This window comes from Actinoplanes sp. NPDC051861 (genome assembly GCF_040681145.1).
Taxonomy (GTDB): Bacteria; Actinomycetota; Actinomycetes; order Mycobacteriales; family Micromonosporaceae; genus Actinoplanes.
In genome coordinates, this window is the sequence record NZ_JBFAYE010000011.1 from 115344 (window position 1) to 170878 (window position 55535).

The 55535-nt window shown below is 70.2% G+C and carries 57 protein-coding genes, 1 pseudogene and 1 riboswitch (2 of these 59 cut by a window edge); of the genes and pseudogenes, 23 read left to right on the plus strand and 35 right to left on the minus strand.

All coding sequences use genetic code 11. The features are described 5' to 3' along the window. Positions 1 to 104, plus strand: partial view of a hypothetical protein gene (locus AB0M02_RS26750; RefSeq protein ID WP_364231291.1) — the end only. The gene continues 475 nt to the left of window position 1, outside the view; the window shows 104 of its 579 coding nt (coding positions 476–579); its start codon lies beyond the left edge, outside the window; the stop codon is at positions 102 to 104. A gap of 59 nt (positions 105 to 163) precedes the next feature. Here the strand turns inward: AB0M02_RS26750 and AB0M02_RS26755 are convergent, their stop codons facing one another. Continuing rightward, a complete protein-coding gene (locus AB0M02_RS26755; protein WP_364231294.1) occupies positions 164 to 1360 on the minus strand; it encodes an MFS transporter in 1197 nt (398 codons plus the stop codon). Between the two features lie 68 nt (positions 1361 to 1428). Between AB0M02_RS26755 and AB0M02_RS26760 the strand changes: the two genes are divergently transcribed. Beyond that, entirely contained in the window at positions 1429 to 2415 is a 987-nt protein-coding gene (locus AB0M02_RS26760) for a DUF5937 family protein (RefSeq protein WP_364231642.1), read from the plus strand. Positions 2416 to 2425: 10 nt separating this feature from the next. Here AB0M02_RS26760 and AB0M02_RS26765 read toward each other — a convergent pair whose 3' ends face one another. Continuing rightward, entirely contained in the window at positions 2426 to 5515 is a 3090-nt protein-coding gene (locus tag AB0M02_RS26765) for a discoidin domain-containing protein (RefSeq protein ID WP_364231296.1), read from the minus strand. 347 nt (positions 5516 to 5862) lie between these two features. Beyond that, positions 5863 to 6222, minus strand: a complete 360-nt coding sequence (locus AB0M02_RS26770) for a VOC family protein (RefSeq protein WP_364231298.1) — start codon at positions 6220 to 6222, stop codon at positions 5863 to 5865. Between the two features lie 72 nt (positions 6223 to 6294). On the opposite strand from AB0M02_RS26770, the gene AB0M02_RS26775 reads away from it, so the two are divergent. Next, on the plus strand, positions 6295 to 6696 hold the full coding sequence (locus AB0M02_RS26775; protein ID WP_364231300.1) for a VOC family protein: 402 nt from the start codon (positions 6295 to 6297) through the stop codon (positions 6694 to 6696). A gap of 295 nt (positions 6697 to 6991) precedes the next feature. On the opposite strand, the gene AB0M02_RS26780 is transcribed toward AB0M02_RS26775, so the two are convergent. After that, complete coding sequence (locus tag AB0M02_RS26780; RefSeq protein ID WP_364231303.1) at positions 6992 to 7741, minus strand: GAP family protein; 750 nt, start codon at positions 7739 to 7741, stop codon at positions 6992 to 6994. A 120-nt stretch (positions 7742 to 7861) separates the two neighbouring features. On the opposite strand from AB0M02_RS26780, the gene AB0M02_RS26785 reads away from it, so the two are divergent. After that, positions 7862 to 9055, plus strand: coding sequence for a histidine kinase (locus AB0M02_RS26785; RefSeq protein WP_364231305.1), 1194 nt, complete (start codon positions 7862 to 7864; stop codon positions 9053 to 9055). A gap of 458 nt (positions 9056 to 9513) precedes the next feature. Then, positions 9514 to 10170 carry a response regulator transcription factor gene (locus AB0M02_RS26790; RefSeq protein WP_364231645.1) on the plus strand — a complete coding sequence of 219 codons (657 nt, stop codon included), beginning with the start codon at positions 9514 to 9516 and terminating at the stop codon, positions 10168 to 10170. 235 nt (positions 10171 to 10405) lie between these two features. Here the strand turns inward: AB0M02_RS26790 and AB0M02_RS26795 are convergent, their stop codons facing one another. The 4 genes from AB0M02_RS26795 to AB0M02_RS26810 all read right to left on the minus strand — a co-directional run bounded on the left by AB0M02_RS26795 (position 10406) and on the right by AB0M02_RS26810 (position 14518). Next, complete coding sequence (locus AB0M02_RS26795; protein WP_364231307.1) at positions 10406 to 11377, minus strand: AraC family transcriptional regulator; 972 nt, start codon at positions 11375 to 11377, stop codon at positions 10406 to 10408. Between the two features lie 233 nt (positions 11378 to 11610). Further along, the gene (locus AB0M02_RS26800) at positions 11611 to 12879 is read right to left on the minus strand and encodes a PEP/pyruvate-binding domain-containing protein (RefSeq protein ID WP_364231309.1); all 1269 of its coding nucleotides are present in this window, start codon (positions 12877 to 12879) and stop codon (positions 11611 to 11613) included. After that, on the minus strand, positions 12876 to 13430 hold the full coding sequence (locus tag AB0M02_RS26805) for a transcriptional regulator (RefSeq protein ID WP_364231311.1): 555 nt from the start codon (positions 13428 to 13430) through the stop codon (positions 12876 to 12878). Before AB0M02_RS26805 ends, AB0M02_RS26800 begins: the two co-directional genes overlap by 4 nt. Continuing rightward, positions 13427 to 14518, minus strand: coding sequence for a TetR/AcrR family transcriptional regulator (locus AB0M02_RS26810; RefSeq protein ID WP_364231313.1), 1092 nt, complete (start codon positions 14516 to 14518; stop codon positions 13427 to 13429). The genes AB0M02_RS26805 and AB0M02_RS26810 overlap by 4 nt, the downstream gene beginning before the upstream one ends. A 94-nt stretch (positions 14519 to 14612) precedes the next feature. Here AB0M02_RS26810 and AB0M02_RS26815 point away from each other — a divergent pair, with 94 nt between their 5' ends. Continuing rightward, positions 14613 to 15113: a hypothetical protein gene (locus AB0M02_RS26815; protein WP_364231648.1), complete on the plus strand. Its 501-nt coding sequence runs from the start codon at positions 14613 to 14615 to the stop codon at positions 15111 to 15113. 247 nt (positions 15114 to 15360) lie between these two features. Beyond that, positions 15361 to 16194: a DUF1028 domain-containing protein gene (locus AB0M02_RS26820; RefSeq protein WP_364231315.1), complete on the plus strand. Its 834-nt coding sequence runs from the start codon at positions 15361 to 15363 to the stop codon at positions 16192 to 16194. Here the strand turns inward: AB0M02_RS26820 and AB0M02_RS26825 are convergent. Together AB0M02_RS26825 and AB0M02_RS26830 are read right to left on the minus strand one after the other, a co-directional pair. Then, complete coding sequence (locus AB0M02_RS26825; protein WP_364231316.1) at positions 16191 to 17162, minus strand: aldo/keto reductase; 972 nt, start codon at positions 17160 to 17162, stop codon at positions 16191 to 16193. The two genes, AB0M02_RS26820 and AB0M02_RS26825, sit on opposite strands and share 4 nt — an antisense overlap. Before the next feature lie 9 nt (positions 17163 to 17171). Further along, complete coding sequence (locus AB0M02_RS26830; RefSeq protein WP_364231319.1) at positions 17172 to 17795, minus strand: hypothetical protein; 624 nt, start codon at positions 17793 to 17795, stop codon at positions 17172 to 17174. A gap of 106 nt (positions 17796 to 17901) precedes the next feature. Between AB0M02_RS26830 and AB0M02_RS26835 the strand changes: the two genes are divergently transcribed. Beyond that, positions 17902 to 18099: a hypothetical protein gene (locus AB0M02_RS26835; protein ID WP_364231321.1), complete on the plus strand. Its 198-nt coding sequence runs from the start codon at positions 17902 to 17904 to the stop codon at positions 18097 to 18099. 3 nt (positions 18100 to 18102) lie between these two features. Here AB0M02_RS26835 and AB0M02_RS26840 read toward each other — a convergent pair whose 3' ends face one another. The 3 genes from AB0M02_RS26840 to lexA form a co-directional block, all read right to left on the minus strand. Next, positions 18103 to 18612, minus strand: coding sequence for a hypothetical protein (locus tag AB0M02_RS26840; RefSeq protein ID WP_364231323.1), 510 nt, complete (start codon positions 18610 to 18612; stop codon positions 18103 to 18105). Positions 18613 to 18712: 100 nt separating this feature from the next. Further along, the gene (locus AB0M02_RS26845; RefSeq protein ID WP_364231326.1) at positions 18713 to 19411 is read right to left on the minus strand and encodes a VanZ family protein; all 699 of its coding nucleotides are present in this window, start codon (positions 19409 to 19411) and stop codon (positions 18713 to 18715) included. Positions 19412 to 19447: 36 nt separating this feature from the next. Then, positions 19448 to 20083 carry a transcriptional repressor LexA gene (lexA, locus tag AB0M02_RS26850; RefSeq protein WP_364231328.1) on the minus strand — a complete coding sequence of 212 codons (636 nt, stop codon included), beginning with the start codon at positions 20081 to 20083 and terminating at the stop codon, positions 19448 to 19450. 70 nt (positions 20084 to 20153) lie between these two features. On the opposite strand from lexA, the gene AB0M02_RS26855 reads away from it, so the two are divergent. Continuing rightward, a complete protein-coding gene (locus tag AB0M02_RS26855) occupies positions 20154 to 20858 on the plus strand; it encodes an HAD family hydrolase (RefSeq protein ID WP_364231330.1) in 705 nt (234 codons plus the stop codon). Here the strand turns inward: AB0M02_RS26855 and AB0M02_RS26860 are convergent. The 3 genes from AB0M02_RS26860 to AB0M02_RS26870 are packed head-to-tail and all read right to left on the minus strand — an operon-like array spanning position 20853 to position 23494. Continuing rightward, entirely contained in the window at positions 20853 to 21752 is a 900-nt protein-coding gene (locus tag AB0M02_RS26860) for an aminotransferase class IV (protein ID WP_364231332.1), read from the minus strand. The two genes, AB0M02_RS26855 and AB0M02_RS26860, sit on opposite strands and share 6 nt — an antisense overlap. A 15-nt stretch (positions 21753 to 21767) precedes the next feature. Next, a complete protein-coding gene (locus AB0M02_RS26865; RefSeq protein WP_364231334.1) occupies positions 21768 to 22922 on the minus strand; it encodes an MFS transporter in 1155 nt (384 codons plus the stop codon). Then, the gene (locus AB0M02_RS26870) at positions 22919 to 23494 is read right to left on the minus strand and encodes a TetR/AcrR family transcriptional regulator (protein ID WP_364231335.1); all 576 of its coding nucleotides are present in this window, start codon (positions 23492 to 23494) and stop codon (positions 22919 to 22921) included. Before AB0M02_RS26870 ends, AB0M02_RS26865 begins: the two co-directional genes overlap by 4 nt. A 50-nt stretch (positions 23495 to 23544) precedes the next feature. On the opposite strand from AB0M02_RS26870, the gene AB0M02_RS26875 reads away from it, so the two are divergent. Continuing rightward, positions 23545 to 24600 carry a DUF2867 domain-containing protein gene (locus tag AB0M02_RS26875; RefSeq protein ID WP_364231337.1) on the plus strand — a complete coding sequence of 352 codons (1056 nt, stop codon included), beginning with the start codon at positions 23545 to 23547 and terminating at the stop codon, positions 24598 to 24600. On the opposite strand, the gene AB0M02_RS26880 is transcribed toward AB0M02_RS26875, so the two are convergent. The 7 genes from AB0M02_RS26880 to AB0M02_RS26910 form a co-directional block, all read right to left on the minus strand. Next, complete coding sequence (locus AB0M02_RS26880; RefSeq protein ID WP_364231339.1) at positions 24524 to 25117, minus strand: DUF4232 domain-containing protein; 594 nt, start codon at positions 25115 to 25117, stop codon at positions 24524 to 24526. The genes AB0M02_RS26875 and AB0M02_RS26880 overlap by 77 nt on opposite strands. A gap of 30 nt (positions 25118 to 25147) precedes the next feature. Beyond that, complete coding sequence (locus tag AB0M02_RS26885; RefSeq protein ID WP_364231341.1) at positions 25148 to 25708, minus strand: hypothetical protein; 561 nt, start codon at positions 25706 to 25708, stop codon at positions 25148 to 25150. 79 nt (positions 25709 to 25787) lie between these two features. After that, on the minus strand, positions 25788 to 26768 hold the full coding sequence (locus tag AB0M02_RS26890) for a suppressor of fused domain protein (protein ID WP_364231343.1): 981 nt from the start codon (positions 26766 to 26768) through the stop codon (positions 25788 to 25790). Between the two features lie 12 nt (positions 26769 to 26780). Then, positions 26781 to 27302, minus strand: coding sequence for a hypothetical protein (locus tag AB0M02_RS26895; RefSeq protein ID WP_364231344.1), 522 nt, complete (start codon positions 27300 to 27302; stop codon positions 26781 to 26783). A gap of 36 nt (positions 27303 to 27338) precedes the next feature. Next, positions 27339 to 27950 carry an MBL fold metallo-hydrolase gene (locus tag AB0M02_RS26900; protein ID WP_364231347.1) on the minus strand — a complete coding sequence of 204 codons (612 nt, stop codon included), beginning with the start codon at positions 27948 to 27950 and terminating at the stop codon, positions 27339 to 27341. Beyond that, on the minus strand, positions 27947 to 29053 hold the full coding sequence (locus tag AB0M02_RS26905; RefSeq protein ID WP_364231349.1) for an S-(hydroxymethyl)mycothiol dehydrogenase: 1107 nt from the start codon (positions 29051 to 29053) through the stop codon (positions 27947 to 27949). Before AB0M02_RS26905 ends, AB0M02_RS26900 begins: the two co-directional genes overlap by 4 nt. Before the next feature lie 79 nt (positions 29054 to 29132). Beyond that, complete coding sequence (locus AB0M02_RS26910) at positions 29133 to 29747, minus strand: histidine phosphatase family protein (protein WP_364231351.1); 615 nt, start codon at positions 29745 to 29747, stop codon at positions 29133 to 29135. A gap of 102 nt (positions 29748 to 29849) precedes the next feature. On the opposite strand from AB0M02_RS26910, the gene AB0M02_RS26915 reads away from it, so the two are divergent. Further along, entirely contained in the window at positions 29850 to 32651 is a 2802-nt protein-coding gene (locus tag AB0M02_RS26915) for a family 78 glycoside hydrolase catalytic domain (RefSeq protein WP_364231353.1), read from the plus strand. On the opposite strand, the gene AB0M02_RS26920 is transcribed toward AB0M02_RS26915, so the two are convergent. Beyond that, positions 32632 to 33927 carry an L-serine ammonia-lyase gene (locus AB0M02_RS26920; RefSeq protein ID WP_364231355.1) on the minus strand — a complete coding sequence of 432 codons (1296 nt, stop codon included), beginning with the start codon at positions 33925 to 33927 and terminating at the stop codon, positions 32632 to 32634. The genes AB0M02_RS26915 and AB0M02_RS26920 overlap by 20 nt on opposite strands. A gap of 113 nt (positions 33928 to 34040) precedes the next feature. Further along, a riboswitch (glycine riboswitch) is annotated at positions 34041 to 34130 on the minus strand. A gap of 79 nt (positions 34131 to 34209) precedes the next feature. Here AB0M02_RS26920 and AB0M02_RS26925 point away from each other — a divergent pair. Then, complete coding sequence (locus AB0M02_RS26925; RefSeq protein WP_364231357.1) at positions 34210 to 35769, plus strand: SpoIIE family protein phosphatase; 1560 nt, start codon at positions 34210 to 34212, stop codon at positions 35767 to 35769. 168 nt (positions 35770 to 35937) lie between these two features. Further along, positions 35938 to 37527, plus strand: coding sequence for a cellulase family glycosylhydrolase (locus AB0M02_RS26930; protein ID WP_364231359.1), 1590 nt, complete (start codon positions 35938 to 35940; stop codon positions 37525 to 37527). Positions 37528 to 37549: 22 nt separating this feature from the next. Here the strand turns inward: AB0M02_RS26930 and AB0M02_RS26935 are convergent, their stop codons facing one another. Further along, entirely contained in the window at positions 37550 to 38119 is a 570-nt protein-coding gene (locus tag AB0M02_RS26935; RefSeq protein ID WP_364231361.1) for a TetR family transcriptional regulator, read from the minus strand. Positions 38120 to 38202: 83 nt separating this feature from the next. Here AB0M02_RS26935 and AB0M02_RS26940 point away from each other — a divergent pair, with 83 nt between their 5' ends. The 4 genes and pseudogenes from AB0M02_RS26940 (at position 38203) to AB0M02_RS26955 (ending at position 42619) form a co-directional block, all read left to right on the plus strand. Further along, entirely contained in the window at positions 38203 to 39102 is a 900-nt protein-coding gene (locus tag AB0M02_RS26940) for an oxidoreductase (protein WP_364231363.1), read from the plus strand. 41 nt (positions 39103 to 39143) lie between these two features. Beyond that, the gene (locus AB0M02_RS26945; RefSeq protein WP_364231366.1) at positions 39144 to 41828 is read left to right on the plus strand and encodes an AAA family ATPase; all 2685 of its coding nucleotides are present in this window, start codon (positions 39144 to 39146) and stop codon (positions 41826 to 41828) included. 79 nt (positions 41829 to 41907) lie between these two features. Then, positions 41908 to 42139, plus strand: a pseudogene (locus AB0M02_RS26950) (hypothetical protein); the annotation flags it as partial. Positions 42140 to 42418: 279 nt separating this feature from the next. Further along, complete coding sequence (locus tag AB0M02_RS26955) at positions 42419 to 42619, plus strand: hypothetical protein (protein ID WP_364231369.1); 201 nt, start codon at positions 42419 to 42421, stop codon at positions 42617 to 42619. A 172-nt stretch (positions 42620 to 42791) separates the two neighbouring features. Here AB0M02_RS26955 and AB0M02_RS26960 read toward each other — a convergent pair whose 3' ends face one another. Then, complete coding sequence (locus tag AB0M02_RS26960; RefSeq protein ID WP_364231371.1) at positions 42792 to 43721, minus strand: LysR family transcriptional regulator; 930 nt, start codon at positions 43719 to 43721, stop codon at positions 42792 to 42794. Positions 43722 to 43886: 165 nt separating this feature from the next. Here AB0M02_RS26960 and AB0M02_RS26965 point away from each other — a divergent pair, with 165 nt between their 5' ends. Beyond that, a complete protein-coding gene (locus AB0M02_RS26965; protein ID WP_364231372.1) occupies positions 43887 to 44363 on the plus strand; it encodes a sugar O-acetyltransferase in 477 nt (158 codons plus the stop codon). 59 nt (positions 44364 to 44422) lie between these two features. Here the strand turns inward: AB0M02_RS26965 and AB0M02_RS26970 are convergent, their stop codons facing one another. From AB0M02_RS26970 to AB0M02_RS26985, 4 genes are all read right to left on the minus strand, one after another. Continuing rightward, a complete protein-coding gene (locus tag AB0M02_RS26970) occupies positions 44423 to 45877 on the minus strand; it encodes a HEAT repeat domain-containing protein (RefSeq protein WP_364231375.1) in 1455 nt (484 codons plus the stop codon). A 53-nt stretch (positions 45878 to 45930) separates the two neighbouring features. Next, the gene (locus AB0M02_RS26975) at positions 45931 to 46473 is read right to left on the minus strand and encodes an ATP-binding protein (protein WP_364231377.1); all 543 of its coding nucleotides are present in this window, start codon (positions 46471 to 46473) and stop codon (positions 45931 to 45933) included. Between the two features lie 68 nt (positions 46474 to 46541). Next, positions 46542 to 47066, minus strand: a complete 525-nt coding sequence (locus tag AB0M02_RS26980) for a phospholipase (RefSeq protein WP_364231380.1) — start codon at positions 47064 to 47066, stop codon at positions 46542 to 46544. Between the two features lie 153 nt (positions 47067 to 47219). Continuing rightward, positions 47220 to 47594 carry a CU044_2847 family protein gene (locus tag AB0M02_RS26985; RefSeq protein ID WP_364231651.1) on the minus strand — a complete coding sequence of 125 codons (375 nt, stop codon included), beginning with the start codon at positions 47592 to 47594 and terminating at the stop codon, positions 47220 to 47222. Between the two features lie 113 nt (positions 47595 to 47707). Between AB0M02_RS26985 and AB0M02_RS26990 the strand changes: the two genes are divergently transcribed. Next, positions 47708 to 49258, plus strand: a complete 1551-nt coding sequence (locus AB0M02_RS26990) for a sodium:proton antiporter (protein ID WP_364231383.1) — start codon at positions 47708 to 47710, stop codon at positions 49256 to 49258. 3 nt (positions 49259 to 49261) lie between these two features. Here the strand turns inward: AB0M02_RS26990 and AB0M02_RS26995 are convergent, their stop codons facing one another. Together AB0M02_RS26995 and AB0M02_RS27000 are read right to left on the minus strand one after the other, a co-directional pair. Next, complete coding sequence (locus AB0M02_RS26995; protein WP_364231385.1) at positions 49262 to 50290, minus strand: hypothetical protein; 1029 nt, start codon at positions 50288 to 50290, stop codon at positions 49262 to 49264. Positions 50291 to 50312: 22 nt separating this feature from the next. Beyond that, positions 50313 to 51014 carry a GntR family transcriptional regulator gene (locus tag AB0M02_RS27000; protein WP_364231388.1) on the minus strand — a complete coding sequence of 234 codons (702 nt, stop codon included), beginning with the start codon at positions 51012 to 51014 and terminating at the stop codon, positions 50313 to 50315. Positions 51015 to 51079: 65 nt separating this feature from the next. Here AB0M02_RS27000 and deoC point away from each other — a divergent pair, with 65 nt between their 5' ends. Beyond that, positions 51080 to 51763 carry a deoxyribose-phosphate aldolase gene (gene deoC, locus AB0M02_RS27005; RefSeq protein WP_364231391.1) on the plus strand — a complete coding sequence of 228 codons (684 nt, stop codon included), beginning with the start codon at positions 51080 to 51082 and terminating at the stop codon, positions 51761 to 51763. A 29-nt stretch (positions 51764 to 51792) separates the two neighbouring features. After that, positions 51793 to 52635, plus strand: coding sequence for a DUF4253 domain-containing protein (locus AB0M02_RS27010; RefSeq protein ID WP_364231394.1), 843 nt, complete (start codon positions 51793 to 51795; stop codon positions 52633 to 52635). A gap of 141 nt (positions 52636 to 52776) precedes the next feature. Here AB0M02_RS27010 and AB0M02_RS27015 read toward each other — a convergent pair whose 3' ends face one another. From AB0M02_RS27015 to AB0M02_RS27025, 3 genes are all read right to left on the minus strand, one after another. Further along, positions 52777 to 53061: a hypothetical protein gene (locus AB0M02_RS27015; protein WP_364231396.1), complete on the minus strand. Its 285-nt coding sequence runs from the start codon at positions 53059 to 53061 to the stop codon at positions 52777 to 52779. A gap of 32 nt (positions 53062 to 53093) precedes the next feature. Next, positions 53094 to 53867, minus strand: a complete 774-nt coding sequence (locus AB0M02_RS27020; protein ID WP_364231399.1) for an SDR family NAD(P)-dependent oxidoreductase — start codon at positions 53865 to 53867, stop codon at positions 53094 to 53096. Positions 53868 to 53943: 76 nt separating this feature from the next. Continuing rightward, a complete protein-coding gene (locus AB0M02_RS27025) occupies positions 53944 to 54579 on the minus strand; it encodes a helix-turn-helix domain-containing protein (RefSeq protein ID WP_364231401.1) in 636 nt (211 codons plus the stop codon). Between the two features lie 50 nt (positions 54580 to 54629). On the opposite strand from AB0M02_RS27025, the gene AB0M02_RS27030 reads away from it, so the two are divergent. Both AB0M02_RS27030 and AB0M02_RS27035 read left to right on the plus strand, forming a co-directional pair. After that, on the plus strand, positions 54630 to 55103 hold the full coding sequence (locus AB0M02_RS27030; protein WP_364231404.1) for an SRPBCC family protein: 474 nt from the start codon (positions 54630 to 54632) through the stop codon (positions 55101 to 55103). Between the two features lie 39 nt (positions 55104 to 55142). Further along, positions 55143 to 55535, plus strand: the 5' end (the start) of a protein-coding gene (locus tag AB0M02_RS27035; RefSeq protein WP_364231407.1) for a bifunctional diguanylate cyclase/phosphodiesterase. It continues 1929 nt past the right edge of the window; only the first 393 of its 2322 coding nucleotides appear in the window; it begins with the start codon at positions 55143 to 55145; its stop codon lies off the right edge, out of view.

The window sequence follows — 55535 nt, forward strand, 5'->3', positions numbered from 1 at the left end:
CATGCCGGTGGCAGAACCCGGTGGAGGTCGGGTACGGCCGCATCGTGGTGGCGACCTATGAGGACTGGGGCAGTCCGTACGGGATCAACTGCTTCGCGTTCTGACGAACGAGAGCACGGTTCTCGTCCGCCGTGGCGGGAGCCGTGCTCCGCACGTACACAAATCATGTTTTTGATCTTCGAACGAGGGGGGTGATGAGCACGGTGAGAAGGCCCGCGGTGGCGATGGCCAGCGACGGGGAGGTGATCTCGGCGAGCGCGCCCAGCACGAGTGGGCCCAGGCCCTGCAGCGCCATCAGGCCGGTGGAGAGCAGGGCGAAGAGCTGACCGGTGCGGCCCTCGGGCGCGGATTCGAGGAACTCGCGCTGCAGGCCGAGGCCGTAGGCGAAGCCGAAGCCGGTGAGGGTCAGCAGGACGGTGACCACGGCCAGGGGCGGGCCGGTGATCAGGAGGATCAGCGGTGCGCCGAGGAGCACGACGAAGGCGCCGGTGTAACGCTCGCGCTGGGACGGGCGCAGGAAGCGGCCGACGATCAGGTTGCCGGTGAACATCCCTACCGCCGGCGCGGCCATGAGGAGGGCTCCGGTGCCGGCGGGGAAGCCACGGCGGGCTCCATAGGCGATCAGCAGGGCTTCGGCGCCGGCCACGAAGGCGGAGGGGAGCCATTGGGCGAGGAGCAGGCGGCGGATGGTCGGGTTGGCGAGCATGGTGGTGGCACCGGTCCAGCTTTCATTCAAGGTGCCCTTTTGTACTGTTTTTTCGTGCTTTTTCTGCTCGGGGGGAAGTGCCAGCTGGACTATGACCGCGGCGATCGCGTGGCAGGCGGCGGCGAAGAGCAGGGCCTGCCGCGGACCGAGAGTGGCCACCGCGACGCCGCCGCCGGCCAGGCCGAGCAGCTGGGCTGCGGACGAGGACATGCTGGTCAGGGAGCGGCCGAGGACATAGGCGTCACCGGTCAGGCGTTCGGCGATCACGCGGGAGGCGGCGCCGGCGAAGACCGGGGTGAAGCAGGCGACCGCGGCCACGAGCGAGAGGCTGACGGCGACCGGGAGGTTCAGCAGCGCCAGCGCGGCGGCCAGCGCTACCTCGAGCAGATAGCCGGCCACGATCAGGGGCCGGGCGCGCAACCGGTCGGTCAGGGAGCCGAGGAGCAGGCCGCCGACGAACTGGGGCAGGAAGCCGGCGCCGAACGCGAGGGCGCTGAGCAGAGGTGACCCGGTTCCGGCGTAGACCAGCACGGACAGCGCGAAGATCTGCAGCGAGACGGCGGCGATCGCGACGGTCCGCGAGACGAACAGGGCGCGGAAGGTCGGCTCGGCGAACACCTCGCGGTAGGAGGCCGGGCGGTCGGTGACGGTCATGACGGCAGCGTGCTCCGTGCCGGGCGGACAATCGAATGTTTCGCTCAGGGGCGTAAGGTCGAGCGGTGATGCGGTTCGAGGTGGGCGCCGAGGACCTGGTGCGGACCCGGTTCGCGCTGTCGCCGGTGTTCGAGTTGCAGCACCTGATCCGCGCGCTGGCCGGACCGCATCGGCAGGGAGTTCCGGAGGCCTGGATGGCCCGGCTGCGGCCGAGGTTCGCGCGGCTGCGGGACGAGCCCGGCGTGCAGGCTGTTTTGACGTTGCAGCTTCCCGGACTGGGTGCGACGTTCCTGTCGCCGCCTCCGCAGCGGCTCGGGCAGACGATCGAGGACGACCTGACCGCGGTGCGCGGCACACCGCCGGACGTCGCCCGCGAGGAGATCGACTTCTATCTGCAGCGCAGGCCGGACGCACCGGAGGCCGCGCGGGCGTTCCTGACCTCCGAGGACGTCCTGGACCGGCTGGCCGATCTGCTCGCCGCGGCCTGGGCATCGTTGCTGGCGGACGACTGGCCGCGGCTGCGCCTGCTGTGCGAGCGCGACGTGGTGCACCGCTCCGGCGAACTGAGCCGGGCGGGCTGGGCGGCCGCGATCGCCGGGCTGCACCGCAAGGTCCGCTGGCGGGACGGCGGCATCGACATGCTGGGCCGGTCCAGCGGCGTCACCCGGCTCGACGGGGCCGGCCTGCTGCTCGTGCCGTCGGTGTTCGTCTGGCCGGAGTTCGCGGTGTACGCCGACGAGCCCTGGCCGAAAGCGCTGGTCTATCCGGCTCGGGGCGTGGCCACGCTGCTCGAACGCGGCCCGGGTGAGCCGCCGGAGCACCTGGCTCCGCTGATCGGGCGGTCCCGGGCTCTGCTGCTGGGCGCGCTGGGTGACGCGGCCAGCACCAGTCAGCTCGCCCGGGCGTTCGGGATGGCGGTCGGGGCGGTCGGTGATCATCTGGCGGTTCTTCATCGGGCGGGGCTGGTGGAGCGGGCACGGTCCGGGCGGGTGGTGCTCTATCGGCGGACGGCGCTGGGCGACGCCCTGGTCAGCGGGTCGCCCCCTTTAGCGTGAGTCGCTTTCGTCAGCGGGCTGCCACCCTTAGTTCGGCCATGCTTGTCCAGGCTTGGCCGTTCACCTCAGACATCGCCCTGACCCGGACATAACGGGCGGCGCGCGCGCTGAAGCAGGCGTTCTGCTCGGCGGTGCCGGCCACCCACGTGCCGGTCGCCGCCGGGCTCCCCCAGTTCGTGCCGTCGGCCGACGTGTAGACCTCGTACTGCGCGATCATGCCGTTCGGATCGTTGGGCGTCTGCCGGGGCAGTTGGTAGACGCAGCTGACGCTCATGCTGCGTCCCAGGTCGAGCTGGATCTCGTGCGGGTGCCGAGGATCCGGGTCGACGGAGAAGACGGTGTGCCACATGGACGCGGTGTTGCCGTCGAGCACGTTCGTCCCGCGGTAATTACCGGCCGTGATCTCCTGCGAGTCGACCGAGCGCACGGTCAGCGCCTGCCGGGGCAGCTTAGCGGCGACCGCGACGTTCAGCTCGGCGACGCTCGTCCAGCGCTGGCCCTTCACCTCGGACAGCGCACGCAGCCGCACGTACCGGCCGGTCTTGGCGGCGAAGGTTGCCGACTGCTCGGCGGTGCTGTCGATCCACGTGCCGGTGGCGACCGCCGTGCCCCAGTTGGTGCCGTCGGCGGAGACATAGACCTCGTACCGGGCGATCCGGCCGTTGGGCGACGCGTCCTGGCGGGGGCGGTAGTGGACGGCGGTCACGTCGTACTGGCCGCGCAGATCCAGCTGGATCTCGTGCGGGTGCGCCGGGTCGGTGGCGGCCGACCAGACGGTGTGCCACATGGTCGCGTTGTTGCCGTCGAGCGCGTTGGTGCCCCGGTAATTGCCGGCGGCGGTCTCCTGCGAGTCGACCGAGCGCACGGTCATCTGGCTCTGCGCCAGCCGTTGCTGCACGAAGGAGGCGGTATAGGTCCGGTTCGCCGCCGGTGCGGTCACGGTGTGCGTCTGGGCGCCGGCATCGGACCAGGCGGCAAAGATGTACGGGACACCGCCGGCGGTCTGCGGCGTCACCCCGCTGATCGAGTTGGCCGAGCCCTGGATGACCGTACGCGTGAACGGCGTGGTCTGCGCCGTCCCGCCCACGGTGACCTGCGTCCCGGCCGGATTGCCCTGGAACGTGAGCTGGACGGTCCGCGGGTCGATGCGCCGGGTCACGGTCGACGAGAGCCCGCCCGCGTCGGTGGCGGTCAGCACGAGCTCCAGATAGGACGGGTACTCGTGATCGGGCGCCGGGAACGTCGTCCCGGTGGTGCCGTTCCATTCCTGCGCGGTGTGGACGTGGCAGTTGTCCGGGGTGAAGCAGTGGTACTGCAGCAGCCGCCACCGCAGCGCCGACGCCGGCAGGTTCCCCTGGTCAGGGTCGGTCGCACCACCGCTGAACGTGATGTTCTCGCCAACCGCGAACGTACTACCGCCCGCCGGACTGTTGATCACCGCGGCCGGCGGACTGTTGCCCGACTGGATCTCGACGGTCTGCGTGTCCGCGGCGTCCAGGCTGTCCAGCACGCGCAGCCGAGCCGTGTACGGGCCACCCGACGGATACGTGAACGACGCCGTGGGGGTGCGCGCGTCCACCGTCCCGTCGTTGGTGAAGTCCCACTCGTACCTCAACAACCCCGCGTCGGCCGGGTCCGGATCACTGGACTGGCTCGCGTCGAAGTTCACGGTCAGCGGCGACGGCCCGGTCGTCGGCGAGGCGGTCAGCGCGGCCGTCGGTGGCTGGTTGCCCGCGAAGTACCGGATCCGGCGAATCGTGCCGCCACTCATGTCCACGTAGTAGAGGTCGCCGCCCGGCCCGATCGCCAGATCCACCGGGTTTGCCGCGCCGGCCGCGAACGTCACCCGGTTCGCCGCGACGGGCACCCCGCCCGGCGCGCTCGGCAGCATCGCCCAGATGCAGTCCCGGGTGTAGTCGGCGAAGAACAACGCGCCCTGATACGCCGCCGGGTAGTCGCCGCCACTCGTGGGCGAGAACGCCAACCCGGACGTGCTCGATCCGCCGGTCGGGCAGGCCTCGTCCGCCACGACCTTCTCGGTGTGCCGATAGGTGTAATACGGTCCCGTCTGCCCCCCAGCTGTGTAGAGACTCTCGCAGAGGTCCAGGTTGGCGCCGTCATAACCGTTCTGCCGATCAGCACCTTCAAAACAGGGCCAACCCAGATTGCGTACGGTGGTAGCCGTATCGGTCAGCCGGTTGACCTCTTCCCACTCGTTCCAGCCGACGTCGCCCACCCAGATCTCCCCGGTGCCCGGCCGCATCGCGAACCGGAACGGGTTCCGCAACCCGTAGGCGACGATCCTCCGCGTGTTCAGATCGGCCGCCCCGATCGCCGGATTGCCGGGCGCCGCAGCACCGGTAGCCGGGTCGAGCCGCAGAATCGTCCCGTCCAGACTCGTCGGGTCGGCGGCACTGCGCACATCCTGCGACCGCAGCGCGCCACCCTGCATCGTCGTGTCGCCACACGGGTTGGCCGGATCCCCCAACTGCCCCCAGTCGACGAGGTTGAAGCTCGCCCCGTCACCGGAACTCAGGTACAGCATGCCGTCCGCCCCGAACCGCAGGTCGCCGATCGAGTGCGACGAGTACTGCTGACACCAGTCGTGCAGCAACACGGTCTCACTGCCGTCGAGCCCCAGCCGCGACAGCCGCCCGGTCACGATGCACTGACCACCGTTGGCCCCACCGACCGCCGTGCAGTTGTCGTTCCAGACAGGCGCGGTCTGCCCCGGCGGCGCGTCATACGTGTAGAGCACATAGACATACGGCTGAGCGGGAAACCCCGGCGGCAGAGCAAGCCCGAGCAGCCCACGGTCACCCTGGTTGTGCACGTTTGCACGAAGATCGGCGAAAAGCGTAGGCGTCGTGTCAGCGATCGAGTCAAAAACCTTGATCCGCCCCGATTTCTCCGCCACGAATATCCGCCCGTCCGAGGCAAACTCAAGATTCGTAGGAAGATCCAGCCCGCTCAGAACGATCTGCTCCCGAAACCCAGCCGGAAGCTCCCGCGCCTGCGCTGTCGCCGACCCGACAACAGCCGCCGTAACCACCACCAGCAGGCCGACGACCATACCGGAAACCACTCGCCGAGCCGCCATCGGCGTCCCCTCCCCCTTGAGGCCCGGGGAGGTTTTCCACGAACCCCGGGAGGGGATGACAACACGCCATTGAGGACGATGGTTTACCGAGTATTAACTTCTTCGTGATCCGTCCAATCTGACTTATTGAAATGGGCCGCGCATAAGCCTCCCCAAGCTCAACATTCGTGATCATGCCGATAAGCGGTTCATCCGGCCAGGTGATGTTGAATACCACCGGGCGGAACTATGCGGTCGGAGGGTTTAATTCGTAGCTCTCCGGGTGTAAAGGCTTTCCAGGCTGTCTCCGGGCGCCGCCGGCCCGCGCCGCACCACTTCCCTCGCTCACCCCCCGCCACCACGCCGCGTCAGGTTCGGACGAACAGGCAGAAGGGGTGACCGTCGGGGTCGAGGCACACCCGCACGTCCTCCTGCGGTTGATGCTCAGCCACCGTCGCCCCGAGCGCGACCGCCTGGGCGACCCCGCTCTCCAGATCCGCCACCTCGATGTCCAGATGTGACTGCATCTGCGGACGCCCCGGACGAGACGGCCACACCGGCGACTCAAAGGCATCCTCGGCGTGAAAGGACAGCCCCGCCCCGTCCGACGCCACGAGCTGAACCCAGCCGTCCTCGTCCGTCGTGATCGGCCACTCCAGCAGCCGCCCGTAGAACAAAGCCAACCGCCGCGGGTCAGGCGAACTGATCGTCGTAGCCGCCAGTTTCATCCGCCCAACGTTTCCCGTGCTCGCCCGCCCAAACCCGGGTGCCGTGCCGCGGTGACCGGGTACCCTGCCGCGGTGACAGAAGGCCCCGCCCGCTTCGGCGGCCGCAACAACGTCGTCCTGGCCATCGTCCTCGACTGCTCCGACCTGGACCGCTCCTCCGCGTTCTGGTGCGAAGTCCTCGGCTATCACCCTCCCTCCACCGGCCCCGGCCCTTACCGCCGCCTCCTCCCCCTCGACGGCAACGGCGTAGAACTCCTCCTCCAACGCGTCCCCGAACCCAAGACCTCCAAGAACCGCCTCCACCTCGACCTGCGCGTCCCCGACCTCGACGCCGAAGTCACCCGAATCGAAGCCGCAGGCGCCCGCCGCCTGACCGAAAAGCCGGTAACCGAGGAGAGCTGGCGGTGGCACATCCTCGCCGACCCCGACGGCAACGAGTTCTGCGTGCTGCAGCCCCCACCCGAGCGCCTGTAACCGCGCGTCCCGCCAGCAGCGCCCCCACTCCAGCCGGTCCCGTGGCAACGCTTCTCTTCGTCAATCGCACATAGCAGCCCTCCTCGCCGCCGGCCCCGCGCACGCCAGCAGCCTTCCTCGCCGCCGGCCTCGCGCCCCACCAGCAGCCCTCCTCGCCGCCGGCCTCGCGCCCCACCAGCAGCCCTCCTCTCCTCTCCTCTCCTCTCCTCCTCCTGGCCCTCCCGTCCGTGGCGGTCACGCCGGCTCGGTCCGCTCCGGTCAGCCCTCAGCCCTCCTCCCGTCAGTACCTGGCCGATCAGCACCCGTCGCCGAAGCAGAGCTCCAGAAACCCCAACCGGAACGCCGCGTCTCTGGCCAGCAGGAACCCGACGATGCCGACGATCCACGACAGCGCATTGCTGTTCGCCATCCAGTTGCTGACTCGTGTCAGCAGCGGCTCGATCCGCTTGCCCGTGATCAGCCGCAGCGCGAGCAGCACCAGCGCTGGGACGATCATCAGCAGGCAATACCCGGCCATCACCGCGGCGACCTGCGCGACCGGCAGCTCGGCGGTGGTCAGGAGGCCGATCGCCGCGATGTAGGGCAGCATCGTCGTCACCTCAGCGGCCGCGGCAGCGAGCGCGAGCCCAGCCAGTCCCAGCGCGCCGCCGCCCTTGCCGTTGCCGTCACTGTTGCCGTCGCCGTCGCTGGACAGGGCGCGCTCTCGCCACCGCACGAGACGGCCACCGCCGGAGGCAGGTCTCTTCTTGCGATCCAGCCGGAAACTCCAGAAGAACAGTCCCACGCCCAGAATCAGCTGAATCCACATCGCCGGCCGCGTGTCGAGGACACGGGCGATCTGCGGCAGGAACGCGTCGGCTCCGAGCGCCACAGTCATGCCCACGGCGAAGTAGAACGCGGCCACCGTACCCAAAAAGATCAAGATGCGACCCGGTCTGAGTCGTCCTGGATGCAGAAGCAGCCAGATGGGGATGAGTAGCGTTCCGAAACTGGTGGAGTCGATCAATGCGAGAACCGCCAGCGACCCCAGAAGCGCGATGTCCATGGCGGCAACTCTGCCGGGAGCGCGTCGCGCTTGGCGTCGGCCAAAAGATGTCAGGGGTACGGAAAACTCGTACATCCTTTGGCCGACGACCGATCCGCCGCGCCGTGGTGGGATGTCCGCGTGGCGCTCAATGCACTCTGGCGAGAACGCAGGCGATACCAGGACGTCCTGACCGCGGTCGCGACGTTCCTGGCCGGCCTGGCGTTCAACCTTGTCGGCCTGACCGACGTCTGGACGCTGCCCGAGATCGACAGTCTCGCCGGCGCTCCCTCATGGTGGCACACCGTCCTTCTGGCGATCGGCTGTCTCGCCATGCTCGGCAAGCGCCGCCGTCCGATGCTCGCTCTCGGTGTCGGTGCGCTCGTGGGCGCCGCCGACCTGGCACTCGGCGGCAGCGTCGCGGTCGTGCTGGTGCTGTTCGATCTCATCTTCTCCGCCGGGCTCTATGCTTCGGCGCGCGCCCGGGCCGCCGTCACCACCGCGGTCTTCGTGGTCGTCGGCACGGCCAGCGTCGTCGCCGGTCTCGCACTCGGTGAGCTGCGCATCGGCGTCTTCGTCAGCCTGCAGTTGACCACTCTGCTGTTCGTGCCGCTGTGGTGGGCCGCCAACATCCGGCAGCAGCGCCAGCTGGGCGTTCTCGACGCCGAGCGAACCGCACGCGAGGCCGTGCTGGCCGACCGTGCCGCGATGGCGCGCGACCTGCACGACGTCATCGCCGCGCACCTCTCGACGACCGCGATCCACTCCGGTGCCGCTCTGGCCGCACCACCTGATACCAGCCGGGACCGCGCCGCCCTGCGGGCCGTCCGCACGAGCAGCCTCGCCGCCCTGGAGGAGATGCGCTCCATGATCATGCTGTTGCGAGCCGACGATCCCGTCGGCACCGATCTCACCCTGCCAGGCGGCGTGGACCGCCTGCCCGACCTGGTGGCGGAGGCCTCCGCCGGCGGGCTGCGGGTCGAGACGAACACCGCCGACGATCCCGGCATGCCCGCGGTCGTCTCGCACACGGTCTACCGAATAGTCCGCGAGGCTCTCACCAACGCCGGTAAACATGCGCCAGGTTCATCGGTCACGCTCGACATCTGCTACCCGGGCGACCTGGTCACCGTCGACATTGCCAACACTCTGACCCACGCCCACTCGATCGACCACCACGCCCTGAGCTCCGGGACAGGCTTGGTCTCCCTACGCGAACGGGCAGCCCTTCTCGGCGGCGACCTCACCGCAGGCCCCGACGACGCCCACTTCCGCCTCCGAGCCACCCTCCCCCTCAACCCAGCCGGCGCCGCTTCCGGCCGCCCACGCTCATGACCACCACCGAATCAGTCATCGCCCGCTACACCATGCTCGAGGATCCAATGCCCACCGCACCCGACCACCCGACGCTCATCGCCCGCGAGCCGCCGCTCACAACGCCCGACCAGCCGACGCTCATCGCCCGCGAGCCGCCGCTCACAACACCCGACCGTCCGGCGCCCGCCGCGCCCAGCCAATCGGCGCCCACGACCCCAGGCCAGCCGACGCCCGCCGCACCCAGCCAACCGCCGCTCACAACACCAGACCAGCCGACGCCCGCCGCACCCAGCCAACCGCCGCCCACAACAATCGACGAACCGACGCCCGCCGCACCCAGCCAACCGCCGCCCACAACAATCGACGAACCGTCACCCGCAACGCCCAGACAATTGCCGCTCACAACACCAGGCCGGTCGACGCCCGCCGCGCCCGGCCAACCGACGCCTGGTGCTTCCGAGCAGGCCGCCGATCCCGTGGACGCATCGTCGATTCGTGTGCTGGTGGTCGACGACCATGCGGCGATCCGGGCCGGGATGCGACTGATGCTTGAGCAGGCGCCGGACATCGTCGTGGTCGGTGAGGCGTCGGACGGTGAGATCGCGGTTCGGCAGGCCATCGCTTTGCGACCCCACGTCGTGCTGATGGACGTCCGCATGCCCGGCACCGACGGGATCAGCGCGACCCAGTCGATCACCTCGGCCGGAGTCGCCGACGTGCTGATCCTCACGACGTTCGACTTGGACCAATACCTGTTCGGGGCGTTGCGCGCCGGAGCCGCCGGATTCCTCCTCAAGTCAGTCGAGCCATCCGCCCTCATCGACGCCGTCCGCCGAGTCGCCGCCGGCGACGGTTTCCTGGCGCCGGAGGTCACCCGCCGCCTGCTCAGCGCCTTCATCGCCGCCGACAAGCAGGTGGTGTCCAGCCCACCCAAGGTTCTAGACAACCTCACCGATCGCGAACACGATGTGCTCACCGCCCTCGGCCGCGGCCTCTCCAACGCCGAGCTCGCCGCCAAGCTGGCAATTACCGAAGCCACAGCCAAGACGCACGTCAGCCGAGTTCTCGCCAAACTCAACTGCACGTCCCGCGTCCAGGCCGCGATCCTGGCAAAGGAGGCCGGCTTGGTTTGACCAACAACGGCCCGGCACGGTCGCGATCGCCGACCGACTGGGATTGGCCGCCTCCACCGTGCACGCCGCAGTGGTCCGTTGCCGCCTGAACCGGCTCTCCCCAACGCTGCTCCTTTGCCACCAATGGCGAGAGGGGGCTCCACCGGGGCTCCCTGTCACGATTGGCGCGAGAGGACGCCACCAGAACTCCCCGCCACGATCGGCGAGCGAGGGCTCCGCCGGACCGAGGGAAGGGTCAGGAGTGGAGTGTGGCGGCGGGAGACTCGTGGAAGCGCGCCCGGTACCGCAGGGTGAATCGTTGCGATGTCAGGAACCCCCAGCGGCGGGCGATCGCTGGGACCGAGGTTTGACCCGGTTCGGCGGCGACCAGGTCGGCGTGGGCTGCCAGGAGGCGGACATCCCGCAGGTAGGCCATCGGGGTGACGCCGTGTTGCCGGAGGAACTCGGTGTGCAGGCGGCGGCTGCTGGTCCGGCCGATCGCGGCGAGGGAGGCGAGCGTGTGGGGACGGCTCGGTTCGTCGTGGATGGCGTCCACGACGCGGCCGATGCTGCGCGCGGGCACGTGTGCGAAGAACGTGCCGGCCCGTAGCGTGTCACGGTATTGATGATCGGTGGCGAGCAGGAGGGCGGTCATCAGCGTCTCTTTCACCGGCTCGGCGACCGCCGGACGGCTCAGCAGGCTGTCCGGGTTGGCCATTTCCTCGCCCAGTAGGCGGACCAGGCCGTTGAACGTGCGCCCGGCGCCCTGCCCGATGTCGATCTGCCCCGCCAGCCGGATGCAGCCGTTGACGCGGACATCGAACACCGCCTCCAGATGGGCCTCCAGCGCCCACCTGTCGATCTTCAGCGCGTGCAGGTGACAGTCGGCACTGGACCAGTGCAGCGCGGTGTCGCCGACCGGTTGATAGACCGCGGCGCGCCGCCATGTGCCGCTGATCGGGCGCCCGCCCTGGGAGGCGTAGAAACGTCCCGCCTGCGGCACGTTGACGTGGTAGCAGCCGAGTTCGCTGGTGACGCCGGCCATTGCCGCGCCGTATCGGACGTCGGCGAGGGTCATCACGTCCAAATGCATGAAAGCGAAACGCGCGTCGAGGAAGGAGCCGGGTTCGAGCAGGCGCATCGAGCGCGGGTACAGGTGCGTGCCGCAGATCTCGCGGGCTTCGTCGAGGTCGTCGGTTCGCACCGAGATGACGGGGCTGGTGTCCATCGCCCGCTCCTTCGACCGAGATCTTCGCCGGGGACGACCAGGTGCCGATGACAACGGATTTCACACGATCCGTCCAGGCTAAGTCTCGCATCGATCGGGCGCCCGGAGCCGCACAAACCGGCGCCAGGACCCGGACAAGCCGACCCCAAACGCCGCAAAAATGTCCCCGAGACCGCACAAACCGGCACCAAGAGCCGCGCAAGCCGCTGACGAGAACAAGCCGCTGGCGAGAACTACAGAGAACGCGACGCGGCCCAACCCTTGAGCCGGGCCAGGTGCGGGTCGCCGGCGCCCTCCGAGATGGCCGGTGACCCGAGAACGATGAGGCCACTGGCGCCGTCGATGGTTATCGGGGTGCCTTCGGGAACGACTCGGCTGCCCGCGAAAACACAGGCGGAGGTGGGGTCGACCGTCAGGGTGGTGGCGGCCACCACGGCGGGTTTGGCCATGGAACGCGCCACCACTGCCGCGTGGCTGGTCGGGCCGCCCCGGCTGGTGACCACACCCGCAGCAAGAGCCAAGCCGTGCATGTCGACGGGTGAGGTGTGTGGACGTACCAGGACGACAGGCCCGGAGCGGGCCATCTGCACGGCGTGGTCGGCTGTCAGCGCGATGCGGCCGGCCGCCACGCCAGGGCTGGCGCCGATGCCGCGGGCCAGCACGTCGAGATCAGCGGTGGTGGAGATGTAAAGGGCCCGGGCCAGACGTAGATCGCGGGAGGAGACACGAGCCACGGCGGTCCGGCGGTCGATGAGGCCCTCGTCCACCAGGTCGACGGCCACGCGGACGGCGGCGCGGCCCACCAGCCCACCCGGGCGCACCTGCAGGAACCACAGCCGGCCCGCCTCGAACGTGAACTCCACATGGCACGCATCCCGATAGTGCCGCTCCAGCGCGGCCAGGGCCGAACCGAGCTCCTCCCACATCCCGGGTTCACGAACGGCAAGATCGTGAAGCGGCTGGGTCTCCGACTCGCCGGCCACGACCGCGTCGCCCTGCCGCCCGAACAGCACCTCGCCGTAGAGCGCACGCTCACCCGTGGCGGGATCCCGGCTGAACGCCACGCCGGTTCCACTGTGCTGATCCCGATCACCGAACACCATCGCCTGCACGATCACGGCCGTGCCCAGATCATGCGGAATCGAGTGGAGCTCCCGGTAGGTGACGGCCCGTGGCGTGTTCCACGACGAGAACACGGCCGGCACGGCCTCCCGGACCCGGGCCCGCGAAACGTTCAAGATCGTGTTCATCATCCCGGGCATCGAAACCGCGGCGCCCGAGCGCACCGAAACCAGCGTGCCAGCACCAGCGATGCGCGCGACCGCGTCGTCGAGACCGTCCGGCATGCTCCCGTCGCGAAGGAAACTCCTGCACGCCGAGGCCGGGATCACGAACGCCGAAGGCACCGGCAACCCCAGCCGCGTCATCTCCACCAGTCCGCGGGCCTTCGCGCCGATGATCTCCACCGGAGCCTCGAGCGACGCGGACACCTCGAAGATCACCGGGGAATGCCCAGAGTGGCCAGTAGATCCTCGTGCAGCTGGAACCACACTCCGTGATAAGAATCGGTCGCGCTTGCCAGGTACTCCCGCTCCCCGGACCGCGCTCGGTCGAGCGCCGCACCCAGCCTCACGCTATACGCGCCGAACCGAGGCAGTGCGGCCGCCAGCGACGAGCAGATCGGTTCCGCCCGCTTGTCCAAGTCTTCGAATCGAGCCAGCACCCGAGCCGTCTCAAGATCCTCGTCGAGCGCCGCCGAGCAGAGGTCCAGAAGTTCAGGATTCAAGATCAAAAATTTTTTGTACGCCGAAAGCACGTCATCCCGCACTCCCGCCTTCGAAACCTCGTCCAGAACCTGACGCGCGTCCTCCGCCTTGCCCGCCTCGGTAAGCCCCCACGTCGGAAAGGGCGGCGGTGTCCGCACCACGAACCCGTCAACCGCCAGATCGATCAGGTCCGACTCGACCTCCGACGGCGTAGACCCGGTGACATCGGCGATTCGCGTCAGTTCCGCGTACCCCATGCAGCGCAACGAATGCAGAACCGTGTTCATCCCTCGGATTCCCCTCCCACGACGGCCGCCGCATGCCCGGCGCCCCGCCCACGCGCCCGCGCAACAATCCGCCCACCGCGCACCCGAACCGCTTCCTCCGTGTCATCCCCCACCGACAGCCCAGCAGCCGCCGCGACCACCCCACCCTCATCGAGCACAACCCTCACCGGCACGCCACTCACCGTCCCGAGCCCACCCGGCCCGAACACCCGCCGAAGGCAAAGAGCCAGATCAGAAACCCGCAAGCGTACGAGCGCGCCCACCTCCACCGGATCCCCACCGACCAGCACGACCGTCAGCGAGTCACCCGGCCGCACCGCGCGGACCGCCTCCTCCGCCCCTCCCAGCCGCCGCGCTCCCAGGAACAGCACGACACCGTCACCCCCCAGCCCGACCGGTCCGTCGATCATCGCGTCGGTGACCGAGGACGGCGGATCCCAGGACTCCGAACACGGAACCGCCGGGGCGATGAACGGCAGGTGTGGCGGATCCCAGGAGTCCAGCCCCTCCATCGCCGCGAGGTAGCGGCAGGCGCGCGCCACCTCGAACGGATCCCCGAACCCGGCAGCGGTTTCCGCCAGGTGATCAGCACCGGTCAGCAACGTCAGCATGAGTTCGGCCAGGCGCACCCGCCGGGCAGCCCGTGGGCGGCACGTCTCCAACCGCAGCGCCAGCAGCAACGTCTCCAACGCGATCAACTGCGCCTGAACAGCCCGCCCCGGCTCGTCGTCGAACACGCCGGTCACCGACAACGAACGGAACCGCGCCGCGGCCGCCGAGTCACCCGCGAGCGGCAGCCGCTCCAGCCAGACCCGCGCGAACGCCTCCCCCGCCGCGGCCACGTCCTCCGGCACCGTGTCGAACCCGCCGACATGGCGACTTTGCAGCGCGTCGAGCAGCACCGCCAGATAGAGCGACCGTTTGCTCGGAAAGTTCGAGTAGACCGCCCCGCGCGTCATCTCGGCCCGCTCGGCGATGCGGTCGACTTTCGCCTCCGCATAACCCCACTCGGCGAACTCCGCCGCAGCCGCGAAAAGCACGGACGCCCGGGTCCGCTCCTGCTGCTGTGCTCTGGTCAACCTCACCACGCTGCTCAGAATACGCGCAGCATCCGAATGTTCTGAACATCCGAATGGTGGAAGCTTGACCCTCGACCTGGTCGAGGCGCCACCGTTGCCGCCCATGAGCACCGAACAGACAGTGCCGGACGAGATCATGACCGCGATGGCGAAAGCGGTCGAGCAGGGCCGAGCCGGCGACACGAGAGCCGCCCGCGAGGCCCTGGAACAACTCTGGGAATCAGTAGGCGACCACGGCGACGCGCTGCACCGGTGCAGCATCGCCCACTACGCCGCCGACCTGCAGGAGACGGTCACCGACGAGCTGATGTGGGACGAACGCGCCCTGGCCGCCGTCACCGACCTGACCGACGAGCGCGCCCGGAAATATCACGACTCGCTCCAGGTACGCGCCTTCCTACCGTCCCTGCACCTCAATCTCGCCGACGCACACCGCCGCGCCGGCAACGCCACCGAGGCGCAGCACCACCTGGCCGCCGCGACCGAGACCGTCCACCTTCTCCCCGACGACGAGTACGGCCAGATGATCCGCGCCGGAATCGCGAAAAACCACGCAGCCCTCGGCGAAAACGCGCCCACCCAGCCGCCTCCCCACCGGCAGTAATCGGCAGCCGCCGACCCAAAGCCAACACACGGCTGACGGGCGGAAGAGGCCCGGCGGCGGGGTCGAGGGGCCATCGGCGGCCGGGCAGGGAACGGCCCGGCGGCGGAGTCGAGGGCATCGGGCGGCCGGGCGGAGAACGGCCGGGCGGAGAACGGCCGGGCGGAGAACGGCCGGGCGGAGAACGGCCGGGCGGCGGATCGGGGGGCATCGGGGGACGGGTGGGGGAAGGCACGGATACCGTCTCGCCATGACCTTCTCGATCGTTGCCCGCTCCGCCGACGGCACCGCACACGGTGTCGCCGTGGCCAGCAAATTCCTCGGTGCCGGAGCGGTCGTGCCCGCCGCGGCCGCCGGCATCGGCGCGGTCGCCACCCAGTCCTATGCGAACCTCGCCTACCGCCCGCAGGCGCTGGCACTGCTGAGCACCGGGGTGGACGCGGACGGCACCGTGCGCGCGCTGATCGCCGGTGACGCCGGCCCGGTAACGCACCGGCAGGTCGGGGTGGTCAGCACACAGGGCCCGGGTGCCGGCTTCACCGGCGACCAGTGCCATCCGTGGGCGGGTGGCGCAACCGGCGACGGATACGCGATCCAGGGCAACATGCTGGCCGGCCCGCAGGTCGTCGCCGACATGGAGACCACCTGGCTGGCCGGCGCCGACGAGCCACGGTTGCAGTACCGGCTCCTCGGCGCGCTGCGGGCCGGCGATCTCGCGGGCGGCGACCGGCGCGGGCGGCAGAGCGCCGCGCTGCTCGTCGTGGCGAAGGGCATGGGGTACGGCGGCACCAGCGACATCGTCGCCGACCTGCGAGTCGACGATCACCCGGACCCGGTGGCCGAGCTGGCCCGGCTGCTGGAATTGCACACGCTCTACTTCGAGCGGCCCGACCCGGCCACCCTGATCCCGCTCACCGGCGCGATCGCGGACGAGGTGCGCACGCGGCTCGCAACTGCCGGGCACACCGGCGCCGACCTGGACGAGGAACTGGCGAGCTGGGCCGGGATCGAGAACCTGGAGGAACGCGTCGTGCCGGGCTCGATCGACCCGCTGGTGCTGGATCAACTCAGAACAAAAAGCTAGAAACCGGACGGCAGGCGCGGCGTGTAATTCTCCTCCAGCGCGAGGACCTCCTCAGACGTCAGGCGAATCTCCAGGGCGGCCGCCGCATCCGTCAGGTGGTGCGGCTTGGTCGGGCCGACGATCGGCGCGTCCACCGCCGGATTGTGCAGCACCCAGGCCAGCGCGACCTGCGCCATCGGCACGCCCCGCGCCGAGGCCACGCGACGGACCGCGTCGACGACGGCTCGGTTCTCCTCGTCCGCGTACCGCGCGTGCAGCGGATCGACCTCGGCGCGGCGGGTCGACATGTCCTCCCACGGGCGGGCCAGGCGTCCCTTGGCGAGCGGGCTCCACGGCAGCGAGCCGACGCCCTGGTCGGCGAGCAGGCCGAACATCTCCCGCTCCTCCTCGCGCTGAAGCAGGCTGTACTGGTTCTGCATCGACACGAACCTGGTCCAGCCGCCGAGGTCGGCAGCGTGTTGCAGCTTGGCGAACTGCCACGCCCACATCGAGGAGGCACCGAGGTAGCGCACCTTGCCGGCGCGGACCACGTCGTGCAGCGCCTCCATCGTCTCCTCGACCGGCGTCTCCGGGTCGAAGCGGTGGATCTGGTAGAGGTCGACGTAGTCGGTGCCGAGACGGGTGAGCGACGCGTCGATGTTCTCCAGAATGGCCTTGCGTGACAGGCCCGAACCGCCCGGGCCCTGGTGCATCGGGAAGTAGACCTTGGTGGCCAGCACGATCGAGTCGCGGTCGGTGTACTTGCGGATCGCCCTCCCCACGATCTCCTCGGAGGAGCCGAGGCTGTAGACGTTCGCCGTGTCCCAGAACGTGATGCCCAGCTCGACGGCCTGGCGGAAGATCGGCTCGGCGGCACCGTCGTCCAGCGACCACTGGTTGCCGCCGCGGTCCGGCTCGCCGAAACTCATGCATCCCAGCGTGATGCGACTGATCCTGAGGCCCGAGCTTCCCAGACGTGTGTACTCCATGATCTCAATCTACGTGCTGCGCCAGCCCACGTTGATCCGCTCCGGGCGACCCGGCTTCGCCTCCAGCTGCCGCACGAGGTCGTCCATCCGGCGGTCGAGCCCGTCCAGCGCGCGGGCGAGATGCGGGTCAGCGCCGTACCGGCCGCGCTGGTCGTGCAGCGTGTTCACCATCTCCCGCAGCAGCTGCCCCGACGCGGGATCCGACTTCTCGAACGCGTTCAGCGCCTCGTCGATCTGTTCCCGGGCCGCCGCGAACGCCGTCGTCAGCAGCAGGTCCAGACGCTGCGAACTCAGTCCGCGCAGCTCCGACAGCGGGCCGGGCGGCTTCGGCTTCCACGTCTGGAGCAGCTCGACGGGGTGTCCCTGCTCGTCCCGGTCGATCGTCTTGCGGTGCGGGACGCAGAGCAGAAGCAGGTTGTCGAAGCCGTCACGCTCGTCGTCGTCGAGTCCGGGGGCGTACCGCGGCCGGTTCGGGTCGGTGTCACGGATGCGGACCGGTTCGACGTTGACCTCGGGTTCGTCACCGAGGAAGACCATGACGGGGGTGCGGCAGCCGGGAAAGTCGCAGCTGCCCTGGGAGAGCGCCACCAGTGCGGCGCGGGTCGCCGGTGTCATCCGGGTGGTTTCGTCCATGGCTCGCTCCACGGAGAATGTGCCTTTTCATCGGCAGTGGGCAAACGGATGGGGTACGGCCGATTCGTGGAGGGAACATTGAACTCCCGCCAGAATCGAGGCCGAGATGGCAGTTCACAACATGTCCTGTGAGGCGGAGAACGGCAACGAGGTGCTGTTCGTCTGCACGGAGGCGGCATGCGGTCGCCGCGTGGTCGTGGGCAAGGGCCGCCCACGACTCACGGTGATCAACCAGGGTGACTTCAGCGTCCAGCACTTCGGATCCCTGGGCGGTGCCGGCATCAGCGCCGTCGAGGTGGCGTGACCGTCAGTTCGGGTCCTCCACCTTGATGATCGGACCCTCGGCGTAACCCATCATGTCGTAACCGACCGGCCCGAGGTCCGAGTCCAGGAACGTCGTGACGACGATCTTGTACACGCCGGCCTGCGTGACGTTGCCGGGGTCACCTTCCGGCAGCTTGAAGGCCGGGACCACGAGCTTCGCGCGGTACTGCTCGTCCTGCGAGAAGAACGGGCCGCGGACCGGCACGCGGACCTCGCCGAGGGAGACCTCGTCACCGGGGCCCTGCGACTCGGCCCATGCGGTGACGACCCAGTCCCTCGTGCGGACCGACAGTGCCGTCAGCCAGAGTGGTACGAGGTTGCCGAACACGTGCCAGGTCACGTCGATGTCGAACGGCTTGGCCCGGTTGACGACCAGGTTGGACTTTCCGAGCGTGGGCCTGTCGGTGATGGCGACGATGCCCAGGAACGCGCCCTCGATGGCGGGGTCGGTCGGTCCGGCGGGTGGGATGTTGGGGTCGAAGCGATCGGTCATGGCGATGCTCCCTTGCATCTCCGGGATCCGGTGATCGCACGATGGGCCTGGCGCCCGGCGCGTCGGGCGTACCGGAGGATTCGCCCCGAACGTATTCCCGTCAAGGATGGCGTTCAGCCGGATCAGCGACACGATCCGTTATGACTTGTGCACGGAGAGTGTTGCTTTGAGGAGAAAGCTTCCGCCACCACGGCCGGGACAACAGCGCGGCCAGCACCGCCCCCGTTGCGTTGACCAGGACGTCATCGATCGACGACACGCGGTCCAGCTGGAAGACGTACTGCGCCGTCTCGATCAGGATCGAGCAGCCGGCACCGAGCGCCAGGATCCGCGGCACCGACGCCAGCACGGCGAACCGCATCGGCGCGAAGAAGCCCAGCGCCGCGAGCACCAGCAGGTTGCCGCCGATGCCGAGCGGCGCCATCGTGACCAGGTCACGCAGCGGAACCAGGCTCACCCGTCCGGGGACGACACCGGCGCCCGGGCCCGGCATCATGGTCATCCACACCCACGGCAGGGTTCCGTAGACCATGCCGACCTCGGCCAGCGACAGTTGCCACGGCCCTCGCCGTACGCTCGCCAGGAGCCACACGGCGAGAGCCGCCAGCGGCAATCCGAGCAGCGTCATGAGCACCACGCCGTTCTCGGTGTCGTAGCAGCCGTGCCAGTGCCCGGCCATGCACCGCGGAGCGGACATCATCAGCGACCGCCGCATGAGGACGAGGAAGCCCGCCGAGCCGAGGATCATCAGGCCCAGGAGAACGATCCTGGGCGTACGGATGTTGTTCATGGCGCTCATCCAAGACGACGGTACGTCAGGCCGGCATAAGCGCGATCAGACGCGGCGCAGTACCGAGACGACCTTCCCGAGGATCACCGCGCGGTCGCCGTCGATCACCTCGTACGCCGGGTTGCGCGGTTCGAGCAGCACATGCCCGCCCGACCGTCGGAACACCTTGACCGTCGCCTCCTCGTCGATCATCGCGGCGACGATGTCCCCGTTGTACGCGTCCGGCTGCTGACGGATCACCACGATGTCCCCGTCACAGATCGCCGCGTCGACCATCGAGTCGCCCTGGACCCGCAGGCAGAACAGGGTGCCCCGGCCGACCAGGTCGCGGGGCAGTTGGAGCGTCTCCTCGGTGATCTCGTCGGCCAGGATCGGCGTGCCGGCCGCGATCGTGCCGACCAGCGGCACGCCGACCGAGGAGCTCTCGCGGGTGACCGGCTCGAGGTACATCCGCACGTCGATCGGGCGGCTGACGGTCCGCCCCCGGCGCAGGAAGCCGAGATCCTCGAGCGCGCGCAGGTGGCGGCCGACCGAGGACGTCGACGACAGCCCGACCGCGTCACCGATCTCGCGGGCCGAGGGCGCGTGGCCGTACCGCACCGCCCAGTCGCGGATCACGGCGAGGATCCCGCGCTGGCGCGGGGTCAGGACGGAGGTGTCGAGCTCTTCGGGCCAGGCCATCCGACGATCTTGACAGACCGGGCCCGGCGGGCCTCCACGCGGCACGCTCTTTTACGGCAGGATCACCCGGGTGAGCATCAGGGTGGCGATGTGGTCCGGGCCGCGCAACATCTCGACCGCCATGATGCGCAGTTTCGGCGCGCGGGCGGACACCGTCGTGGTGGACGAGCCGCTCTACGCGCACTACCTGGCCGAGACCGGAATCGACCATCCGGGCCGGGACGCGGTCCTGGCCTCGCAGCCGAACTGGTGGCAGGACGTGGCCGCCGCGCTGACCGGCCCGCTGCCGGGCGATCCGGCCGTCCACTACCAGAAGCACATGACCCACCATCTGCTGCCGTCGATCGGCCGGGACTGGCTGGCCGGGCTCACCCACGCCTTCCTGATCCGCGACCCGGCGCACGTGGTCGCCTCCTACGCGCGCGTCCGGGGCGAGCCGACCCTCGATGATCTCGGTTATCCCCAGCAGGCGGAGATCTTCCGGGCCTTCGGCGGCCCGGTCGTGGACGCGGCCGACGTGCTGCGGGATCCGGCTGCCACGCTGCGGCGTCTCTGCGAGGCTCTCGGCTTCGCCTTCGAGCCGGCCATGCTTTCATGGGCGCCGGGCCCGCGGGACACCGACGGTGTGTGGGCGCCTTTCTGGTACGCGTCAGTGCACGCGTCCTCAGGATTCGCACCCTATGACCCGGCGCCGCCCGAGGTGCCCCCGCGCCTGAGGCCACTCGTCGAGGCCGCCCAGCCGTTCTACGACGAACTGGCCGCGCACCGCCTATAGAACCGGCACCCCCATCGTGGCGGCGTGCTCCTGGTACAACTTCGCCACCCTGCTCGTCAGCGAGCCGATCTGACCGTTCCCGATCGGCCGCCCGTCGATCACCGTGACACCGGCGATCTCACCCATCGTGCCGGTGCAGAACACCTCGTCGGCCGCGTACATCTCGGTCAGCGACACGTCGCGCACCACCGCCGGGATGTCGTGTGCCGCGGCCAGGTCCAGCACGGTCTGCCGGGTGATCCCCTCCGGGCAGGCGGCCGTGGTCGGCGTGACCAGCGTCGAGCCCACCACGGCGAACAGGTGCGTCGCGTTCGTCTCGGCCACGAACCCGCGCTGGTCGAGCATGAGCGCGTCGTCCGCACCCGCGAAGTTCGCCTCGATCTTCGCGAGGATCGAGTTCAGCAGGTTGTTGTGATGGATCTTCGGGTCCAGCACGTCGGGACTGGCCCGCCGCATGCTCGTCGTGGCCAGCCGCAGCCCGGTCGTGTCGTAGACCGGCGCCTTGTGCTCGGCCAGCACGATCAGCGTCGGCCCGGCCTGGTTGAGCCGCGGATCCATGCCACTGGTGACCTTCACCCCGCGCGTCAGCGTGAGCCGGATGTGCACACCGTCATCCATGCCGTTGGCCAGCAGCGTCGCCCGGATCGCCGCGATGATCTCGGCATCCGCGGGAATCTCGGCGAAACTCAGCGCCAGAGCCGACCGGCGCAGCCGGGCCAGGTGCTCGGTGAGCCCGAAGATCGCTCCCCGGTAGACCCGCAGGCCCTCCCAGACAGCGTCCCCACCCTGCACCACCGAGTCGAACGGCGACACCCCCGCCTCGTCCCGCCCGAGCAGCCGCCCGTTCACCCAGTACTTGATGGAGGCGTTGCGCTCGTCGTACCTCTGCAGCATCCGCCGATCATAGTTTCACCGGCGGGTACGCCGAACGATCAGCGCGGCGCCCGTGACCAGGACAGCGCACGCCAGCAGCGCCGCCGGCAGGGCGGCGGCGTGCGCGACGGCAGCGATGCCGAGTCCGCACGCGATCTCGCCCAGGTACTTCGACTGCGCGTGCAGTGAGTGCACCGTGGCCCGGACGGCACTGCCGGTCTGCTGATTGATCCAGATCGTCGTGAAGGTTCGCGTCAGCGGCAGCGCACCGGCGGCCAGCAGCACGGCGAGACTGCCGCTGATCTCCTCGGGCGCAACGGCCGAGCCGGCCACACCGACCGCGGCGACCGCGCACGTCGCCACGAAACCCCGGCGCAGCGCGTGCGGGGCGTTGATGTGCGGCCGGACCAGGTGCAACGCGGCGGCGCCGGCGAGGCTCACCAGCACACCGAGCCCGGCCAGCCACAGGACGGGATCGCGGGGAAGGCCGAAATCGACCAGCCTCAGCGGATAGAGCCGGCCGAACGCGCTGGTGACTCCGTCCACCAGGAACGTCGCCGCGAAGATCGTGAGGATCAGGCGGCTGCCGCGGACCAGAGCCGAGCCGCGCACGAGGATCGACAACGAGCCGGAGCCACCGGGCCGGAACCGCCGCTCGGCGAAGCGCGCCACGACGTACAGGCCGAGCAGCAGCATGGCGGCACCCGCGACCACCATGGCCGCACCGGTCCCGACGAGCCACGCCAGGCCGCCGACGGTCGCCAGGCCCGCCACCGTGCCGGTGAGCTGCGCCTGGTCGGCACGGATCAGTGCCACCGTGACGGCCGGCGGGTCGTCCAGCTCGTCGCTGATCCAGGCCACGTCCGCACCGCCGGCGAAGTTCCACGACAGCCCCCACAGCATCTGCGTCAGCAGCACCGGGACGAACCCGGAGACCACGCCGGTGGCGAGCATGGCGCTGCCCATGAGCACGTGCGAGACGACCAGCGACCACTTGCGGCTCACCGTGTCGGCGAAGACTCCGGTGGGCACCTCGAAGACGAGTGCGGCGATCGACTGACCGACACCGATCAGCACCAGCTCGGCCGCCGTAAGGTGCGCCCCGACGACCAGATGGACGCTGGTGACGGCCCACCAGCCGCGGTGCAGGAGAGCGCGGCACCACGTCCACCGCACGAACACCGCGATCATCCGGCTGTGGTCAGCAGCCCTATCAGCCTGTCGACGTAGGCCTGCCGGTCGGTGCTCGTGGCGGGGACGGTCCGGGGCGCGGCGTGGGCCAGCTGGGCGAGGCCCAGATAGGCGCTGACCGCCGTCACTCCGCGGTGGCGGGCCTCTTGCGGTGGGAGGCCCAAGGCCTCGAAAAGACCTGAGGTGTACGCGACGCGCCGCTCGGTGACCCGCGCGAGCACCGGGGCGACGTGGGGATGGCCGGCGGTGGCGAGCATGGCGAGTTCGATCGCGTCGGTGTGCGGGCCGGCCGTGGACTCGATCACGGTGGAGATCAGCAGGCGGAGCTTGGCGAGCGGGTCGGGCTGGGTCTCGACCAGGCTGATCACGGCGTCGGTGTGGTCGCGTTCCCAGCGGAGCAGGGCCGCCTCGATGAGGGCGTCTCGGTTGGCGAAGTGCCAGTAGAAGCTGCCCTTGGTGGCTCCGAGCCCGGTGGCGAGCGGCTCGACGGCGACCGCCGCGAGGCCTCCCCGGCCGATCGCGTCGAGCGCGGCCGCCGTCCAGTCGTCAGCGGTGAGGCGGGACGAGGGCATGTCCATACGGTACAGTACGGGAAACATACGCCACCGTATGGAGGCTCGTCATGGAGAACACGCACTCCCGGGTCATCGCCGCGCCCGCCGATGAGGTCGGGCGGCTGCTCGACCGGCTCGCCTCGGCGGACGACCCGCTCTGGCCGTCGCCGGCGTGGGTGCCGATGCGACTCGACCGGCCGCTCGGGGTGGGCGCCACGGGCGGGCACGGACGGGTGCGGTACACGGTGACCGCCTACGAGCCGGGGCGCCGGGTCGAGTTCGCGTTCGACCCGAGGATCGGGATGTCGGGCACGCACACGTTCACCGTCGAGCCGGACGGACCGGACCGCTGCGTGCTGCGGCACCACATGACCGGCCGGGCGTCGGGTGCGATGCGGCTGCTCTGGCCGGCGGTGATCCGCAACTGCCACGACACCGTGCTGGAGCACCTGCTGGACAACGCGTCGCTCGCCGCCACCGGCGACCCGGTGGCCGAACCGGTGCGCTATCCGCTGCGCGCGCGGCTGGTCGTGCGGGCGGCGACCGGCCGGGTCGAGGCGGTTCCGGTTCCTCCGCACGCGTCGCTGCTGCACGCGGCACTGCCCTCACCCGACCTCGCGGACGCGTACGCCGTACGTCTGCATCCCGGAACGACCACCGATCCGCGTGAGTGGGCCGACAAGATCTTCCGCGATCCGCCGCGGGCTGTTTCCGCGTTGCTGAGGCTGCGCAACGCGGTGGTCGCGCCGTTCGGGATCGAGCGAGGTGACCGGTCGGCCTTCGACGTCCTGGCGTCGGCGTCGGGTGAGGCGCTGCTCGGCACGGACGCGGCGCACCTCGATTTCCGGGCGAGTGTGCTGGTGGAGCCGGGTGCGGACGGCACCAGGGTGACGCTGTCGACGCACGCCACGGCTCGGTCGCGGTCCGGGCGGATCTATCTCGGTCTGGTGCGGCTTGCGCATCCGGCGGTGGTCCGGGCGATGCTGCGGCGCGCCGCGATCAACCTCTCCCGGCCGGCACCGAGCGTCAAAGAAACGGCGCCGGGCGTCAAAGAAGCGGCGGCGCAGGCTCCGTCGTCTCGGCCGATGTCGACGGACCTTCCTTCCGGGCGATCCACGGGCTGATCCCGATGCGACCGGTGCTGCCCAGGTCGAGCGGCCCGTCCGGCCGCACGAGCTGCGCCGGGCGTCCCTTCTCCGGCGCAACGAAGAGGGACGCCACCTCGACCGGAGGATTCCTGACGTCGTCGTATTTGTTGCGCCACGCCACGACCGCCGTGGCCGACTCCCCGGGCTGCAGGACCACCGGCTGCGGCGGAACGTCCAGATGCTTCAGCGCGCCGGTGATCTCGCCGACCTCGGTCAGGACCTGGACGCTCACGGGCCCCTGGTCCTCGTCGAGCGGCGCGACCACCGGATATCCCTGGACCCGATAGGTCCGAGCACCGCAGTTGACCAGGTCGATGCCGGCCGCCCGCAGCCCCATCGCGGCGTTGACGTCACTCATCCTCATCCGCACACCCTCGGGCGGGCAGGTGGGCGCGGCCGGAGTCGTCGTCGCGGGCCCCGGCGGGATCGACCCGGGCGCCGCGCAACCGGCCAGCACGGTCACCGCCGCTACGAGGTGGATCAACCGCTTCACGGGCCCGATCATGCCCTACGCCGGCCACCCTCAGAGGCCGGCGGCGTCGTCGTAGCGGCTGCGGAGGTCGGCCATCTCCGACTCGGACAGCGCCTCGGTCTGCGCCAGCTCCGCGTACTTCGCCGGGAACATCTGCTTCAGCCTGTCGATGTACATGACGTCGGCGGTTGCCTCGACCACCTGGATGCCCGGCGGGTCGGTGTTCATGTCCAGGATCACCGGGCCGGCCAGCTTGACCGCCACGTCCCAGGGGCGCTTCTGCTCGGCGACACCGCAGAAGTGGTAGCCGTACACGGTCCGCACTCCGGCCAGCGCCGACGCCTCGGCCGGCTCGTAGCCGTAGACGCGGACCCCGCAGATCACCGGGGCGGCCTCCGCGACCTGGGCGTGTCCCGCGTGGTTGTGCTGTCCCGGGTCCACCTGTTCGAGCGTGGTCCGCATCCGGCCCATGATCTGGCTCTGGATGTCCGGCGCACCGGAACCGGGCGATCTGATCAGGACCGCGGCACCGGCCGCCGTCGCCAGCAGGACGACCGCCGCCCAGAGGTAACGGCTCCGGTGCCACCCGGCGAGACTTACCCGAGAACTCATGACCTGACCTCGCGACCGACGACTGGGAGCGCTCCCGGAAGCATTGCACCCATGTTGCCAGATATCAACCGAAGTCTATCTAGGACACCTCGACGGCGAGGCCGGCGGCGATCACCCGGCGTCCCGGCGTCAGGCCGGCCACCAGCGACGCGACCGCTTCCGGGCCCAGGGACAGCTCGAGCACGCCACCGTCGCCCTCCGCGGCCGAGAGTCCCGGCCCGGCGCTGAGAAGAGCCTTGCCGCCGTCGCCCTCGAGCAGCAGCCGCCGGCCGGCCGGAAGCAGATCCTGGATCGCGCGCACCAGGCCGTCCACGGTTCCGCCCTTGAACCGCAGCACGACGCCGCCGCCCTCCCGCGACCAGCCGAAACCGTCGACGAGCAGCCAGACCGGCGTGGAACCGGCCGCCGCGACCCCCGCCTCGACGGCCGCGCGCACCGCCGGGTCCGAGGTGATCGACGCCCGGTCCAGATCGGTCACGAGCAGCGACTGCCGCTGCGCCAGCAGGCCCAGCACGCCGTTCGCGTCCCACTGCTGAACCGCCGTGTACTCCTCGCCGGTCAGCCCGACCACCTGCAGGAACTGCAGCCGCCCGTGCGGGGTGTCGATGGTGCCCAGCTCGGGGTCCTCGGTGAACGCCAGCGCCGTCATCTCGGTCGGGTGGTCCAGCCGGAGAGGACCGTTGGCGTTCATGTGATGTCCCGGCTCGAACCAGTTGCCGCTGCTGAACACGTACCGCGCCAGGTTCTGCAGCAGGTTCGCCGCCCAGATCGGCGGCTCGCTCTCCCCCGGTGACCGCGCGACCCGGAAGGTGAACTCGAAGCCCCACCCGGACTCCTCGGCGTTGTCCGTCTCCTTGGCGTAGAGCTCGCTCATCCCGTACCCGATGATGTGCCAGTGCGGCACGGGCTCGTCCCGGGCATAGAAGCTGATCCCGTCGAGCGGATCGGGCCCACCCAGCGCGAACCGGTGCAACGTCCCGAAGTGCTGCGGCTCCACACCCGGGTAGAACTCACCCAGCCGCGCGTCGATGGCGTCCCAGCCGGGCGCATCCGATGTCATCCGTCGATCCCCTCATTCTTCCTGTCGCCAGTAGGGCTTCCGGCCGGCGCGCCGCCGCCGCACCGTCACGAGAACGCCGGTCACCAGGCCGATAAGCGCCAGGACCACCGCTCCGGCGAAAGCCAGAAATCTCGTGTATGCGTCATGCAGCGGCGGCGGCTCACCCACCGCGAGCGAGGCACCGTCGCGGGCGGTGCAAGTCAGGACATACTCCCCGGGCGGGGTTGCCTCCAGGATCATGGCTCCGCGCCACGACAGCCCGCCATCGCTCAGCCGGATGTCCACATCGCGGAGCGTCCACATGGACCAGGCCGCGTTGCGCGCTTCGGCCCCCGACGAGTCGCAGTCCACGTCGAATCCGCCGGTGGTCCAGATGATCCGCCCGCCGTCCGGGACGTTCAGGCGGACCGGCTGCCCCGGCGCGACGCGCTGCCCGAGGTCTCCCCCGGTGAAAGCCACCACGACAACGGTTGCCGCCGCTGCAAGAGCGGCGGCGGCAACCGCATACCAGGCCGCGCCCGGTCCAAGATCCATAGAGGCATTATCGGCAACCGATGCGGAGCGACGTGATCAGGTCAGGCCGTCGCGCTCGGCGGCGATGGTGGTGTCCGGGCCGTGGCCCGTGTGCACGACCGTCTCGCCGGGCAGGGACAGGAGCTTCTCGCGAATCGAGGTGACGATCAGGTCGGCGTCGGAGTACGAGCGGCCGGTGGCTCCGGGGCCGCCCTGGAAGAGGGTGTCGCCGGTGAAGAGCCGGCCGAGGTCGGGCGCGTACAGGCAGACGGCGCCGGGGGCGTGACCGGGTGTGTGCAGGACGGTCAGGGAGGTGCTCCCGGCCTGGATCTTGTCGCCGTCGGCGAGGTCGGTGTCCCAGGAGACGCCGGTGCCGTGGGTGAGCTCCCAGAGAGGGCGGTCGGCGGGGTGCAGCAGGATCGGCGCGCCGGTGCGGTCGCGCAGCGCGGGTGCCACGCGTACGTGGTCGTCGTGCGCGTGGGTGCAGACGATCGCGGTGACCCGGCGTTCGCCGACGACGGCGAGGATGGCGTCGACGTCGTGCGGTGCGTCGATCACCACGCAGGTGGTGTCGTCGCCGACCACCCAGACGTTGTTGTCGACTTCGAAGGTCTGGCCGTCGAGGCTGAACGTACCGGCGACCACGCCGTGGTCGACGCGGGCGCTCACAGGATCACCACGGAACGCAGAACCGGCTCGGCGTGGCCGTGCATGCGGTCGAAGGCGGCCTCGACGTCGCCGATGCCGATCTCCTCGGTGACGAACGCGTCCAGGTCGAGACGGCCCTGCTTGTAGAGGTCGACCAGCAGCGGGAAGTCGCGGCTGGGCAGGCAGTCGCCGTACCAGCTGGACTTGAGGGCACCGCCGCGGCCGAACACGTCGATCAGCGGCAGGTCGGGCACCTTCATGTCGGGGGTGGGCACGCCGACGAGGACGAGGACGCCGGCCAGGTCACGGGCGTAGAACGCCTGCTTCCACGTCTCCGGCCGCCCCACCGCCTCGATCACCACATCCGCGCCGTCCGCACCGTCATAGACCGAAGCGGCGATCCGCTTGATCTCGGCGACCGGGTCGGTCTCCGACGAGTCGACGACGTGGGTGGCGCCCATCCTGCGGGCGGTCTCCAGCTTTCGCGCGTCGATGTCGACCGCGATGATCGGTGAGGCGCCGGCCAGGGCGGAACCGGCCACCGCCGCCACGCCGACGCCGCCGCAACCGATCACGGCGACGGACTTGCCGCGGCTGACCGCTCCGGTGTTGATGGCGGCGCCGATGCCGGCCATCACGCCGCAGCCGAGCAGGCCGACGGCCGCGGCGCGGGCGGCCGGGTCGACCTTGGTGCACTGGCCGGCCGCGACGAGGGTCTTCTCCGCGAACGCGCCGATGCCGAGGGCGGGTGACAGCTCGGTGCCGTCCTCCAGGGTCATCCTCTGCTTGGCGTTGTGGGTGGCGAAGCAGTAGTGCAGGTCGCCCCGCTTGCAGGCCCGGCACTGCCCGCAGACGGCACGCCAGTTGAGCACCACGAAGTCACCGGGCGCCACGTCGGTCACCCCGGCGCCGACCGACTCGACCACGCCGGCGGCCTCATGGCCGAGCAGGAATGGGAAGTCGTCGTTGATGCCGCCTTCGCGGTAGTGCAGGTCGGTGTGGCAGACGCCGCACGCCTGGACCTTCACCACCGCCTCGCCCGGCCCGGGGTCCGGCACGTTGATCGTCACCAGTTCGACCGGGGCACCCTTGGCACGGGCGATGACGGCTCTGACCTGCTGCATTTCGACAATCCCTCCGACCGGGCGGAAACGGCGATCAAATGGTCAGGATAGCCATCTGGATGCTCTCTCCGCGCGGGTCTCAGGCGTTGAAACGGCGCAGGGTCCAGCGGGCGGGCGGCCAGGCGGACGGGTCGCCGTCGGTGAACCACTCGGTGATCGAGGCCGGGGCCACCTCCAGGTCGAAGGCGCGATAGAGCGGCTGGCCCGCGAGAACGTGGAACGACGCCTCCACGGTCTCACTGTGCCCGACGAGGACCGCGGTGCCGCCGGCGTGCCGCTGGGCGATCGCCGTGATGGCCCGGCCGACCCGCACGACGAGTTCGGCCCAGCTCTCGTTGCCGGCCTCGAACGGCTGGAACACGCCGCCGCCCGGGACGGCGTGCGCGGCCTGGAAGCCGGCTGTCGGCATTCCGTCGGCGACCGCCGGGGTGTGCCAGGTGCACAGACCGCAGTCCTCGACGGGCGCGGCGCCGAGCGCGACCGCGATGGGACGGGCCGTCTCGGTCGCGCGCCGCAGCGTCGACGAATACACCGCGGCCGGAACGGCGAGTTCGGCGCCGAGCCGGGCGGCGAGGGCCGCGGCCTGGTCGTGACCGAGTTCGGTCAGGCCGCGACAGGACCGCGGGCCGCCGACGACGCCCTCGGCGGAATGGACGGACTCGCCGTGTCGGACGAGGACCAGTCGGGTGGCCACCTGACCATTCTGCCGGAGCTTGACGCGCCCCGCGCCGTTTCCGTAGCGTTACTTGTCGATGAGTTGAAAAGTTTCAACCCCTCACCGCGCGAGAGGCCGCCGATGACCATCGACCGCACTCCAGCCCGCCTCCTCGCCGCGGCCGCCGCTACCGTCCTCACTCTCGCCCTCCTCCCCGCCCCGGCCGGCGCGAGCGGCGCCGGCAACGGCGCGCAAGACCCGGCGAGCGCCAGCGGAACCGGCGGGAACAATCCCACCGTCGGGCACGCCCCCGACGCGCCGACCCGGCTGGCCACGAACGACCTCTCCCACGCGCGCAACGTCGAGGGCACTCCCCTGTTCGGCTGGTTGCCCCGCGACCGCGACCCCGGCGAGATCCAGACCGCCTACCAGCTGCGCCTCTCGTCGGTCACCGACCGGACCGTCTGGGACTCCGGCCGGGTGGTGACCGGCGAGCAGTCCCACGTCGCCTACACCGGCCCCGCGCTCGTCGAGGGCACCGCCTACACCTGGACCGTCCGGACCTGGGACGCCACCGGCAAGTCCTCACCCTGGGCGGATCGCGCCGCCTTCGAGACCGGGATCAGCGACACCAACTGGTCCGGCGCGCAGTGGATCCAGCGACTTCCCGCCGCCGAGCGCCGGCCCGACGAGTGGTCGCTGTTCCGCACCGAACGAGCGCTCACGTCGGCCCGGGTCCGCACCGCCCGCGCCTACACCTCCGGCAGCCACAGCTGGGCGCTCTGGGTCAACGGGCGCGAGGCCGATCGCGGCAGCACGTTCTCCTATCCCGGCGAGGGCTTCTACCAGTCCACCGACATCACCGCGCTGGTCCGCGGGCGGAGCACGATCACGCTGGGTGCGCTGCTGCACTGGTACGGCGGGGGCCAAGGCCGCGCCGCCGGAACACCGGGCCTGCTGGTCAAGGTGGTGGTCGAGTACACCGACGGCACCACGCAGACGATCACGACGGATCCGACCTGGCGGGTGCGCGAGGCCCCGTACCGTGAAAGCCCCTTGCGAAACGGTGAGGGTGACCGAATCGAACATGCCGACGCCCAGCGCGCCGCCGAGATCGGACCGTGGCGGCAACCCGGCTTCGACGACTCCGCCTGGGCCCCGCCGGTGGTCCTCGGCGCGCACCCCGCGGCACCCTTCACGCATCTGACCGGGCTCGACGCCCGCATCGTGAGCAGCGAGAACGCGACCGTGGTCAAGCCCGTCCGCATCCTCACCGCCGCCGACGGCACCCCCGTCGCGGACTTCGGCGTGGTCATACCGGCCCGCCCGGTCGTCGACTTCGAGGCGGGCCGGGCGGGCCGCACGCTGACCCTGCGCGCCGGATACGAGCTGTCCGAGAACGGTCGCGTCGCCACGACTCCGGAGGCGACCCAGAGCACCGACATGTCCTATCCGTTCACGCAGGCCGACGGCGCGCAGACCTTCACCGCCTTCGCCCACCTGGGCTTCCGCTACTTCGAGATCCCGGGTGCCGGCGAGAAGATCAACTTCGAGGATGTACGGGCGATTCTCGTCCACACCGAGGTGGAGGGCCCGAGAGCCGAGTTCCGCAGCAGTGATCCGACGCTCGACAGGGTCTGGGCCCTGATGCAGCGGTCCGCGCTCTACTCCGTGCAGGAGCAGTTCGTCGACACCCCGACCCGCGAGAAGGGCCAGTTCCTGGGGGACGCGGCCAACATCTCGTACGCCACCATGCAGGGCTTCGGCGAGCGCGCCGCCACCCGCAAGGCGATCCGTGAGTTCCTCGCCTCGCAGAAGCGCCACTGGTCCGCGACGGTCGCCGACACCGGCCGCTACAACGCGGTCTACCCGAACGGCGACGGCAAGCGGGACATCCCCGACTACAGCGAGATGTTCGTCGACTGGGTGTGGCGCTGGTACGAGGTCACCGGCGACGAGACGCTGCTCGCCGAGGCGTACCCGGCGATCCTGGCCACCGCCGGGTACGTCCGGCGGCACATCCCGGCCGCCGGGCCGACCGCGGGCCTGGTCACGAACCTGTCCGGCGGCAGCGGCCAGTACCAGTACGGCATCGTCGACTGGCCGGCGCCGGGACGGTTCGGCTACGACATGAACACCGCGGCGCGCACGACGGTCAACGCTCTGGGTGTGGAGGTTCTGCGCCGGGCCGCCGACATGGCCGAGGTGCTGCAGAGGGCCGAGAGATCGGAGTTGCGGCAGGCCGAGCTCGACCTGATCACGGCCGTGAACCAGCGGCTGCGCAGAACCGACGGCGTCTACGTCGACGGCTTGCGGGCCGACGGCACGCAGTCCGGCCACGCCGGGCAGCACTCCACCTCGTACGCCGTCGCCTTCGGCATCGCACCCGCCGCCGACCTGCCGGCGTTGACCGAGTTCCTGGCGGCGTCCGGGATGAAGCAGGGGCCGATGACGGCGCACTGGCTGCTGAAGGCTCTGGAGACGCGCCCGGACGCGGTGCTGAAGCTGCTGACGAATCCCGACGATCTCGGCTGGGCGGACATCCTCGCGAAGGGTGGCACCTTCACCTGGGAGGCGTGGTCCATCGACCCGGGAACCAACTTCAGCCAGTCACACGGCTGGGGTGCCCAGGCCGCCGTGGACATCATCGAGACGGTGCTCGGCGTACGGCTGGGTGAGCCCGGTGGCCGTACCGTCACCATCGCTCCCCCGGCCACCAGCCTCCGGCACGCCGCCGGTTCCGTGCCGACCCAGCGCGGCGAGGTGCGTCTCGCCTGGCAGCGGACCGGCGGCGGGCTGCACGTCCAGGGCCGGATCCCGGTCAACGTCACCGCGCGGATCGAACTGCCGCCCGGGACGTACTACGCGAGCGGCGACGTCGAACAGCTCACCGCCACGACGTTCCGGGCCGGCTCCGGGGACTTCAGCATTCGATCACGTTGACGGCGAGGCCGCCGCGCGCGGTCTCCTTGTACTTGACCTTCATGTCGGCGCCGGTCTCCTTCATGGTCTTGATGACCTTGTCGAGGGAGACGTGGTGCCGGCCGTCGCCGCGCAGGGCCATCTTCGCCGCGGTCACCGCCTTGACCGCGGCCATGCCGTTGCGCTCGATGCACGGGATCTGCACGAGCCCGCCGACCGGGTCGCAGGTGAGGCCGAGGTTGTGCTCCATGCCGATCTCCGCGGCGTTCTCCACCTGCTCGGGCGTGCCGCCGAGGACCTCCGCGAGCCCGGCCGCCGCCATCGCGCACGCCGAACCGACCTCGCCCTGGCAGCCGACCTCGGCGCCGGAGATCGAGGCGTTCTCCTTGAAGAGCAGGCCGATCGCGCCCGCGGTCAGCAGGAACCGGACCACGCCGTCGTCGTCCGCGCCGGGCACGAAATCCAGGTAGTAGCGGAGCACCGCCGGAATGATCCCGGCCGCGCCGTTCGTCGGCGCGGTCACCACCCGGCCGCCGGCGGCGTTCTGCTCGTTCACGGCCATGGCGTACGCGGTGAGCCACTCCATCGAGTGCGCGGCCGGGTCACCGGCGGCCCGCAGCTGGCGGGCGGTCGCGGCGGCGCGGCGGCGCACCTTGAGGCCACCGGGCAGCACTCCTTCGGCCCGCAGCCCGTCGTCGACGCACTCGCGCATCACGTGCCAGATCGACAGCAGCCCATCGAACACCTCGGATGCGGGGCGCCACGACATCTCGTTCGCCAGCATCAGCCGGGAGATCGAGAGCCCGGTGGAGCGGGTGAGCCGCAACAGGTCGTCACCGGTGGAGAACGCATGGGGAAGAATGGTGTCGTCACTGCGTACCGTAGAAGTCTTTTCATCGACGACGAAGCCGCCGCCGACCGAGAAGTAGGTCTTGCGCAGCAATTCGGCGCCCTCGGCGCCGAGAGCCGTGAAGATCATCCCGTTGGGGTGACCGGGCAGCGTGCGCCGCCGGTGCAGCACCAGATCGACGTCGAAGAGGCGGCCTCCCTCGTCGGGGACGCGTGTCACGTCGACGGTCTCCGGCTCGCAGCCCTCCAGGCCCAGCAGCACCGCCCTGGGCGTGCCGTGACCGTGACCGGTCGCGCCGAGCGAGCCGAACAGCTCGGCACGCACCGTGACCACCGGCAGATCCGCCAGCCGCCCGGCGAACATGTGGGCCGCGCGCATCGGGCCCACCGTGTGTGAACTGGACGGGCCGATGCCGACGGAGAAGAGATCGAAGACGGACACGGCCATGCGGAGGCTCCCTTGGGGTAAGCCTCCCTCACTCTGTCATGGGGCCTGAGAGCTTCGCCGCGTGCGCGGTTTGCACCTTGGGCGCGGGACGGATCCCGGCTTTCCAGAGTCGCCTTGCCACCACGGTACGGATGCCTGAGAGATTCTGAGGGAGAAGTTGCTCCTTCGGCGCCCCGATCAGGGGACTCTCCCGCGGCGGCTGATAACGGCGGGGTCTTCGGTTGTCGCTCGCAAGCTATCCGGCGGGCCCGGCGGCGTCAACACCGCCCGTAAAGTACCGTCATGAGGCCCACCTGGCTGGTCGTCGTCGTGGTGGCGGCCGCCTATGCGGCCGGCGCGCTGCTGGCGTTCGTCGCGTTCGACGCCACCTCCATCGTGGTGCTGTTCCTCTCGGCCGGAGTCACGCTGTCCGCGCTGCTCCTCACCCCGCGACGGCAGTGGCCGTGGATCCTCGCGACGGTCGCGGCAACCGAGATCGCCGTCGACCTCTCGCAGGGCATCACCCTCCCCTACTGCCTGGGTTTCGCCCTGGCGAACACCGCCGAGCCGCTCACCGGGGCGCTGCTGATGCGACGGTACGTCCCCGGACGGGTGAACCTGCTGCAGCGCCGCCACCTTCTCGCCTTTCTCGGCTGCTGCGTGGTGGCCGGACCGTTCGTCGGCGCGCTGATCGGCGGCACCACGATCGCGCAGGGCCAGGACCGGGAGTGGCTGGAGTCGTTCCTGCCGTTCTGGGCGGGTGACGCGACAGGTGTGCTCACGGTGGCCGGTACCGTGCTGGCCTGGCGCCACCGGCGCCCGCTCGACCTGCGCTGGGCCGGCATCCTGCTGCTGATCGTGACCGTCACCGCGCTCAGTTTCTGGCCGCGGCACCTGCCGCTGTTCTATCTGCCGCTGCCGCTGCTCTACTGGCTGGGCTTCCAGCAGCCGCTCGCGGTCACGATGACGTCCGGCCTGTCGATGACGATCACCGCGAACCTCATGACCAGTGCCGGTCATGGGCCGTGGGCCGCCCTCGAGGGTTCGGTGCCGTTCAAGACCGCGACGCTGCAGCTGTTCCTGAGCGTGGCGGTCGTCGGCGCCTGCCTGCTCGCGGTCGGCGTGGCCGAGCGTGACCGCGCCCGTGAGCTCTACGAGACCGAGGCCGGCGCGGCCCGGCAGCTCCAGCACGCGCTGCTGCCCACGTTCGGCCGTGACCTGTCGCCGGTCCGGATCAGCGCCGGTTACCGGCCGGCGGACCTCACCCACGACGTCGGCGGCGACTGGTACGACGTCTTCCACCTGCCCGGCGAGCGCATCGGTTTCGCTGTCGGCGACGTCGTGGGCCACGATCTCGCGGCGGCCGCCGCGATGGCGCGGCTTCAAGCGATCGTACGGGTCCTCGCGCAGTCCGCCCCGGGACCGGCCGAGGTCCTGACCGGCCTGGACCAGGCCAGCAGACTGATCGACGGCGCACACACGTGCACCGTCGGGTACGCCGACTACCACCCGGGGACGCGCCTGCTCCGGTACGCCTGCGCGGGTCATCCGCCGCCGCTGCTGGTCACGTCCGGGCACGGGGAGTTCCTGTGGGAGGGGCGTTCGCTGCCGGTGGCCGTGGAGTCCGGCGACCGCGAGGCGGCGGAGCTGGTGCTGCCCGCCGGCTCGCAGCTCATCTGGTACACCGACGGCCTGGTCGAGCGCCGGGACGAGTCGCTGTACGTCAGCCTGGAACGCCTGGCCGCCACGGCGGGTGACCTGTCACGGGCCACCCTCCCGGATCCGTCCCAGGCCCTTCTCGATCGCATGTCGCCGGGCACGGCCACCGACGACACCGCCGTACTTTGGCTGACCTTCAAATAAAGTTTTCCACGGTGGGATCGCTGTGACAGGGGTGACAAAACATCGATGACCTGCGATCATGGGAGCGCTCCCAGGTAGCGGCTGCGCTCTACCACGCCCGATCGTCCCCCCGATCCGCGAGCCCGAGCCGGCCGGTCCAGTGCCTGGGACCGACGAGAGGGAATCCCCATGACATCGAGAGCAAGAAAGGCCGGGCTCGCGGTCGTCGCCGCCACCATGGCCTTCGCCGGAACCTTCTACGGCGTCATGACCTCGGCATCGGCCGACGTCACGGCCCAGTTGTCCGGTCCACAGCTGGTCGCCGACATGGGCGCCGGCTGGAATCTCGGCAACCAGCTCGAGGCCAGCAACAACGGCATCCCCAGCGAGACCGCCTGGGGCAACCCGGTCATCACGCAGGCCCTCATCGACCGCGTGCGGGCCTCGGGCTTCAAGACGATCCGGATCCCGGTCTCCTACCTCGGGAACATCGGCGCCGGCCCCAGCTACACCGTCAACACGGCGTGGCTGAACCGGATCAAGGAGGTCGTCGACTACGCGTACAACCGCGGACTGTACGTGCTGATCAACATGCACGGCGACGGCTACAAGACCGTCACCGGTTCCTGGCTGATCTGTGACGCGGCCGACCAGACCACGATCCGGGACAAGTACCAGAAGGTCTGGCAGCAGGTGGCGACGAAGTTCCAGGGTTACAACGACCACCTGATCTTCGAGTCGATGAACGAGAACTTCGACGGCCAGTACGGCAACCCGACCCAGCCGTGCTACTCGAACATCAACGCCTACAACCAGATCTTCGTGGACACCGTACGCCGTACCGGCGGCACCAACGCCGCGCGCTGGCTGCTGGTGCCCGGCTGGAACACCAACATCGACCACACCGTGGGCAGCGGCTTCGTGATCCCGACGGACCAGTACCGGTCCTCCACCATCCCGGCCGCCGAGCAGCGACTGATGATCTCGGTGCACTACTACGACCCGTGGGACTTCGCCGGCCAGGAGGACGGCACGATCACCCAGTGGGGCGCGAACGCGACCAACCCGGCGAAGAAGTCGGTCTGGGGCCAGGAAGACTTCATGGACGGCCAGATGAAGAAGATGCGCGACACGTTCGTGACGCGCGGCTACCCGTTCTTCGTCGGTGAGTACGGCTCGATCGACAAGACGACGTACGACTCGGCGAGCAACCGGTACCGCGTGGACTACGCGCGCACGCTGGCGGCCACCGCCAAGAAGTACGGAGGAGCCACCGCTTACTGGGACAACGGCTGGAACGGGCAGCACGGTTTCGGCCTGTTCAACCGCAGCTCCAACACGGTGACGCAGCAGGGCATCATCGACGCCATCATGACCGGTGTCGGGACCAGTGTGCCCTCGTCGCCGCCCTCGTCGCCCTCCTCCTCCCCCAGCGTTTCGCCGTCCAGCAGCCCCAGTTCGGGGGCTCGGCCGTGCCGGGTCACCAACGCGGTCAACGCGTGGAACACCGGCCTGACCAACAGCGTCACGATCACCAACACCGGCACGACCGCGATCAACGGCTGGTCGCTGGTCTTCACCCTGGCCGCCGGGCAGACGATCGTCGGCGGCTGGAGCGCGACCTACACGCCGTCGAGCGGCACGGTCACCGCGACCAACGCGAGCTACAACGGGTCGCTGGCTCCGGGAGGTTCGGCCACCATCGGTTACCAGGCCACCCACACTGGCAACTCGGCGGCACCTACCGGGTTCGCCCTTAACGGCACCACCTGCAGCTGATTTTCTTCGGGCCGGGTCGCACTCAGCGGCCCGGCCCGTTGGTGAGCCGGCGGACGGCGTCGACCACGGCGGCCCGGCGGCGGCCGGCCTCCACGAGGTCCAGGAACTCCGGTTCGCGTAACTGCCACATGTTGGCCAGCGCCAGCACGAGCGCGAGGATCTCGCCCGGGGCGACGCGATCGGTGACAGCACCCCGGCGCTGGGCCTCCGCGATCGCGGCGACCTTGCCGGCCATCGCTGCCGAGCTCGATGCCCGCCGGGTGACCGTGTCGCCGCGCTCGAGCTGGTACCACGCAACGAAACGCAGCACGTCGGGGTGGGCCGAGCCGGCGTCGTAGAGGCGGCCCGCGTACTCGCCGAGGTCCTCGGCATCGATCGGAACGGCCGTGACGGTCTGCTCGACGATCAGGTCGAAGACCGCCTCGAACAGGCCGTCCTTGTTGTCGTAGAACGAGTAGACCAGTCCGGCGCTGATGCCGGCCCGCTTCGCCAGCCGATCGACGCGGGCACCGGCGACACCGTGGGCGGCGAACTCTTCCAGGGCTGCCTGTAGCAGCTGCTCCCGCTTCCTGTCGGGATCGCGTGTCCGCATGCGGCCCAGTCTAGTAATGAACGTTCATTTGACAAGCTTCGCGGTCTGCTATTGAATGAATGTTCATTACTTAGGGAGTGACGATGGCATCCTGGACCCCCGCGGCGATCGGTGACCAGACCGGACGCGTCGCCTTGATCACCGGCGCCAACAGCGGCATCGGCTGGCAGACGGCACTCGTGCTGGCCGCACACGGCGCTCGCGTCGTACTGGCCGGGCGCGACCCGGGCAGACTCGCCTCCGCCGCCGAAGCGATCAGCGCCCGGATCCCCGCCGCGAACCTGGACGCGCTCGTCCTGGACCTGAGCGACCTCCACTCGATCCGGACGGCGGCGAAGCAGGTCGTCGACAACGGCCCGGTCGACCTGCTGTTCAACAACGCCGGCGTGATGAACATCCCGGACCGCCGCACCACCGCCGACGGCTTCGAGATGACGTTCGGCACCAACCACCTGGGCCACTTCGCGTTCACCGCCCAGGTCATGCCCGCCCTGCGCCTCGCACCGGCCGCCCGCGTGGTGACGGTGAGCGCGCTCGCCGCCCGGTGGCGCAGCGGCGAGCTGACTGACCTGATGAGCGAACGCCGCTACCGCCCGATGGGCGCCTACGCCAAGTCCAAGCGGGCCAACATCGTGTTCACCACGGAACTCGCCCGGCGGCTGACCGGCACACCGATGACGGCGGTCGCGGTGCACCCCGGTTCCGCGCTGACCAACCTTCAGCAGGAGTCCCAGGGCGCGATCGCCCGGCGCATCGTCAGCTTGCTGGAGAAAACGGTGATGGGATCACCCGAGGGCGCCGCGTGGCCGTCGCTCTATGCGGCAACCTCCCCCGCGGTCCGCAACGGCGACTTCATCGGCCCGGCCGGTCGCCACCAGGACTCCGGCACGCCGAAACCCGCCCGCCTCCCGCGCGGCGCCGACGACGGCACAGCCCTGTGGACCGAGAGCGAGCGCCTCACCGGCGTCACCTTCACCGTCTGACCACGCTCTCGGTGCCGCCGGGGCCTGCCTAGCATGTCTTCGTGATCGTGGGGCGGCGGGCGGAACTACAGGTGCTGGACGGTCTTCTCGCTGAGGCGGCCAACGGCGCGGGCGGTGTGACGGTCGTGCGGGGCGAGGCCGGTGTCGGCAAGTCCGCGCTGCTGGAACACACCGTGGAACGGGCCGGGGCCCTCGGGATGCGAGTGTTGCCGACCGCGGGGGTGCAGGCGGAGGTGCACGTTCCGTACGCCGGGCTGCACCGCCTCCTGCGGACCGCACCGGATCTGGGCCGGATGGCGCAGGCCGTGCTGGACGCCCCGGACACGCTGCCGTATCGCGCGGCGGCGGTCCTGCTGGACCTGTTCGCCGGAAGCACCGCCGACCCGGCGCTGTTGCTGGCCGTCGAGGACGCTCACTGGGTGGACGCGGCCAGCTGGGACGCGCTGTCGTTCGTGGCGCGCCGCCTGGGATCCGACCGGATCGCGATGGTGCTGACCGTCCGCGACGGCGAGGACGTGGACCGGCGGCTGGCCCGCGCCGGTCTGCCCGAGGTCCGTCTGGACCCGCTGACGGCCGAGGAGTCCGCCGCCCTGCTGACCGAGGTCGCGCCCCACCTGAGCGACACCCTGCGGCGGCGGGTCCTGGACGAGGCGGCGGGCAACCCCCTCGGACTGGTGGAGCTGGGACGGGCGGCGGCTCGTTCCGGAGCCGGTGCGCTGCTGCCGGCCTGGTTACCGCTGAACACGCGGGTGGAGCGTACGTTCGCCGGCCTCGTCGCCGAACTGCCACCGGCCACGCGCTCGCTGCTACTGGTCGCGGCGATCGACGACGGCGACGACCTCGACGAGATGCTCGACGCGTGCCATCGGATGACCGGTGACGACATCGGCCCCGACGACATCGAACCGGCGTTGGCGACCCGCCTGGTGCAGGTCGACGACCGGTTCCGGCTGCGGTTCCGGCACCCGCTGCTGCGTTCCGCGCTGTACGAGTCAGCCACTCCGGCGCAGCGCCGCCGGGTGCACGCGGCGCTCGCCGAAGCGGTCGCGGACGACGCCGGGCGCCGGGTCTGGCACCGGGCCGGTGCCGCCGCAGAGCCGGACGAGCGGCTGGCCGAGGAGCTCACCGAGATCGCACACCAGGCCTGTTACCGGCAGGCCGTCGCAATCGCGCTGGCCGCGTTCGAGCAGGCCGTCCGGCTGAGCGAGGACCCGGCCGCGCGGGGCAGCCGGCTGGTGTGGGCGGCCGACGCAGCCGCCGAGCGCGGCGACCTCGCCACGATGATGCGGCTCCTCGAACAGGTTCGCGAGGATGATCTGCCAGCGGCCGACCGGGCCCTGTACGGCATCCTGCGAGAGGTGTACCTCGGCACCGGCTGGACCGGCTCGGCCAGGATGGGGGCGTTCGCCGAGGCGGTCGAGGCGATGTGCCGCGACGGCGAGTCGGCCCGGACGTTGCAGACCCTGATGATGATCTCCGTTCGGGCGTACTGGGCGATCCCGGAGCCGGAGCTGATCGCGCGGCTGGTCGCGGCCGCGGAGCACTGCGGTGCCGACCCCGATGATCCCCGGTTGGTGGTCGTCCTGGGTCTGATCTCACCGATGACCCGAGGCGCCTGGTGCCTGCGGCGGATGGCCGAGCCGGACATGGCAAACGGTCTGCATGCGCACGACGAGATGTCCCTCGGCCTCGCCGCCAACGGTCTGGGCGCCAATCCCCTCGGCAACCGGCTCATGGACTCCGCGACCGCCGGGCTGCGGATGCAGGGCCGCCTCGGCATCCTCAGCCGGGCGCTGATCTCGCAGGCCATGGGAACGGTGTATCTCGGCGAGGTCCGTACCTGTCTCACCCTCGCGGCGGAGGGCGAGCAGCTGGCCGCCGAGACCGGCGAGAACACGTGGCGGCTGTCCGCGTCGCTCGCCACCGGTTTCGCGCACGCGCTGCGCGGCGACACCGACGCCGCCCTGGCCATCGCCGCCTCGGCGGAGGCGGTGCTGGTCCCCGCCCGGCAGTTCCCGCTGCTCGCGCTGGTGCAGCAGGTCCGGGGCGCGGCGGCGCTCGCCCTCGGCCGCCCGGAGGAGGCGTTCCGTGAGCTGAGCAAGGTGTTCGACGAGACCGAGCAGGCGTATCACCCGTACACCCGGTTCACCCTGTTCGGGCACCTCGCCGAAGCCGCGCTGCAGTGCGGCGCGCTCGCCAGGCTGCGGGAGCTGACCGGCGACATGCGTGCGGTCGCGGCGCAGTGCCCGTCGCCGGCGCTGCTGGTGGGCTTGCGGTTCGCCGAGGCGGCGCTGGCCGACACTGCCGAGGCCTACGAGGCGGCGCTCGCCGAGGACCTGACGGACTGGTCCTTCGAACGGGCCCGGCTGCAGCATGCGTACGGTGCGTGGATGCGGAGGCGGCGCCGGGTGGCGGACTCCCGGCCGATGTTGCGGGCCGCGGCCGCCACCTTCGACGCGCTGGGCGCCACGGCCTGGGCCGATCGGTCCCGTGCGGAGCTGCGGGCCTCCGGTGAGACGCTGCGCCGGCCGGTCGACGCGGCACGGAGCCTGACACCGCAGGAGACGCAGATCGCCCGTCTGGCGGCGGAGGGTTTGACCAACAACGACATCGCCGAGCGGCTGTTCCTGTCGCGCCGCACGGTCACGACACACCTGTCTCGGATTTTTCCAAAACTCGGCATCCGTACGCGAAGCGAGCTCAGCCGCTTCGTGGGCTCTGTGTGACGCTGGTCAGGGCCCGGTCGAGGGCGAAGCCGGCGATCTCCTCCCAGCCCTTCCGCACCGTCGGCAGGTGCGCGTACCCCCGGCCGGCGAACCGTGGTCCGGCATCGAGCTGGACCGGGTGGCGTTCTGCATCCGCAAGCAGGCCGAGCGGGAGACCTCGCAGCGCGGTGTCGCCGCCCCACTTCCCGTCGCTGTCCGCGCGCGAGGCGTCCGGCTCGGCGAGCTTCGACGAGGTCCTTGAGCTGCTGCGCCTGGCCGGGCGCAGCCTGCCGCACGCAGTGCTGATGATGATCCCGGAGGCCTGGGAGAACATGACCGGGAGCAAAAGGAAATAGCGTATTTGCCAATTATATAGATTCATTTCGTACGCAGCGCTTCCGTGAGTGGAACCACCATGGCCCCGGGGATCATCGTCCTCTTGGGGCGGGAGTCGCCGGCGGGACCGGTATTCTCAACTCTGCTGCAGAGTTCCACGATCCGCGCATCTCCGAAGGGCCTGTCCGATGGCCACCGCGGTGCTATCACCGATAGCGCCCGGGGCGTCCGGGTGACGCCCGGGAGCCCCGCCCGTTCAGGGCACGGAGATGCCTATGGAAGCGGAACATGCCGCTGAGGACAACAGCAAATCTGGACGGGCCGATGCTGACCCGCCGGAACCCTCCTGGAACCGCTGGAGGATTCTGGAGACGGGGCTGCAGCTCGCGAGTTTGTACTTCGCGTACAAGAACGATGAGGCCGCCACCTTCGCGGTGACGGCCATCATCCAGATCACACAGCTGTTCCGTCGATAGAGTCGGCAGACAACGGCTCGACGGTTGTTCCTCACCGAGGTCGGGGTGGGTGGCAGCCCGCTCCGGCCTCACCCCTTGGTCATGTGCCCGGGCTGGCCTGACGGTGAGGGCGCTCCCCGACTATATCGCGACATCGAATTCGCCGTCCTTGGCAGAGCCCACGAAGCCGAGGTCAGGGGTTCATCCAGCCCGGGATCCAGACCTTGCCGTCAGGGCGTGACAGCGAGGTGCGCAGGTACTCGCGCAATGCGGCCAAGGCGGGGTGTGAGTCCCCGGTGCGGGACAGCAGCACGTGCGGATAGAGCGGGGTCGGCCCGGACAGCGGAATGCGCCGCAGGCCGTAAGCCTCGGGCCACAGGTAGCGGTCCCCGCTGCCGACGAGTGTGGCCAACGACCCTGAGCCGGCCAGCGCGTCCAACAGGACCTCGTCGCCGAAGTCGGGCCCCAGCCCATCGATACTCAGCCCGAAGTCCTCGGACAGGGCCTGGTAGAAGGCCGCCCACTCGGTGCCCTGCCTGATCCCGGGGATCCAGATGCGATGTCCAGCCAGGTCGGAAGGCCTGACCCGGGCCTCGTCCGCCAGCGGGTGGCCGGGCCCGACGAGTAGTTCCAGGGGCGAGTCGAGGAGCCGTTCGGCGCGGATCCCGGCCGGCACCTGGCCCGGCGGCAACGCCCGGAAGGAGGCGTCGATGGTTCCGGCCAGCACGGCTTGGGCTGCCTGAGCTGCGTTCTCGATGTCGAGCGTGACCGCGTCCAAGGGTGTGCCGGGGTGTGCGCTGTAGAACCGGTAGACGGCCTGAGCCGGTGCGATACGCCGGTTGAGGACGTCCACTCGCAGCGGACGGGCCCCGGGGCGCACGGCCTGCTCGGCCTGTTCGACGGCGTCCAGCACCTTCTTGGCGTGGGACAGCAGAACCTGTCCGTCCAGGCTCAGCCGGGATCCGCGGGAGGTACGCACCAGTAGCGCGACACCCAGGTGTTTCTCCAGACCCGCAACCCGCTTGGAGACCGCCTGCTGACTGATCCCGAGCTCATCGGCCGCGGCCTGGAACTGCCCCAGTTCAGCCACCGCCACGAAGGTGCGCAGCGCATCGATGTCCACACCCCCAACCCTATTGTTACAACCATTGGTTGTGGCCGATCCCTGCGGAGTTGTTTGATCACCTCGTCACCGGAGTGCTGGAATCGGTCCATGCCTTCTCGCAACGACCAGCTAATGGACATAAAAACACCCGATTTTGTACGTTTCTCCGAGCGGATCGCGCGCGTGACTGACGCAACTTCGCGATTGAACGTGCTGCCGTTCAGCGACACCGAGGGCCGCGCGGAACTACTCTCGGTTGTGTTCGGCGGCCCGTTGCCGGAGTCAGTGACGATCTACCCACCGTTCTTCACCGAGCACGGGTTGAACACGACGTTCGGGCGTAACGTCTTCGTCAACCAGAACTGCACGTTCATGGACCTCGGCGGCATCCGCATCGGCGACAACGTCATGATCGCCCCGCGAGTCAGCCTCCTGACCGGAGGGCACCCGCTGTCTCCGGCCGAACGGCGGGAATACATCACCTATGCCCCGATTCTGATCGAGGACAACGTGTGGATCGGCGCGGCCGCCGTCATCACGCAGGGCGTGACCATCGGTGCGGGTTCGGTGGTCGCCGCCGGCGCGGTCGTCACCCGTGACGTGCCCGCCGGCACCCTGGTCGCGGGCGTCCCGGCCCGGGTGGTCAAGACGATCGACTGAGTACATCCGCATCCTTACACCCGCCGCGGGCGCGTTCAGAGCCGGCGTGAAGGGGACGCCTAGCTGACGGCTGCGTCAAGCCAGGACGTGAGGCTGTCCACGGTGTCGGGTGAGAGCGCCGGCGCTGCCCCGCACAACAGGGCATCGAGGCCGCTCCCCTCCTCGGCGGTGATGACGAGGTCAGGAGGGCCACCGTACCGCCATGCCTGGTGGGTGGCGCTTCGGGCGACCCTGGTGACGTCGGCCTGGGCTCGCATGGCGAGCCGAGGGTCCGAGTCGGTGGCGGCGATGAGGCCGGCGCGGAGGGCCGCAGCGACAGGGAATGCGGTGAGCAGGCGGTACGAGGCGCGGCGACGCGCAACTCCGGGGTCGGCGAGCAGTTGCCACAACAGGTCGGCCGAGACGGTTCTCGCCATCGGCCGCAGCGCGTTGGCCGCCTCACGGACCACCACCGATGACGGGTCACCCAGGAGCGGGATCATGGTCGCGGCGGTGACAGCGTCGAGGAGGCGCAGTGCTCGCACCGCGGCGATGCGCACCTTCGCCTCGGAACTGCGCAGGAGAGGTTCGAGCAGCGGTGACTCCTTCGCCGAGGCGGTCTCGGCGAAGCCGGCGATCGCCGGTGGAGTCGGAGCGGTCAGCACGGCGGTGCGGTATCTCGCGAGGGCGTCGACGCCGGTGCGGCGGGCGGCGTCGCGGGCCAGCGCGCGCACCAACGGAGCCGGATCGTCGAGGTGTTTCACCACCTCGGGGTCGTTCCCGGTGCGGACGAGTCCGGTCAGCGCCACGGCCCTCACCTCCGGCAAGCGGCTGCCGGCCAGACGGTGCAGCACGCCCTCGCGGCGCCGCCAGAGCGCGTCGCGGCAGGCGTCCTCGGCGGCGCGGGTTCGGATTCGCGGGTCGGGTCCGGAGTCGGACAACGCGATCAACTCGTCCGGGGACCACCAGCCCCAGTCGAGGCCGAGGTTCCAGATGAAGCGCCGGGTCGCCGGATGCGGGGATGCCACCAGAGCGCGGCGGGTCTCGGGTGAGGCGATGGACAGGGCCGCCCTCGCCTGGGCAACGGCGAAGGTGCCCCGCATCCGCCGCTCGATCTCTGTCGTCACGGGAAGCATGGCGCCCAGATACTTACCCGGGCGGTCAGCCAGGAGCAGCGCGAGGCCGGCCCGGGCACGGTCACGTACCGGGCGGGCCCAGTCGCTGGTGCGCAACACCAGAAACGGCACCAGGTCCTCCGACGGGACGGCCAGCATCGACGCCACCGCTCGTTCGCGGACCCGTCCGTCGCGGTGCGTGCTGGCCAGCGCCACCGTGAGCGGTGCTTCGTCCGTCATCCTGGCGCCGACTTGGCGGGAGGGGCACCACTCGCCCCGGGCGTACTCGTCGAGCCTCACGAGCATTCCCGGGTCCGCGGCGAGGCCGGCCAGCGCAGCGCGGGCTGCTCCGGCCTCGTCGACGGCGGCGAGCTCTTCGAGCAGCGCGGCGAGCGCCGCGGGCGCGTACTTCCTGATCACGCTGTCATCGTGCCCAGTGCAAGACCGTACCCGAAACGATTTTCGAGGAGGGACTACGGCGTCGGCCGGCTGAGCGACGGCGGCCAGCGATGGGTGCGCCAGTCGGACCAGGTGGTGAAGCCCGGTGGTGGGGGGTCGACGGGTTCGGTGCCGTCGAGTTCGCCCGGGGTGGGGATCTCGAAGGCGGCGGCCCAGCCGGCCAGCTCCGCGTCGGACATGGGCCAGGTCGTGTCCGGCGCGGAAGCCTGCCGCTGGTCGAGCCGTTTCCGCTGCTCGGCCGGGGTGAGGTGGAAGTAGCGCAGCGAGACCGCCGCACCGAGGTCCGCGCCCGCCTGCCGCAGAGCGGACCGCTCGTCCCGGCTCCAGAGCCCGAAGTCGATCACAACGTTGTTGCCGAGTTCGAGGGCGCGCAGCCCGATCCGGATGAGCCGCCCCTCGATCACGTCACCCGCCGACGGCGGGTTCTCGTCGCCGTAGAGGGCCTTCACCCACTCGTCCTTCGTGAGACGAATGGCGTCCTGCTCGGTTTCCAGGCGGCGGGCTGCGGTCGTTTTCCCGGTGCAGGGCAGTCCCACGGTCAGAAACAGCGTCGCCATCCGATCATCGTGCCGGACGCGACTCCCACGCCCGGAACCCGGGCGTGGGAGAGCGGCTGGAGCCGGGGTCAGGAGGCGGTGGCGAGGGCCTTCGCCTTGATGTCGGCGGCCTTGGCGATGTCGGCGTCGGTCACCGCGGCGACCGAGCCGAAGACCGAGACGGCCTGGTAGTAGGTCCAGGCCAGGCTGGTGCAGGCCGGGCGGACCACCGAGTTGTAGGTGGCGCACTTGCGCTTGAGGTCCTCGTAGAAGGCCGAGTCGACGCGGCTCTTGTTGGCGGCGAAGGTGCCCATCGCCTTGTGGTTGCGGTAGCCGAAGTCGTGGCGGTGGCAGGACAGCTTGAAGTCGAAGCCGAGCGGGTTGTCGGGGCTCGAGGAGCAGTAGTCGGTGCTCCAGTCGAAGCCGTACGCCGCCCAGGCACCCTGGTTCTGCCGGGCGGAGTTCCAGCTGTTGTAGCTGGAGACGCTGGTCTGAGTGAAGGACGAGAGGACCGCGGGCTTGTCCGCGGGCGCGGCTTGTGCGGGGGTCGCCGCACCGAGGACGGCCGCGACGGTGAAGACCGCGGCGAGCAGGGAACGCACAGACTTTGACATCCAGGGCTCCTCACTTGCGGCCCGCCCCGTTCGGGGCGGGAACCGGCGAGCGCCCGGGCAGTTTCGCGGATGTTACCCACGAGTTACCCGAACGATCATTAAGGTAAGGAACGCGGCTGGACAACTCACTATCGAGACATGGAGATTTGTCGATCACTGCGGAAACGGGCGGGAACTTTCGTCGTCGTCATCGGCGGACGTGGCCGAAGCCGCCGGAGCGGAGTCGCCGTCGTTCCAGGTCAGCGTCACGCGCAGGCTGGCCTTCGCGGCCGCCTCGGTCAGCACGCTGATCACCTTGCCGCTCTTGATCGCCAGCTCGATGCCGAACTCCACACTCACGCCGTCGGGCCGCATGCCGGCCAGCGCCGAATGCACCGTGGCCCCGACGGCCCGAATCGTGTGCTGCAGATCGTCCAGCCGGGCGACCACAGCGTCGCCGGCGCCCCCGACGTCCCGGAATCCCACGTCGGAGGGACCACGGTCGCGGTTCACCCGGGCCCAGATCTCCGTGCCGTCAGGCAGCTGCATACGCACCGGTTCGGACAAGACGGCCCCCAGGTGGAACGACAATGTGGATCGACGTACCCGACAGTGCTGGAGAAGACGCCGGACCGCAAGGTCATCCGGACTAGCCTGATCGGGTGAACGGCGTACAGCTCCTGCTCATCGTCGGTGTCGGCATCGGGGTCACGGCGATCGCGCGGCGGCACCGGGTGGAACCGGGCTGGATCATCGTGGTGCTGGCGGCGGCCGCGTCGTTCCTTCCCGGCATGCCGCGGCTGGAACTGGAGAGCGAGCTGATCCTGGCGATCGTGATCCCGCCGCTGCTCTACTCGGCCACCCGGGTCTCGTCGGCGGGCAACTTCGGGGCCAACCTGCGGGCGATCATCTATCTGGGCGTGGTGCTGGTCGTGCTGACCGCCGGCGCGCTCGGATGGGTGGCCTCCTGGCTGCTGCCGTCGCTCGGGTTCACCACGGCGTTCGTGCTCGGTGCGGTGCTGGCGCCGCCGGACACGATCACGACGGTCTCGCACGGTCACGAGATCGGCCTGCCGAAGCGGGCCACCTCGATCCTGACCGGGGAGAGCCTGGTCAACGACGCGACGGCGCTGACGCTGTTCAGCATCGCGGTGGCCGCGGCCAACGGCGAGCACACCACCTGGGGTGGCGGGGTGCTGGAGTTCCTGCGTACGGCATCGATCGGCCTCGGCATCGGCTGGGCGTTCGCCATCGTGGTGCTGGCGCTCCGCAAGCGGCTGGGCAACCCGACCCTGGAGACGGCGCTGGTGCTGCTGCTGCCGTTCACCGCGTTCCTGGCCGCCGAGGAGGCGCACGCGTCCGGGATCCTCGCGGTCGTGGCGGCCGCCTTCATGGTGAGCATCAACCTGACGCTGGACCCGAAGTTCCAGTATCCGGGCGGTTACCTGACCCGGCTGCGGGAGGGCCAGGTCTGGCCGGTCGTGGACTTCCTGCTCGAGACGTTCGTGTTCGCGTACATCGGGCTGCAGCTGCGGTTCGTCCTGGAGGATCTGGCGGCCGAGGAGGAGCCGGGGCTCACCCGTACCCTTGTCGCCGCCGCGGTCTTGACCCTCGTGGCGATAGTGATCCGCCTGGCTCTGGTCGCTGGTCTTTTCGGGCGCTGGCGCCTGCGGCACCGGATGATGCTGCGCCGCAGCGAGCGTGACCCCCGCTACCGGATGGCGCGGGAGGCGCGGCTGGCGCGCCGGCGTGGTGGCGAGCCGCTGCCCCCGCCGACGGGTAGGGAGACGCTGCTGGTCGGCTGGACCGGCATGCGCGGCATCCTCACGCTGGCCGCCGCGGCCGCCGTCCCGGAGCACACCACCTCCGGGGCGCCGTTCCCCGGGCGCGACGCGATCCAGGCCATCGCGCTGATCGTGACGCTCGCGACGCTGCTCGTGCAGGGCACGACGATCGGCTGGCTGGCCCGGCGGCTGCGGTTCGACCTCGCCGGGGAACACGCCGCGGACGCCCGGATGCGCGCGACGGCCCGCGAGGTGGTCGCCGGGGCCGCCGCGGAACCGGCCGCGGACGTGGACGCCGGGTTCGAGGCGCAGCGCCTGGCGGTGGCGACGGCGGTGGCGCAGCGCCGGCTGACCGAGGAGATCGCCCGCGAGGTCATCGAGGACATCGACCTGCGCCAGGCGGCGCGGCACACCGCCCACGAGGACTGAGCGTCACATGGTCTTCACCCCGTTCGCCCACCACCAGGCCATCAGGTAGCCGTACTCCCCGCCGCCCCAGAAGTAGGCCCAGCCGGTGGTCGGCATGACGTACTGCCCGAGCTCGTCGAAGACGGCCTTCGCCTCCTGCCGTTTGCCGGCCAGCACGTAGTAGAGCGCGATCCACTGGCGGCAGGTGGCCAGGCGCGCCCGGTTCGGCGGGGCGGCGCGCCACTTGGCGATCCACTGGTCCAGCTCGTGCTGCACCTCGGGCCGCCGGAAGTACTTCCGGCAGGCGCGCAGGGACTTCCTGGTGCGGGTGTCCCAGCCGAACTGGCGCATCGCGAACTCGAAGTGGGCGAAGAGCGGCAGCACGACGGCACTGGCACCGGACGGCGCGGCGGCGGCCACCCCGCGGGCGATCGCGAACATCTCCTCGTGCGACCCGTACCATTTCTCGCACTTGAGGCTGAGCGCGGTCAGGTGCAGGTCGAAGTTGAACGGGTCACGCCGCCGGCCCTCGTTGAAGACCGCGTCGAACGAGTTCTGCACGGCTTTCCGGTCGGCGAACATCGTGCCCAGCAGTTCCACCCAGGGCAGCGGGTCGTTCGGCGCGGCCAGCTGCATGGCCCGGTGTCCCACCTGCGCGGAGGCCTCCATCAGCTGATGGAAGTCCTGGAACTGCTCGGCGCTCGTCCTCGCCGCGGGGGCGCTGCCGCGCGCCTCGCCGGCCCGCTGGCCGAGCATCGTGGACTGAAGCAGCACGGCGGAGGCGTCGTTGGGCTCGGCGCGCAGCCAGGCGTAGAGCCAGGCGTCCTCGGTGGTGGCCAGGTCCCCGAGCACACCCATCCGGCCGCCGCGCAGCTCCCAGTCGTTGCCGGCCTGTTCGATCACCTTGCGGGCAGCCTGCCAGTCACCGTGGCGGGCCCGGTCCCGCGCGTCACGCAGGTCGTGGTCCCAAAATATGCGCTCCTCGTCGAACTCCGGCTGCTCGGGCAGCGGGCCGCCCAAGAGAGTCCGGAAGAAGACTCGCAGATAAAACATCCGCAGGATGGTAGAGCACCGCTCAGTGCGGTTCGACCCCGAACGCGACGTCGAGACGGTAACGGTCTCCCGCGTACCGCGATTCACTCAGCTCGATGGGCCGCTGCTGCTGGTCGAGGATGAGCCGGCGCTCGACCAGCAGCGCCGAACCGGCCGGTACGCCCAGCTCGCGGGCGTCCTCGCCGGTGGCCGCCTGCGCGGTCAGGGTGGCGCTGCCGCGGATCGGGTGCCGGCCGAGCGCGGCGAGTGCCTCGTGCACCGATCCGGTCAGATCGGCGTCGAGCAGGGCGGACAGGGTGCCGGGATACATCGCTCGTTCGAAGGCGATCGGTTCGTCGTCGGCCAGGCGTACCCGATGGATCGCCACCACCTCGGGCTTGCGCAGCCGCAGCCGGGCCGCCTCGTCCGGGGTCGCCGGGCGCAGCTCGGCCAGCACCACCCGCGAGCTCGGCCGGCGGCCCTGCTTGCGGATCTCCTCGCTGAGCCGGACCAGGTGGTCGGCGCGGCGCGGCCCGGTCGGCGCCGCCACGAACGTGCCCCGTCCCGGCGCACGGTAGGCCAGGCCGTCGTTGACCAGCTGCGTCACCGCGGCCCGTGCGGTCATCCGGCTGACGCCGTGCTCGCGGGCCAGCTCGGGCTCGGACGGCAGCGGGTCGTGCGGCTGGGACTGCGCGATCCGCGCACGCAGCGCCTGCTCGATGCGGAAGTAGCGAGGCGCGGGCATGGCAACACCCTAAGCGGTCGCAGCCTGTCTAGACAGCTAGCTGTCTAGACAGGTACCGTCGAGGCATGAACTTCACCGTGGCGCAGATCGCGAAGATGATCGATCACTCCATCCTCCGCCCCGAGTTCACCGCGCAGGACGTGCGCGACGGATGCGCGATCGCCGCGAAGTACGACGTGGCCTCGGTCTGCGTGCGCCCCTGCGACGTGCCCGTCGCCGTGGAGCAGTTGCGCGGATCGAACGTGCTGGTCGGCACGGTGATCGGCTTCCCGCACGGCGACAGCCCCACGGCCGTCAAGGTCGCCGAGACGGAACTGGCCGTCGCGCAGGGCGCCCGGGAGATCGACATGGTCATCAACATCGGCTGGCTGCGCTCCGGCGCGGTCTCGGCCGTGGAGACCGAGATCAAGGAGATTGTCGCGGCGGCCGGGGAGGCCTCGGTGAAGGTCATCCTCGAGACGGCCTATCTCACCGACGAGCAGAAACTCGCCGCCTGCTGGGCGGCCGAGCGGGCCGGCGCGGCGTTCGTGAAGACCTCGACCGGCTTCGCGCCGACCGGCGCCACTGTGGACGACCTCGCCCTGATGCGCTCCGCCGTCTCGGCAAAGGTCCAGATCAAGGCCTCCGGCGGAATTCGTACGCTGGACGCGCTGCTCGCCATGACCTCACTGGGTGTCACCCGCTTCGGCTCGTCGGCCACCGCGGAGATCCTCGACGACCTCGCGCGCCGCCGGGTGGCCATGAGCTGACTCTGTGGTGCCCCCTACGACGCGCTCCGTTGCGCGACACTGTGCGGGTGCTCTGGGACCTGCGCTCGGCATTCCGCCGTACGCCCCTGGCCCGTAAGCGATTGAAGCCCGGGCCGAAGGGGACGATCGTGGTCCCCGGCATCGACCCGGGCGACTCCTTCACCGCGTGGCAGGCCGCCGCCGGGCTGGTCGAGCGCACCGGACGGTGGCCGGTCCTGGTCACCAGCTGGACCGACGAACCGCTCTGGGGCCGGCGCTCCGCCCCGCCCGACGAGAACGACCTGCTCCTTCTCGACCGGGTCGCCCGCCAGACGGATCCCTGGTGGCGCCCGGTCCGGCCGGGCGAGTGGCCGGTCACCGCCGAGCAGACCCCCTATCTCGCCCGCGGGCTGTCCGGGGTGGACTTCGCGGCTCTGCGGGTGCCTCCGGGCATCAGCCGGGACGACCTGAACTACGAGGTCTATCAGCAGGTTCTCGACGAACCGCTGCTGGTCGAACGCGTGGTCCGCGGCGCCGGCCGGGTCGTGACGCGCGAGTCCTGGTTCACCCCCGAGAACGTGTCCCTCCTGCTGCTGCCCACGGCCTCACCGTGGCTGGCGCCGGCCTGGGTGAGCTATCACGGCACGCTGGGCATGGACAACGTGCTCGCCGCCGTGCTGTGGCAGTGGCACGAGCGGTGGGACGCGAAGCTCGTGGCCTGCTGGGACACGATGCTGCAGTTCACGCTGGGCCGCCGCCCGGCGCCGGGCGTCCAGGCGTGGGAGCTGGCCGGCCAGGTGAAGACGATGGCCCGCAGCCTCGACATCAACCGGTGGGAGCTGGCGGTGCTCCTCTCCCACGCCGACACCCTGTTCCTCCACGACCGCCCGTAACGCCTTCGACTCACTCCGCCGTGGCGGCCCTTGCGCCCGCGCCTCCATGGCGGCGGCCGGCACAGGGAGTGCCGCATCCGGGTCCCGACGGGATCGGCCGATGTCGGTCAGCGGCAGTTGAGGACGTTCCGGGACTCGCCGCTAAGCGAGTTCGCTGGCCGCGGTCCCGACCCGCTCCAGCTCCGGGCGAAGAACTATCCAGCCGAGATCGTGGTCCACGAGAGCGGCCGCCAGTCGCTGGAGAACGATCTGAGACTCCTCGATCCCGGTCGACAGTTCGACGTCGAGATGCCAACGTCCAGACCCGCCGGAACCGGCACCGGTAACCTCGCCGTCTCCCCTCAGCGCTGCTACAAGGAGATCCTCGACGTCATCACGATCAACGTCGTCCGGTAATGGCTGGGGGCCGATGACCTCGATGAACACGAGCATGATCCTAGCGGCAACAGACGGCGTGACTAGGTCGGCAGCTTGACGCCGGTGAGGTCCGCGCACAATGCCAGTAGCTGCTCCTGCAGGGCCTCGTCGTACGCCTGCGGGTTGGCCGGCAGGGCAGAGCGGCGCTTGAAGTAGTGGCCGGTGACCGTGGCCGCCGGCTCGTTCGAGGTGGCGAGCCAGACCTGGGTGTCCGCGCCCTCCGGCAGGTCGTCGGTGGCGTCCGGGCCGCCCAGCCGGGTGCGGATCCAGCCCGGGTCGACCGCGTTGCTCAGGGTTGCAGGCTGGAGCCGGGCCACCGCGAAGGCGAGCATCACGTCGTACAGCTTGGAGTCGCTGTAGGCCTGCATACCGTCCCACTGCCGGGTCTGCCACTGCGGGTCGTCGAGGCGTGCCCGGCCGTCCGCCTCCAGTCCTGAGGTCAGATAGATCAGGCGTTCCGGTGCCGGCATCAGCGCAGTCAACAGGTACGGGGCCAGCGTGTTGACCTGGAAGATCCGCTCCAGTCCGTCCTCGGTGAGCTCCGGGGCGGGTTGTCCGCCACCGATGCCGGCGTTGTGGATCACCACGTCGAACGGGCCGGCCTTGATCGCCTGAGCGGCCAGCTCACGGGTCCGCGTCAGGGAGGCCAGGTCGCCGACGATCACACCGCGCGCCTGCGGTACAGCCTTCCGTGCCTGCTCGGCACGGCGCTCGCTGCGCGCGTGCAACGTCACCTGATGCCCGTCCGCCGCCAGGACCTCCGCCGTGTGCCGCCCGATGCCGTCGCTGGAGCCGGTAACCAGAATCGTCGCCATGCCGGCCATCCTGCCGGATGACCGAACGGCCAGATCAACCGGTTCAGTGATCGCCGCCATCGACGAGCGGCAGCGCTCAGTTCAGCAGCAGGCGGCGGACCGAGTCGGCGAGCCAGTCGGCGTACTGCGTGCTGGTCCAGCCGCGCTCGCGGCAGAGTGCCAGCATCATCGACGGGCTCACCAGGGCCCAGAACACGTCGGTCGCGTGTTCCAGGGTCAGGCCGGGGCGCAGGTGCGGGGCCAGGACGGCGACCAGGCGGGCCGCGTCCGCGTAGCGGCGGCCGGCGTAGATCTGCCACTGGGCCGCCAGCTTCGGGTCGACGGCCGCAGCGCCGCGGAAGGCCTCGAAGATCTCGGTGCTGCCCGGCGCCCGTGTCGCGGTGAGGTCGCGGATGACGCGCAGCCACTGCTCGGGGTCCGAGGTGGCGAGCAGTTCACGCAGCGGCTCGCGATCGAGCAGCGCCTCCCCGGAGTCGTCGCCGACGAGAGAGCGGTCCACGCAGGCCAGCAGCAGGGACGCCTTGCTGCCCTGGGCATAGACGCTCTCCACGGAGACCCCGGCCCCGGCGGCGATCTCCTTCATCGTGGTGGCGCCGTAGCCCTGCTCGACGAAGAGCCTGCCCGCGGCGTCGAGGACGGCCGAACGTGTACGCCTGGCCTGGTCCTGTCGCAATGCCGACCGGTACTGGCGGCCGCTATTCGCTACAGTCACACTGTCTCCAATACAGAGATGCTGTAGTCAAATCTAGCAGGGAGCACACGATGCCACTGATGGAGGCGCGCACCACCCACGAGGTGTCCCGGGTGATCGCGGCCGATCCCGCGACGCTGTATCGGATGGTCAGCGACGTCACCCGCCACGGCGAGTGGAGCCCGGAGTGCCGCGGGGCGCGCTGGACCGGCGGTGCGACCGGGCCGGTGCCGGGTGCCCGGTTCCGCGGGCGCAACAGGTGGAACCGGGTCGCCTGGTCCCGCACCTGCGTGGTCGAGGTGGCCGAGCCGGGCGAGCGGTTCGTGTTCAGCACCGTGCCGGAGCGCCTGACCAGGGACTCGACGCGGTGGGCGTACACCTTTGAAACCGTGCCCGGAGGCACCCGGGTGACCGAGTCCTACGAGATCCTGATCCCCGTCCCGGCCTGGGTCCAGACCGCGGTGATCAGCCGCGTCCTGCCGCACCACATGGACATGCGCCCGCACATGGAAGCCACCCTCGCCGCGATCGCCGCGGCGGTCTGAACTCAGATCCGGCCCGCAACCGCCGATCTGGCGGTCGCGATGAGTGGAGCCGACAAACCCCAGGCCCGCGACCGCGCCGCGCTCACCGCGGTGCTGGTCGCGCTCTTCTCCGTGGTCAGTACCGCGACCCTCTTCTTCGTAACCGAGCGCGGCGGGCACCTGTCCGGCTTCGGCACCGGGGCGCTGGCACTGATCGCCGGCGTCTTCCTGTGCCGGCGGGTCAGCCGGCGGGCCGGTTCCGACACACCGGTACGCGAGTTCTGGCGGCTGTGGTCGATCGCCGTGGGCTTCCTGCTCTGGAGCTCGGCCAGTTCGCTCGTCTGCGAGCTGCGCGGTGACCCCGGCATGCCGATCTACGAGGCCATCCCCACCGTGTGCTGCCTGGCCGCGGCGATGCTCACGTTCCGGCACGCCCCGCTGGGCCGGCGCACC

Bases quoted from the DNA above. Each gene is read 5' to 3' on its own strand.
- AB0M02_RS26755 (WP_364231294.1), bottom strand. From the start codon at position 1,360: ATGACCGTCACCGACCGCCCGGCCTCCTACCGCGAGGTGTTCGCCGAG.
- AB0M02_RS26760 (WP_364231642.1), top strand. From the start codon at position 1,429: ATGCGGTTCGAGGTGGGCGCCGAGGACCTGGTGCGGACCCGGTTCGCG.
- AB0M02_RS26765 (WP_364231296.1), bottom strand. From the start codon at position 5,515: ATGGCGGCTCGGCGAGTGGTTTCCGGTATGGTCGTCGGCCTGCTGGTG.
- AB0M02_RS26770 (WP_364231298.1), bottom strand. From the start codon at position 6,222: ATGAAACTGGCGGCTACGACGATCAGTTCGCCTGACCCGCGGCGGTTG.
- AB0M02_RS26780 (WP_364231303.1), bottom strand. From the start codon at position 7,741: ATGGACATCGCGCTTCTGGGGTCGCTGGCGGTTCTCGCATTGATCGAC.
- AB0M02_RS26795 (WP_364231307.1), bottom strand. From the start codon at position 11,377: ATGGACACCAGCCCCGTCATCTCGGTGCGAACCGACGACCTCGACGAA.
- AB0M02_RS26805 (WP_364231311.1), bottom strand. From the start codon at position 13,430: ATGAACACGGTTCTGCATTCGTTGCGCTGCATGGGGTACGCGGAACTG.
- AB0M02_RS26815 (WP_364231648.1), top strand. From the start codon at position 14,613: ATGAGCACCGAACAGACAGTGCCGGACGAGATCATGACCGCGATGGCG.
- AB0M02_RS26820 (WP_364231315.1), top strand. From the start codon at position 15,361: ATGACCTTCTCGATCGTTGCCCGCTCCGCCGACGGCACCGCACACGGT.
- AB0M02_RS26825 (WP_364231316.1), bottom strand. From the start codon at position 17,162: ATGGAGTACACACGTCTGGGAAGCTCGGGCCTCAGGATCAGTCGCATC.
- AB0M02_RS26830 (WP_364231319.1), bottom strand. From the start codon at position 17,795: ATGGACGAAACCACCCGGATGACACCGGCGACCCGCGCCGCACTGGTG.
- AB0M02_RS26835 (WP_364231321.1), top strand. From the start codon at position 17,902: ATGGCAGTTCACAACATGTCCTGTGAGGCGGAGAACGGCAACGAGGTG.
- AB0M02_RS26840 (WP_364231323.1), bottom strand. From the start codon at position 18,612: ATGACCGATCGCTTCGACCCCAACATCCCACCCGCCGGACCGACCGAC.
- AB0M02_RS26845 (WP_364231326.1), bottom strand. From the start codon at position 19,411: ATGAGCGCCATGAACAACATCCGTACGCCCAGGATCGTTCTCCTGGGC.
- lexA (WP_364231328.1), bottom strand. From the start codon at position 20,083: ATGGCCTGGCCCGAAGAGCTCGACACCTCCGTCCTGACCCCGCGCCAG.
- AB0M02_RS26860 (WP_364231332.1), bottom strand. From the start codon at position 21,752: ATGCTGCAGAGGTACGACGAGCGCAACGCCTCCATCAAGTACTGGGTG.
- AB0M02_RS26865 (WP_364231334.1), bottom strand. From the start codon at position 22,922: ATGATCGCGGTGTTCGTGCGGTGGACGTGGTGCCGCGCTCTCCTGCAC.
- AB0M02_RS26870 (WP_364231335.1), bottom strand. From the start codon at position 23,494: ATGCCCTCGTCCCGCCTCACCGCTGACGACTGGACGGCGGCCGCGCTC.
- AB0M02_RS26875 (WP_364231337.1), top strand. From the start codon at position 23,545: ATGGAGAACACGCACTCCCGGGTCATCGCCGCGCCCGCCGATGAGGTC.
- AB0M02_RS26885 (WP_364231341.1), bottom strand. From the start codon at position 25,708: ATGAGTTCTCGGGTAAGTCTCGCCGGGTGGCACCGGAGCCGTTACCTC.
- AB0M02_RS26890 (WP_364231343.1), bottom strand. From the start codon at position 26,768: ATGACATCGGATGCGCCCGGCTGGGACGCCATCGACGCGCGGCTGGGT.
- AB0M02_RS26895 (WP_364231344.1), bottom strand. From the start codon at position 27,302: ATGGATCTTGGACCGGGCGCGGCCTGGTATGCGGTTGCCGCCGCCGCT.
- AB0M02_RS26905 (WP_364231349.1), bottom strand. From the start codon at position 29,053: ATGCAGCAGGTCAGAGCCGTCATCGCCCGTGCCAAGGGTGCCCCGGTC.
- AB0M02_RS26915 (WP_364231353.1), top strand. From the start codon at position 29,850: ATGACCATCGACCGCACTCCAGCCCGCCTCCTCGCCGCGGCCGCCGCT.
- AB0M02_RS26920 (WP_364231355.1), bottom strand. From the start codon at position 33,927: ATGGCCGTGTCCGTCTTCGATCTCTTCTCCGTCGGCATCGGCCCGTCC.
- AB0M02_RS26925 (WP_364231357.1), top strand. From the start codon at position 34,210: ATGAGGCCCACCTGGCTGGTCGTCGTCGTGGTGGCGGCCGCCTATGCG.
- AB0M02_RS26930 (WP_364231359.1), top strand. From the start codon at position 35,938: ATGACATCGAGAGCAAGAAAGGCCGGGCTCGCGGTCGTCGCCGCCACC.
- AB0M02_RS26935 (WP_364231361.1), bottom strand. From the start codon at position 38,119: ATGCGGACACGCGATCCCGACAGGAAGCGGGAGCAGCTGCTACAGGCA.
- AB0M02_RS26940 (WP_364231363.1), top strand. From the start codon at position 38,203: ATGGCATCCTGGACCCCCGCGGCGATCGGTGACCAGACCGGACGCGTC.
- AB0M02_RS26955 (WP_364231369.1), top strand. From the start codon at position 42,419: ATGGAAGCGGAACATGCCGCTGAGGACAACAGCAAATCTGGACGGGCC.
- AB0M02_RS26975 (WP_364231377.1), bottom strand. From the start codon at position 46,473: ATGGCGACGCTGTTTCTGACCGTGGGACTGCCCTGCACCGGGAAAACG.
- AB0M02_RS26980 (WP_364231380.1), bottom strand. From the start codon at position 47,066: ATGTCAAAGTCTGTGCGTTCCCTGCTCGCCGCGGTCTTCACCGTCGCG.
- AB0M02_RS26985 (WP_364231651.1), bottom strand. From the start codon at position 47,594: ATGCAGCTGCCTGACGGCACGGAGATCTGGGCCCGGGTGAACCGCGAC.
- AB0M02_RS26995 (WP_364231385.1), bottom strand. From the start codon at position 50,290: ATGTTTTATCTGCGAGTCTTCTTCCGGACTCTCTTGGGCGGCCCGCTG.
- AB0M02_RS27000 (WP_364231388.1), bottom strand. From the start codon at position 51,014: ATGCCCGCGCCTCGCTACTTCCGCATCGAGCAGGCGCTGCGTGCGCGG.
- deoC (WP_364231391.1), top strand. From the start codon at position 51,080: ATGAACTTCACCGTGGCGCAGATCGCGAAGATGATCGATCACTCCATC.
- AB0M02_RS27020 (WP_364231399.1), bottom strand. From the start codon at position 53,867: ATGGCGACGATTCTGGTTACCGGCTCCAGCGACGGCATCGGGCGGCAC.
- AB0M02_RS27030 (WP_364231404.1), top strand. From the start codon at position 54,630: ATGCCACTGATGGAGGCGCGCACCACCCACGAGGTGTCCCGGGTGATC.